Annotated in this window: 40 protein-coding genes, 1 tRNA gene and 2 pseudogenes (1 of these 43 only partly in view); 22 read left to right on the forward strand and 21 right to left on the reverse strand. The window is 35.9% G+C overall.

The features are described 5' to 3' along the window. Nucleotides 1–98 precede the first annotated feature (98 nt). Nucleotides 99–455 (reverse strand): hypothetical protein, encoded by a 357-nt coding sequence (locus ACFINK_RS00470; protein ID WP_375628294.1) that lies wholly within the window; start codon nt 453–455, stop codon nt 99–101. 1,994 nt (nt 456–2,449) lie between these two features. After that, nucleotides 2,450–3,145, reverse strand: coding sequence for an HAD family hydrolase (locus tag ACFINK_RS00475; protein ID WP_375613014.1), 696 nt, complete (start codon nt 3,143–3,145; stop codon nt 2,450–2,452). 369 nt (nt 3,146–3,514) lie between these two features. On the opposite strand from ACFINK_RS00475, the gene ACFINK_RS00480 reads away from it, so the two are divergent. Beyond that, nucleotides 3,515–4,603 (forward strand): site-specific DNA-methyltransferase, encoded by a 1,089-nt coding sequence (locus tag ACFINK_RS00480; RefSeq protein ID WP_375613050.1) that lies wholly within the window; start codon nt 3,515–3,517, stop codon nt 4,601–4,603. 755 nt (nt 4,604–5,358) lie between these two features. Here the strand turns inward: ACFINK_RS00480 and mutY are convergent. Then, on the reverse strand, nt 5,359–6,417 hold the full coding sequence (gene mutY / locus ACFINK_RS00485; protein WP_375620664.1) for an A/G-specific adenine glycosylase: 1,059 nt from the start codon (nt 6,415–6,417) through the stop codon (nt 5,359–5,361). Between the two features lie 203 nt (nt 6,418–6,620). On the opposite strand from mutY, the gene ACFINK_RS00490 reads away from it, so the two are divergent. The 4 genes from ACFINK_RS00490 (at nt 6,621) to ACFINK_RS00505 (ending at nt 12,364) form a co-directional block, all read left to right on the forward strand. Further along, entirely contained in the window at nt 6,621–7,121 is a 501-nt protein-coding gene (locus ACFINK_RS00490; protein ID WP_375638055.1) for a DUF721 domain-containing protein, read from the forward strand. A gap of 82 nt (nt 7,122–7,203) precedes the next feature. Then, nucleotides 7,204–7,860 carry a DsbA family protein gene (locus tag ACFINK_RS00495; protein ID WP_375611143.1) on the forward strand — a complete coding sequence of 219 codons (657 nt, stop codon included), beginning with the start codon at nt 7,204–7,206 and terminating at the stop codon, nt 7,858–7,860. Nucleotides 7,861–8,034: 174 nt separating this feature from the next. After that, complete coding sequence (gene ppdK / locus ACFINK_RS00500) at nt 8,035–10,701, forward strand: pyruvate, phosphate dikinase (RefSeq protein ID WP_375613012.1); 2,667 nt, start codon at nt 8,035–8,037, stop codon at nt 10,699–10,701. A 1,492-nt stretch (nt 10,702–12,193) separates the two neighbouring features. Then, a complete protein-coding gene (locus ACFINK_RS00505) occupies nt 12,194–12,364 on the forward strand; it encodes a hypothetical protein (protein ID WP_375628290.1) in 171 nt (56 codons plus the stop codon). A 97-nt stretch (nt 12,365–12,461) separates the two neighbouring features. Here the strand turns inward: ACFINK_RS00505 and ACFINK_RS00510 are convergent, their stop codons facing one another. Further along, nucleotides 12,462–13,295 (reverse strand): peptidoglycan-binding domain-containing protein, encoded by an 834-nt coding sequence (locus tag ACFINK_RS00510; RefSeq protein WP_375613011.1) that lies wholly within the window; start codon nt 13,293–13,295, stop codon nt 12,462–12,464. Between the two features lie 1,050 nt (nt 13,296–14,345). Here ACFINK_RS00510 and ACFINK_RS00515 point away from each other — a divergent pair. Then, a pseudogene (locus tag ACFINK_RS00515) lies at nt 14,346–14,721 on the forward strand (DUF5330 domain-containing protein). 108 nt (nt 14,722–14,829) lie between these two features. After that, nucleotides 14,830–15,240, forward strand: coding sequence for a SufE family protein (locus ACFINK_RS00520; protein ID WP_375611146.1), 411 nt, complete (start codon nt 14,830–14,832; stop codon nt 15,238–15,240). 98 nt (nt 15,241–15,338) lie between these two features. Here ACFINK_RS00520 and ACFINK_RS00525 read toward each other — a convergent pair whose 3' ends face one another. Further along, nucleotides 15,339–15,776 (reverse strand): Ros/MucR family transcriptional regulator, encoded by a 438-nt coding sequence (locus ACFINK_RS00525; RefSeq protein WP_012754848.1) that lies wholly within the window; start codon nt 15,774–15,776, stop codon nt 15,339–15,341. 855 nt (nt 15,777–16,631) lie between these two features. On the opposite strand from ACFINK_RS00525, the gene ACFINK_RS00530 reads away from it, so the two are divergent. Further along, the gene (locus ACFINK_RS00530; protein ID WP_375638056.1) at nt 16,632–18,725 is read left to right on the forward strand and encodes a S9 family peptidase; all 2,094 of its coding nucleotides are present in this window, start codon (nt 16,632–16,634) and stop codon (nt 18,723–18,725) included. Between the two features lie 82 nt (nt 18,726–18,807). On the opposite strand, the gene ACFINK_RS00535 is transcribed toward ACFINK_RS00530, so the two are convergent. Then, the gene (locus ACFINK_RS00535) at nt 18,808–19,410 is read right to left on the reverse strand and encodes a superoxide dismutase (protein WP_375638057.1); all 603 of its coding nucleotides are present in this window, start codon (nt 19,408–19,410) and stop codon (nt 18,808–18,810) included. A gap of 875 nt (nt 19,411–20,285) precedes the next feature. On the opposite strand from ACFINK_RS00535, the gene ACFINK_RS00540 reads away from it, so the two are divergent. Next, nucleotides 20,286–20,360: transfer RNA gene (locus ACFINK_RS00540), tRNA-Gln, on the forward strand. Nucleotides 20,361–20,590: 230 nt separating this feature from the next. Here the strand turns inward: ACFINK_RS00540 and ACFINK_RS00545 are convergent. From ACFINK_RS00545 to ACFINK_RS00590, 10 genes and pseudogenes are all read right to left on the reverse strand, one after another. Then, the gene (locus tag ACFINK_RS00545; RefSeq protein WP_375638058.1) at nt 20,591–20,869 is read right to left on the reverse strand and encodes a toxin-activating lysine-acyltransferase; all 279 of its coding nucleotides are present in this window, start codon (nt 20,867–20,869) and stop codon (nt 20,591–20,593) included. Continuing rightward, nucleotides 20,838–20,942, reverse strand: a complete 105-nt coding sequence (locus ACFINK_RS00550; RefSeq protein WP_375638129.1) for a toxin-activating lysine-acyltransferase — start codon at nt 20,940–20,942, stop codon at nt 20,838–20,840. The genes ACFINK_RS00545 and ACFINK_RS00550 overlap by 32 nt, the downstream gene beginning before the upstream one ends. 120 nt (nt 20,943–21,062) lie before the next feature. Next, complete coding sequence (locus tag ACFINK_RS00555; RefSeq protein WP_375638059.1) at nt 21,063–22,103, reverse strand: HlyD family type I secretion periplasmic adaptor subunit; 1,041 nt, start codon at nt 22,101–22,103, stop codon at nt 21,063–21,065. A 78-nt stretch (nt 22,104–22,181) separates the two neighbouring features. Continuing rightward, nucleotides 22,182–24,974 carry an autotransporter outer membrane beta-barrel domain-containing protein gene (locus tag ACFINK_RS00560; protein WP_375638130.1) on the reverse strand — a complete coding sequence of 931 codons (2,793 nt, stop codon included), beginning with the start codon at nt 24,972–24,974 and terminating at the stop codon, nt 22,182–22,184. Next, on the reverse strand, nt 24,928–25,986 hold the full coding sequence (locus ACFINK_RS00565; RefSeq protein WP_375638060.1) for a hypothetical protein: 1,059 nt from the start codon (nt 25,984–25,986) through the stop codon (nt 24,928–24,930). The genes ACFINK_RS00560 and ACFINK_RS00565 overlap by 47 nt, the downstream gene beginning before the upstream one ends. A 392-nt stretch (nt 25,987–26,378) precedes the next feature. Then, nucleotides 26,379–26,780 (reverse strand): annotated as a pseudogene (locus ACFINK_RS00570) (DUF1499 domain-containing protein); the annotation flags it as partial. A 1,425-nt stretch (nt 26,781–28,205) separates the two neighbouring features. Next, nucleotides 28,206–28,988: a DUF1499 domain-containing protein gene (locus tag ACFINK_RS00575; RefSeq protein ID WP_375613003.1), complete on the reverse strand. Its 783-nt coding sequence runs from the start codon at nt 28,986–28,988 to the stop codon at nt 28,206–28,208. 534 nt (nt 28,989–29,522) lie between these two features. Continuing rightward, entirely contained in the window at nt 29,523–30,062 is a 540-nt protein-coding gene (locus ACFINK_RS00580) for a DUF1254 domain-containing protein (protein ID WP_375638061.1), read from the reverse strand. Continuing rightward, entirely contained in the window at nt 30,055–30,651 is a 597-nt protein-coding gene (locus ACFINK_RS00585) for a DUF1214 domain-containing protein (RefSeq protein WP_375631622.1), read from the reverse strand. The genes ACFINK_RS00580 and ACFINK_RS00585 overlap by 8 nt, the downstream gene beginning before the upstream one ends. 17 nt (nt 30,652–30,668) lie before the next feature. After that, a complete protein-coding gene (locus ACFINK_RS00590; RefSeq protein ID WP_375638062.1) occupies nt 30,669–32,819 on the reverse strand; it encodes a transglycosylase domain-containing protein in 2,151 nt (716 codons plus the stop codon). Nucleotides 32,820–33,165: 346 nt separating this feature from the next. Between ACFINK_RS00590 and ACFINK_RS00595 the strand changes: the two genes are divergently transcribed. The 12 genes from ACFINK_RS00595 to ACFINK_RS00650 all read left to right on the forward strand — a co-directional run bounded on the left by ACFINK_RS00595 (nt 33,166) and on the right by ACFINK_RS00650 (nt 47,628). Further along, nucleotides 33,166–33,402, forward strand: coding sequence for a hypothetical protein (locus ACFINK_RS00595; RefSeq protein ID WP_273723886.1), 237 nt, complete (start codon nt 33,166–33,168; stop codon nt 33,400–33,402). Nucleotides 33,403–33,423: 21 nt separating this feature from the next. Next, nucleotides 33,424–34,089: a response regulator transcription factor gene (locus tag ACFINK_RS00600; RefSeq protein WP_375638063.1), complete on the forward strand. Its 666-nt coding sequence runs from the start codon at nt 33,424–33,426 to the stop codon at nt 34,087–34,089. Further along, the gene (locus ACFINK_RS00605) at nt 34,089–35,507 is read left to right on the forward strand and encodes an ATP-binding protein (RefSeq protein ID WP_375611158.1); all 1,419 of its coding nucleotides are present in this window, start codon (nt 34,089–34,091) and stop codon (nt 35,505–35,507) included. The genes ACFINK_RS00600 and ACFINK_RS00605 overlap by 1 nt, the downstream gene beginning before the upstream one ends. Before the next feature lie 234 nt (nt 35,508–35,741). Beyond that, complete coding sequence (locus ACFINK_RS00610) at nt 35,742–36,512, forward strand: tetratricopeptide repeat protein (protein ID WP_375638064.1); 771 nt, start codon at nt 35,742–35,744, stop codon at nt 36,510–36,512. A gap of 77 nt (nt 36,513–36,589) precedes the next feature. Further along, on the forward strand, nt 36,590–37,069 hold the full coding sequence (gene ccmE / locus ACFINK_RS00615) for a cytochrome c maturation protein CcmE (protein WP_375611160.1): 480 nt from the start codon (nt 36,590–36,592) through the stop codon (nt 37,067–37,069). Nucleotides 37,070–37,076: 7 nt separating this feature from the next. Further along, nucleotides 37,077–39,056, forward strand: coding sequence for a heme lyase CcmF/NrfE family subunit (locus ACFINK_RS00620; RefSeq protein WP_375638065.1), 1,980 nt, complete (start codon nt 37,077–37,079; stop codon nt 39,054–39,056). A gap of 1 nt (nt 39,057) precedes the next feature. Next, a complete protein-coding gene (locus ACFINK_RS00625; RefSeq protein ID WP_375628209.1) occupies nt 39,058–39,468 on the forward strand; it encodes a cytochrome c-type biogenesis protein in 411 nt (136 codons plus the stop codon). Between the two features lie 218 nt (nt 39,469–39,686). Then, the gene (locus tag ACFINK_RS00630; RefSeq protein WP_375611163.1) at nt 39,687–41,198 is read left to right on the forward strand and encodes a Do family serine endopeptidase; all 1,512 of its coding nucleotides are present in this window, start codon (nt 39,687–39,689) and stop codon (nt 41,196–41,198) included. Between the two features lie 72 nt (nt 41,199–41,270). Beyond that, nucleotides 41,271–41,957, forward strand: a complete 687-nt coding sequence (locus tag ACFINK_RS00635; RefSeq protein ID WP_273791552.1) for a response regulator transcription factor — start codon at nt 41,271–41,273, stop codon at nt 41,955–41,957. Continuing rightward, the gene (locus ACFINK_RS00640; protein ID WP_375611164.1) at nt 41,954–43,336 is read left to right on the forward strand and encodes a sensor histidine kinase; all 1,383 of its coding nucleotides are present in this window, start codon (nt 41,954–41,956) and stop codon (nt 43,334–43,336) included. The genes ACFINK_RS00635 and ACFINK_RS00640 overlap by 4 nt, the downstream gene beginning before the upstream one ends. Before the next feature lie 70 nt (nt 43,337–43,406). After that, on the forward strand, nt 43,407–46,352 hold the full coding sequence (locus ACFINK_RS00645) for a bifunctional [glutamine synthetase] adenylyltransferase/[glutamine synthetase]-adenylyl-L-tyrosine phosphorylase (protein ID WP_375638066.1): 2,946 nt from the start codon (nt 43,407–43,409) through the stop codon (nt 46,350–46,352). Between the two features lie 451 nt (nt 46,353–46,803). Next, entirely contained in the window at nt 46,804–47,628 is an 825-nt protein-coding gene (locus ACFINK_RS00650; protein WP_375612993.1) for an outer membrane protein, read from the forward strand. Between the two features lie 1,364 nt (nt 47,629–48,992). Here the strand turns inward: ACFINK_RS00650 and ACFINK_RS00655 are convergent. From ACFINK_RS00655 to ACFINK_RS00675, 5 genes are all read right to left on the reverse strand, one after another. Next, on the reverse strand, nt 48,993–49,877 hold the full coding sequence (locus tag ACFINK_RS00655; protein ID WP_375611167.1) for a metallophosphoesterase family protein: 885 nt from the start codon (nt 49,875–49,877) through the stop codon (nt 48,993–48,995). Nucleotides 49,878–50,473: 596 nt separating this feature from the next. Next, nucleotides 50,474–52,570 carry a glutamine amidotransferase gene (locus ACFINK_RS00660; protein WP_375638067.1) on the reverse strand — a complete coding sequence of 699 codons (2,097 nt, stop codon included), beginning with the start codon at nt 52,568–52,570 and terminating at the stop codon, nt 50,474–50,476. Continuing rightward, nucleotides 52,567–55,365 (reverse strand): DUF4159 domain-containing protein, encoded by a 2,799-nt coding sequence (locus ACFINK_RS00665; RefSeq protein WP_375638068.1) that lies wholly within the window; start codon nt 55,363–55,365, stop codon nt 52,567–52,569. Before ACFINK_RS00665 ends, ACFINK_RS00660 begins: the two co-directional genes overlap by 4 nt. Beyond that, nucleotides 55,362–56,273 (reverse strand): DUF58 domain-containing protein, encoded by a 912-nt coding sequence (locus ACFINK_RS00670; RefSeq protein WP_375638069.1) that lies wholly within the window; start codon nt 56,271–56,273, stop codon nt 55,362–55,364. Before ACFINK_RS00670 ends, ACFINK_RS00665 begins: the two co-directional genes overlap by 4 nt. Further along, the gene (locus ACFINK_RS00675; protein ID WP_375612988.1) at nt 56,274–57,305 is read right to left on the reverse strand and encodes an AAA family ATPase; all 1,032 of its coding nucleotides are present in this window, start codon (nt 57,303–57,305) and stop codon (nt 56,274–56,276) included. It abuts the gene before it with no gap. Nucleotides 57,306–57,550: 245 nt separating this feature from the next. Here ACFINK_RS00675 and ACFINK_RS00680 point away from each other — a divergent pair, with 245 nt between their 5' ends. Then, a protein-coding gene (locus ACFINK_RS00680; RefSeq protein ID WP_375612987.1) for a CCA tRNA nucleotidyltransferase crosses the window boundary here: on the forward strand, nt 57,551–57,671 show its 5' end (the start). The gene runs 1,133 nt beyond the window's last position; the window shows 121 of its 1,254 coding nt (coding positions 1–121); it begins with the start codon at nt 57,551–57,553; the stop codon falls past the right edge of the window.

Consider the following 57,671-nt stretch of genomic DNA (forward strand, 5'->3'; position numbering starts at 1 on the left):
TATATTTTGTAGCATAATGAGCTTCATTATGTAATTATTTACAATGAATTATAGCCACATAATAAAGCTATTATTATAGAGTTCTAGACGAGGTTGAATTATTTGAACATCAATACTATGTCCTTTATCCAACTTATTATCGATCCTATAAAGCTCATTACATGTCCAGTAAACAATAGCCCCATTCCTATAGTCATAGGCTCAACGACCTTTTCAAATTTTCCTTCACCTATTGTTCCATGTTCTGTTTGATAATTTACAGACGGAGCATAGAAAGCAGTCGTAGAAACTACATCGGATTTCGCATATTTTACTTGTTCCATTGGGAAAACAGAAAATTCCTCTTTTGGATTATCGTTTTTCAAATAGTTTGCATTAACATTTACAGTTTGTGAAATAAAAAAAGTGCTCGCTATAAAAATGCTTAAAATATAATTTTTAAATATTTTTACCATAACTTTACCTCAAATATTTTTAAGTTATATATGTAAGAAATATACATAATGTTTATGTATATCACACTATATACAAGACATATAGTTCAATATGTATTTTTAGTCAATAATAAAAATACATATAAAAATATAACTATAATTTTTATAAACGTTATTGTAAAAAAGTAACAGTAATAATTACAAATTATATTTTTTAAAAACTTTATACAATATTTTATTATGTGTTATATATAAAATAACATATGGTTATCGTATAATTTTTATAAAATGACATTAATATATTTTTTAAATACATTTATAGATAATAAAATTGATCAAAATTTTTACATATTAAATATATAAAAAATTATTTATTATCGATAGTATAATAGAAAAAATGAAAATTATGATGTGGTTATAAAAATATTATTAACAATTAAAATATGAATGGACACGCTAAAATTTTATTATTTATAGTATTTATTATAGATAGTCATTATTGTAGAATGTGTGTTCTATAGATATTATTAAATTATTATTCAATGGTTATTTAATTGCATCGTGATATCAGAATAATAATTCTTACTTTACTATTAAATATATACATTTATCTTATAGATAATAATATGTTATAGATACTAAAAAATGTACAATTTTCTCATAGTGTAAAGTAGAGCTCGAATTGGATAGAGATAAATGATATTATCTTTTTATCGCCAATGTGAACAGCATATTACTATGATGCAAGGCAGTGTATAGAAGAATATAATTTAGACATATTTATGAGTGCCGAAAGATCAGCATTAGATAATATTTTCAACACTTTCTTCTTTCCAAACTGAAAAGCCGCTTTTATTTTTAGAAAGTGGATTACTTTTGAAAAGATCTGATTTCATTGCTTATTTAAAAAGGCTATTAAGTGCTTTCGGAAAATTTTAAGCAACTATTGGTATCGCTGTCGCTTGTTTAACATGATTATATGTTTCATATTTATGTGCTTTTTTAAAGAAACCGTTCTCAAGGTACTCAAGCCTATTTTGCAATGATAGATATGATGATAAAGCCCCCATAATATAAAATTCTTAGGGCATCAGAATTTTTGACGTTTATAAAGAAGAAAGATGGCATTGCCATACACTTTTCTCGCTCCTAATGTTGCTACAATTTTTGCCTTTTGAGATGATTCATTAAAAGGCATTTTTATTTCTTTATTTATTTAATTCAGCATATCTAGGTTTGAAATGAGAGAATCTTACAATATTCGGTTTTTTTGCTTAATTTGAATCATGATAAATTATGATTATAAATCAATATATTGTCTGTAAATTACTTGGTATGAAATATTTTTTATAAAATGCACATCTTCATAAGAGTGTATTCTTTTTGTTTTTTGTAATCTTAGGGAGGTTGTACCAATTGATGCTGTTAAAATACTATTTAAGCAGCAAAGTAAATAAGCCTTCAACAAGTTTATGAGATTTGGATTGAGTAAATATAAGCCTTTGTAACTCAACAAGGACGCATTTGTCATTTTCAATAAAGTCTTGTGTTCCATAGATTCCGCGAATTTTAATATTTTTTCCATGATCAATAGGCACATCCCTTACAATTTTACCATAGTATGTGATTTTTTTGATCAGATGAAAGAGGCTAGCAATTCTCACATCTTATCGAGCAAGGCATCGTAATATTCCTTTTTTGACAAATATAATAATTTATCAGGATGAGCTGCTGAGGTTGGGAGTGGGATATCGGAGTTGAGATAGATAAGCAGGGTTTAATTTTCATGAGTTGGCACCCCTGTTTTTGGCTTTTTTTTAAGTACGTGCAATGGTTAACAGACTTATGATTTCAATGAGGTGCTATATTTTTCCTTCACATTGAGATGCAATTCACCCGTGTCGTGAATTACGCATTTATTGAAGTTATTATAAAAGGAGCAGCGAGAAGAGCAGGACATTTGAATAAAAATGCTTCTTACAAGAGTTTACAAATTGATATATTCAAGAGATTTTTTATAATAGATCTCGCCATACTGCCATTGCTTCTAAGACTTCTCCTAAATGAGCATGTTTTGCAATAACTGTTTCTGCACCAGCTTCTGCAAGTGCATTAGAGTGGCCAAGATAGCTATGTGATCCTCCCGTAAAGCCGATGACACGCATGCCTGCTGCTATGGCTGCGTGTACACCATGAAGTGAATCTTCTATAACGATAGTGTTTTGGGGCTCTGCCTGTAATTGTTGTGCGGCAAAAAGGAAAACATCAGGGGCTGGTTTCGTTCTTTTTGTTCCAACTTCAGGTGCTGAAAATATTTTACCTTCAAAAAGGTCATAGAGATCAACCGTGATGAGCATCTCTTTTATATCTACGCTTTTTGCATTAGAGCAGATACAGTAGGGATAGCGTGTTTGGATAATTTCTACAGCTTCTCTTACATCATCAATAGCCCGTAATTTAGTTTTTATTTGTGTACGAAAAATATTAGTCATTTGATCTATGAGATGAGCAGAAATAGGTTTTTCTGTTTCCTGTTCAACGTGTTTAAGAATATCGCGAAAGATAAGCCCTGCAAAACGCTCACTCAATTCTTCGGGTGATATTTCATATCCTGTTTGTTTGAGCAATTGAGATCCAATTTTTGCTGCAAGATATTCAGAGTCGACGAGAACTCCGTCACAATCAAAAATAATAAGATCTATCTGAGGCATAAGATATTCCTTTACATGTTACGAGATGGACAACTTTCATGAAAACGATATTGAGAAGATCTTATTTCATAAAAATACGCTTTGAAAATGATTCTTAATTCTTTTACGAAATAAAAGATATGGGAACAGTACATTGAAAAAAAAATTAAGGTTTCATTCATATGAAAGTTTTTTTTTACTAAAAAAACAAAAACAATCATCAATTTTGTAGAACTTTAACGATACGTTTACGCTATTTTGTAAATATAGATGGGTAATGCGGGCCTATAAACTATTTTGGTTGATTATAGGGCAAATTCAGTTAATTTTGTTGGGTTTTTCATGACAGTTATTCAGCTTCAAAAAGATTTCCTTCGTACTCCCTCACAAATGCCATGGCGCAATAAAATTTTTAAAGGAGATTGTGTTTCCGTTTTAGAAAAACTTCCAAAACATTCTGTTGATATGATTTTTGCGGATCCACCCTATAATTTGCAATTGGATGGAGCTTTATACCGTCCAGATCATTCGCTTGTTGATGCGGTTGATGATGCATGGGATCAGTTTGAGAGTTTTGCTGCTTATGATGCTTTTACTCGTGCATGGTTGCTTGCTTGTCGTCGTGTATTAAAACCCAACGGAACACTTTGGGTTATCGGATCTTACCATAATATTTTTCGGGTTGGGACGGCATTACAAGATTTAGGTTTTTGGATGCTTAATGATATTATTTGGCGCAAGAATAATCCGATGCCTAATTTTCGAGGGCGCCGTTTTCAAAATGCTCATGAGACGCTTATTTGGGCCGTGCGAGATCAAAAAGATAAAAAGTACACATTTAATTATGATGCCTTAAAAGCGGCAAATGAAGATCTACAAATGCGTTCAGATTGGCTTTTCCCTCTCTGCACTGGAGCTGAACGTTTAAAGGATGATTCGGGGCGTAAATTACATCCAACACAAAAACCGCAAGCGTTATTAGCGCGTATTATTATGGCTTCTAGTAAACCTGGTGATGTTATTCTCGATCCGTTTTTTGGTTCGGGAACAACAGGTGCTGTTGCCAAGCTTTTAGGGCGTGATTTTGTTGGGATTGAACGCGAGCAAGATTACATCGATGCAGCATGTGAGAGAATTGCGGCGGTTCAACCTTTAGCGCAACCAGAACTAGCGATTTTGGATAGAAAAAAAGCAGAACCGCGCGTAGCATTCAACAGTTTGCTTGAAGCAGGTTTACTCTATCCTGGAGAAGTTCTGTATGATCGTAAGAAGCAAGTATCTGCTATTGTAAGAGCTGATGGTACGATTATGCATGGTGGTGAAGCGGGCTCAATTCACGCAATGGGAAGAAAGGCTCAAGATTCGCAGAGTTGTAATGGTTGGACCTTTTGGTATTATGAGGAAAATGGACGGTTGAAGTCCATAGATCATTTAAGAATGATCATACGTTCACAAATGTTAAAAACGGGTGTTTTATGAACTAAGCTGATCGCTTCATTCTATTGACCACCAATATACCTGATCTTGATTGAGATGGACGTGAGGGTGTTTTAGCCTTTCTTAGATGTTTTTTATTGACACACTAAATCTCGCTTGTAAGCGACAAGCGAGTATTTTATGCTTCTTTTAGAAGAAATTAAAATGAGAAATTTTCAATCTATGTTCTCATTTTAGTTCCAAAACAGTAAAATTTCAATATAAGCTTATAAAAATGAAATATCAGAATTAAAAGGTTCATTCAGAAGTTCAAAATTAAGTGCTTTTTTGAATACGTACATCTGTAAAGTGCATATAATATATTGATTATAAAGATAATTTAGCGCAACTCATATCGAATTGCCCTCGGAATATCGTCAAGTTTTCTTATTTCAAATTTGTTCCATATTGAATCGATGAAAATTACTTTCTTGCATGTCATAAACGGGGTTGGCGTGTGAATAAAAATTGTTAACGAAAGAACTAAAAGTACCTCTTATGAACCGTTTCACGTACCAAGGGATGTTGAGGGGGCTGGTAAATATAACGATGGTGCCGACTTACTCCTTCATAAGCGAAAAAAGGATAGATCCTGAAATTTAAATCTAAAGCTTCTAAGCGTTTCTATCGCTCCTTAATTTTTGTCTGTAGAAAAAATTGGTTATTTCATTTTTTAAAATTTTTCTTTTACAGATTAATAAATGATCGCTAGAGATACAAAAGTCTCCATTAGAAAACATTTTTATGAATAGGGAAGGTTATTTAAATCTAAAAGAATTGGGAAGTGCTACGGAAATGGCTTTTTTCATAACAGTAGGTAATGCTTCTTCGGCAAGATGTTGAATGTTACACCACCAACCATTTTCACAATTCATTTCATGAACATCTTCGGTATAGTAAACATCAAGTTTTAGAGAAAAGTGAGTAAAAACATGCGTAATTTGTCCTTTGAATTGCCAATTGGCAGTAAAGGGTGCGTTTTGTAGCCCATTTTCGTTGTTTATGCCAATATTGTTAGGAATTTGGGTCATTCCACCAAGGAGCTTTTGCGTCTGTCGTTTTTCCAAATAAATTTGTTTCTTTTTATTAAGGACCACAAAAGCAATACCTGTTTTTGAAGGGCGTTCTTTTTTAGGGGCTTTAACTGGAAAAGACTCCGGTTGTTGCATCTTTTCTGCTTTGCATAAACATTGAAGAGGGCAGGTATAACAAGATGGTTTGCGTGGAGTACAAATTGTTGCTCCCAAATCCATCATTGCTTGAGCAAAGTCACCAGGACGATTTAAAGCAGTAATTTTTTGTGTTTTTTCTTTAATTTCAACTTTTGCTTTTTGCAATATTGAAGTGATAGCAAAAAGTCGCGCTACCACACGTTCGACATTACCATCAACCACTGCTACAGGGTGGTTAAAAGCAATCGCAGCAATGGCTGCGGCAGTATAATCTCCAATACCGGCTAGAGTTCGCAATTCTTTTACAGATTGTGGAAATTGTCCCGCGTAGTTTTCAACAAGCTGTCGCGCACATTTTTTAAGATTACGTGCGCGTGAATAATAACCAAGTCCAGCCCATGCTTTCATGATATCATCTTGGGAGGCTTTTGCTAAAGAGGAAAGATCAGGCCATAGTTTTAGAAACTTTTTAAAATAAGGCTTAACTGTTTCAACGGTTGTTTGTTGAAGCATGATTTCAGAAAGCCAAACTTGATAAGGATCAGGACGGATACCTTGTTTTTGCTTTTCGGGGGTAATCCGCCATGGAAGATGTCTGTGATTTTGATCGTACCAAGCAAGGAGGTGCGAAGAAATTTCATACATGATTGCTTTCAAGCATAGGGAGATATAAAATGCAAAAGAAAAAATTATTTATTTTGTAATTCATGTTTTTTGCTCTTTTATTGTCAAGGCTCTGGTGAGAAAAGGCTTTTTATTTTGTTGATATTTCATAAATTGAGGAGGCAACAATTTTTAGATGAAACAAATGATTTTAATTTAGTAAGCGGTTGAACAATGATCTAAAAATGAGAAAACAACTTAAAAAACGTATCTTTTATTCTCTTTCTGAGGCGGTATACAAAATACTTGATCCAGTTTTACGCAAACGGACAGGGCTTAATGTAGCGCTTATAGAACATTGGCCACAGATTGCGGGCTATGATATCAGTGAACATACAATGCCGCTTAAAATTATTTGGAAACGTCGTGCAGATCAAGATGAAGTTTTTCAGCCAGCAACACTTGTTGTCGCATGTGAAGGATTTGCTGCGTTAAAATTGATGCATGAAACAGAGGAATTACTTCATAGAATTAACGGATTTTTTGGCTATATTGCTATTGATCGCATCAAGATTGAGCAAAGGAGTATGTCGGTTTTTATGAATCACTTGCCTCTAAAACCGCCTTTGAGTGAACAAGACAAAAAATGCGTGGAAAAAATGCTTGAAGGAATTGAAGATAAAAGTTTGCACCAAGCACTTTATCAACTTGGCTGTTGCATTTTTTTGGAAAAAAATAATAAATAGAAAGATATTTTATATATTTTTCTTTAATATATGAGAAAGCATTGGATTCCTATTCGTTAATAACAACAGAAAAGTATTATTTATGGTAAAATATCGTTCTTTTTTATCTTTCGGGATAATTTTTCTCTTCATAACGATTGTACAAAACAGTGTAACAGTTGCTTTAGCGCGTGATCCCAAATCAGTGGCAACTGTTGATATGGCAGAGCTTCTCCAATCGGGTAAAGTAAAGGATCGCTTTGAGGGAGAGGCGGATGCACCAGTCGTCATTGTTGAGTATGCTTCGTTGACATGTACCCATTGTGCGCATTTTTATAATGATATACTTCCCCAAATTCGTAAAAAATATATCAAAACAGGAAAAGTAAAACTTATTTTCCGAGAATATGCTTTTGATCCTCGGGCAACAGCAGGTTTTATGTTGGCACGGTGTGCACCGGAAGATCGCTATTTTCCTTTGATAGAAGTTTTATTTCAAAAACAAAATGAATGGGCTTTCGGAAAAAATGCTCTAACACCATTGAAGAAAATTGGCTTAATGGCTGGTTTTACAGATGAAAGTTTTACTGCGTGTTTGAAAAATCAGTCCATTTTAGATGAAGTAAATGCATCTTTTGAACGCGGTAAAGAGCTTGGTGTCACAGCAACACCTACTTTCTTTATTAATGGTAGTAAATATGAAGGTGCCATGAAAGTAGAAGAATTTTTTTCGGTGATTGATAGTTTTCTAAAAAACTGAATCTTAATCTTCCAGAAGATGGATAGTGATACTTTTGGTCATTATCTCTTTTGGAAGGATTAATATTATGCATTTATGAAGCGATATCGTTGAGCCAATTTTGAATCAAATCATTGCTTTTAAGTGAGCCTGGGTTGAATGATGTTTTGAAGCTGATATGGGAGGATTTGTACAGTGAAAAAATGGGTTTATAGTTTTGGAGATGGAAAGGCAGAAGGAAGTGCAAGTGAGCGTAACCTTCTCGGAGGTAAAGGGGCTAATTTGGCAGAAATGAGTAATCTTGGTTTGCCCGTACCACCCGGATTTACGCTGACAACAGAAGTTTGTAATTTTTATTATGCCCATGACAAATCATATCCAGAAGAGCTACAGGAATCTGTTAAGCAAGCACTAAGATACGTTGCTGAACAAACAGGACGTGAATTTGGGAATGAACAAAGACCACTTTTGCTGTCTGTTCGTTCAGGGGCTAGGGCTTCTATGCCAGGGATGATGGATACAGTGCTGAACCTTGGCATGAATGATAAAACTGTAAAAGCAATTGCTTTACAAGCCAATAATGAACGTTTTGCTTATGATAGTTATCGGCGTTTTATCCAAATGTATTCTAACGTTGTTTTGGGGCTAGACCATTCGTATTTTGAAGAGATTCTTGATGAAGTAAAAGCATGCAATGGTTACACTATTGATACAGAAATGACAGCAGATGATTGGAAGAATGTTATTATTTCTTATAAAGCCTATGTTGAAGAAAAATTAGGAACCCCTTTTCCACAAGATCCTGAACAACAGTTATGGGGGGCAATTGGAGCCGTTTTTTCAAGTTGGATGACAGCACGTGCAGTTACTTATCGCCGTTTACATAGCATTCCTGAAAGTTGGGGAACGGCAGTTAATGTGCAAGCTATGGTTTTTGGTAACATGGGAGAAGATTCGGCAACAGGTGTTGCTTTTACACGCAATCCATCGACAGGGAAAAAAGAACTTTATGGTGAATTTTTAGTTAATGCGCAAGGGGAAGATGTTGTGGCGGGCATTCGAACGCCTCAAAATATTACAGAAAGTGCGCGTATTGTTGCTGGTTCAAATAGACCGTCGTTAGAAAAAATTATGCCTGAGGCTTTTTTGAAATTATGTCAGATTGCGCAGAAGCTTGAGCAGCATTATCGGGATATGCAAGATCTCGAATTTACCATTGAAAAAGGTAAATTATGGATGCTTCAGACTCGTTCAGGAAAACGCACGGCTCGTGCGGCTCTCAAGACGGCAATTGAAATGGTTGAGGAGGGGTTAATAAACCGTGAAGAGGCTGTGATGCGTATTGATGCAAAGTCGCTGGACCAACTTTTGCATCCAACACTTGATCCTAAAGCAGAACGTTTTGTTATAGGACGTGGTTTACCTGCTTCTCCTGGAGCCGCAACTGGTGAAATTGTTTTTACTTCAGAAGAGGCAGAAACTGTGTCGGCGGAAGGTCGCAAAGTTATTTTGGTCCGTGTAGAAACAAGCCCAGAAGATATTCATGGTATGCATGCTGCAGAAGGAATTTTAACAACGCGTGGCGGTATGACAAGTCACGCTGCTGTTGTTGCGCGGGGGATGGGAAAACCATGTATTTCTGGTGCTGGCAGTGTGCGGATTGATTATAACACAAATACGTTGTTTGCCTCAGGAGAAAGCTTAAAAAAAGGTGATGTTATCACAATTGATGGTGGAAGTGGAGAAATTTTCAAAGGGAAAGTTGCAATGTTGCAGCCTCAGCTTTGCGGAGACTTTGCAAAATTAATGGAATGGGCTGATGGGATGCGACGTATAAGAGTTCGCGCTAATGCTGATACACCATCTGATGCCCGTATGGGGCGCTCTTTTGGGGCTGAAGGTATAGGTCTTTGCCGTACGGAGCACATGTTTTTTTCTGATGAACGTATCGTTGCCATGCGTGAAATGATTTTAAGTCATGATGAAAGTGGTCGTCGTAAAGCACTAGATAAGCTGTTGCCAATGCAGCGTTCAGATTTTAGTGAATTATTTGAAATTATGTGTGGTTTACCTGTTACTATCCGCTTGCTAGATCCACCGTTACATGAATTTTTGCCTAAAACGAAAGCAGAAATTCTTGATGTTGCAACAGCTATGGGTGTTTCTGCTGAAGTGCTTGCTGAACGCACTCAGCAGTTGCACGAATTTAATCCTATGCTTGGATTACGAGGATGCCGTTTAGCTATTACTTATCCTGAAATTGCAGAAATGCAAGCGCGGGCGATTTTTGAAGCAGCAGCAGAAGCTGCCCAAAAATCTGGATCTCCTGTTATGCTTGAAATTATGGTGCCACTGGTTGCACTAAAATCTGAACTCGATTTTGTGAAAGCGCGTATTGATCAGGTTGCTGAGGAAGTGATGAAAGAAAAGGGAAGCACTATTCAATATATGGTTGGGACGATGATTGAACTTCCAAGAGCGGCGCTTCGAGCAGACGAAATTGCTGAAACTGCTGAATTTTTTTCATTTGGAACAAACGATTTGACACAAACTACTTTTGGGATTTCCCGTGATGATGCAGCTCCTTTTTTGGCAACCTATTTTCAAAAAGGTCTTTTAGAGCAAGATCCTTTTGTGTCTATTGACCGTGATGGAGTAGGGGAACTTATTACCATTGCTGCACAGCGTGGACGCTCAAAGCGTGCAAAAATAAAATTGGGAATTTGCGGTGAACATGGAGGCGATCCTGCCTCTATTGCTTTATGCGAAGAAAATAACCTGGATTATGTTTCGTGTTCTCCTTTTCGAGTGCCAATTGCTCGTTTAGCAGCAGCTCAGGCCGCAATAGCAAAAAGGATGTAATGGGTTAATATTTTTTGTTGTATCGTTATTACTGAAATAAATTTTTATATATTCTTTTATTTTCTTTAATAAAGGGAATAAAAATGCTTCTAAAATGCACGATAAGTTGTGTTACGCGAGAAAGTGTTTTTTTTAGAGGTTTATGAAAGAAAATATAAAGCACAGGATAGACAAAGATGTATTATTAATGCACTTTTTATTGGCGAACCTCTTGATAGAGAGAAACGTGTTATTGTGCAGTCAATTTACGCGTTTGCTTTTTTATAGGGGAATGAGCTCCTCACGCAAAATAGAATGCTCCAAACAAATGCATTTTTTTTTGCGCATCATGCTGTTTGAGATAGACATTTCTCAATGGATGCCCCATTTTACATTGATATTCGTGGAATGGGGATTATGTAAAACTCCCCGTAAGTTTATAAAAATCTTCCCAAAATTTATAAACTCCATTATGCACTCCCATCTTTACATTTATAAAGGAATATCAAAGTTACACAATCTATTGATTTATAAAGATAATTTTTTATTTCTCATATTGAATGAAAGCTGTAAATATCATAAGATCTTCTTATTTCGACTTCTTTTATAATGAATCAATCAAAACCATGTTTTTTGTATGTTACAGGCGGGATGAGCGTCTGTAGATAAAAAAATAAAGCAAGGATATGCCTCTTATGAAACGTCTCAAGTGTCAAGAGCTGTCACAAATTGAAGGTAGGTACAGTGTGTAATGGTGCCGGCTTGCTTCTTGACAAAAAGCGTAAAGATGATGCGCGGCGCGTGCAGTGGGACTACTATTATTATTCATGGGCGTTGTTGCGAAGTGGTTTTAGGTGCTTTAGAGATGTTTTTTAAGAAAGCCCGTGAATGGCAATCCAAGTATATTCCGTTTGGGACATTTTGTTTTAGGTGAGGGGGAGTGAGACCAAAAAGACATGTGATAAAGTAAGAGCATGAGGCAATAGGTAATTTCCGTTATTTTAAAGATATTGCTTTAGATGTCTTTGAAAGGCGTAAAGCTGAATTAAAAGGAAATGACAAAGATGAAAACTGGTTTTTACCTTAACTTTTCATATTTTTCCCAAATTAGGCTGTTTTCCTGTTTTAAGAGATTATACAAACAGAGATGCGTAATATTCTTGCCTCCATTTGGCATATAAAAGCTATAACAGCTGAGAGAAGTACTAAACTGTCTTAACATTTTTTTCAAACATACTGCTGCGGTAAGTTTGGATGTTGATTTATAGGCAATACTAAACGCACACGCTCTCTTAAGAAGACAATGTCATAAAACACATAACTTTCCAGCAATAGATTAGAGAGAAGTGCCGGTTTTTATCAGACACTTTGCAAAACAACAACCATAACACAATTAGCTTTACGTCTATTTATCCTTACAGGTGTTTGCACAAATTCTTTGCATCATATTTATAAAGATCAAATTGACGATAATATATGGACAATTCGTGGTTCGATAATATGAAAGGTTTACATGATACTACAAAAATTTCGTGTCCTTTTATCATCAGAGGCAATAAAAATGCTAGAACAAGCGCGTTTGCTATTTTGCAATATTCTTTTTTCTGCAATCGGTTGTGGTTTTTTTGAAGAAAATTATACGGCTCAATATGTAATGTGTAAGAAAACCATTCTGATTGATTGAAAATAAGAGGGCTTGAGATGAAGGAATGTTTGAGGGGAGCATTAAACAAACGAAAGATGAATTATCATTATAAATTAAGAGATTATTATGATTAGCTTCAATTTAATAAACCAATTTCACGCATTTTCATTAAAATTGTGTGATTAATTTTACCTGTTACAGGAAGATCAAATATTTTTTGAAACTGTTTTAAGGCTTCTATCGTCTTTTGATCTTCTATTCCTGTGACAATAACCTCCTCATTCCCAAAAATATGTAAAGCTTTTTGCACTTGTATAATATCTTCAACAGAAGGCTCTAAAATAGCTTCTTTTAAGTGTGTCATATTTTTTGTATTGTTTGTTTCTATTTCGCTTTGCTTAATTAATATCGCGATTTCATCTGCTGCGGGATTAGATAGAACATTCTTTTGCATTCTCTGAGCAGTTTGCTGTTTCCATAAAGTGATGGCTCGGCGTGTTTTAGGTCCTTCCAGTCCATCTAATGGTCCATCATAAAGTCCTAATTTTGCTAGTTCTTTTTGCTTTTCCAGCATGCTTGCTGATTGAGAGGGTAAAGGTGAATTTGTGTGCTTATGACTTTGAGAATGTACAGAAGTTACACGAGAGAGTTCTTGTGATTTTTCTTCTTTTTCCGATAAAGTAGAGCTCTTACCTATACTTTGAACAGAGGAAAATTTCATTTGAGTTAAAATATTTTGATGCGTTGTCATTTGCGAAAATAAAGCATTAAATGAAATAAATAAAAAACTAATGCTAAAAAGAAAAGATCCAACAAAAAATAAAGTATTTTTTCGTGTATAGAAATAAAGAGTTTTTGCACTCCAAAAAATAAAATGAAAAATTATAAGAAGAAGTGTTATAACAATACTACTATAGTATTTACGGTGTTTTACAGTTTTTTTTCGGTAGGTCTTTCGTTTTGTTGCCATTACTTTTATTTTCAGTTGCGTTTATTTTTTACAAAGAAACAAATATAAATTAGGAAACGAATATGAATCAGTTTTTACTTCCAGCCAGAGAGAAGTGCATTGACATTATTGATTTTTCCTTTCAAACTCCTAAAATGAGCGGCTTCATTATATCAATTTATAAGTTGATAAATCAACAAGAGTTCTTATCAACGTTTATTCATTTTATTTTATACAAATCTTTAATGTGTATAAAGAGAGCACCAAATGATTAGCATTCAAGATCATTTTGGTATTTGCAAACTGCATTATCACATATAATTATCTAAACAATAATGCCACGTTATTCTTCATTTTGGGGCATATGTTTGCCTATTATTTAAAATAAAATTGAAAATATTTGCCTATAACGCTAAAAAGATGACAATCATTATCTATTCTTTATAATTTACATATAGATGGTTACTTATCCATAAACGGTTTGGTAATAATAATTATCTCTTAATATTATTATATTTTGGTATAAATTCCTTCTATTAAATAATTTTCATAAGTATTAATTAAATTGATGTTTACAATGTTATAGAAAAAACTGGCTTGAGATGTAATCATAAGAGATGCAGTTATTTTTTGATGTTTTTATTGACAGGTTGACTATTTTCATAACATTCCAGTAAAAATTTTATAGATAATATAAATATTTTATCGACACTAGAGTCAGAATAACAGAGTTTACTCTTTTTAGCTTTTTCAACTAAGCTAAGATGGTGGACTATTATTTAAAATAATTATGTACACAACACGATTATCTCTCTCATTTTTTATCATAGTATGTTCATTAACATGACCAGCTTGTAAGTGTATAATTTTGATGTTAATTTTTTACTGAATAGACAATGTATCCCATTTTATACAGCGGAATTGTGCCATATTTATAAAAAAGCCAATGATATAGATCCAATACATGAATACTCAATTTTATAAAAAGCACATTTTATAAATTGTTTATAAAGCAACAGTGTATAAAATGCTTCTTTTATTGTATTTACCACTGCGGTACATTGATTGTCCATGATACGTTTTTTAATCAAATTATCATTTTTTTTATTTTTTATTTTTGTCATTATTTCATTTTTTGTAGCAGATCCAAGCAGTAACCATTCTTCTAGCCCCCAAAATAATGAGACAACAACGAGCGATGTGATTGTTGCTTTTAAGGAAGCCTTAAATGACTTAGGCGCATTTTGTGACCGTAATATAAAAACCTGCAAAGTAGGAAAATCCTTTTTAAGTTCACTTGGTGAGCGCGCATATTACGGTGCAAGAGCTGCTTATGAATATTTAGGGAACATATTAGGAAACAAAAATGATATCAGAGACTTCCCCTAATGTTTCTTACAAAATCGAAATACAAGAGTTCTTACAAAACCATGCAATGTTATCTTGAAATAAGGATTTTTAACGTTCTTCGTGTTATTTATGTTAGGAAGAATAAATATTTATTTTTTATAAGTGTATTCAAGAATGATTATTCAAACGAAACAGGACTAAAATAATGGCGGAAACAATCGGTAATATTATAGAGAACTTTTCGCTTTTGGATAATTGGGAAGATCGTTATCGTTATGTCATCGAGCTTGGCTATGAATTGCCACCTTTTCCAGAAAGCGCTCGAAACGATGCTCACAAAGTTCCTGGTTGTGTTAGCCAAGTGTGGCTTCTATCTTCACGTAATAACTCAAAAGATCCAATATTGACGTTTCAAGGTGATTCCGATGCTCATATTGTGCGTGGACTCATTTACATACTTCTTGCTTTTTATTCAGGCAAAAAAGCTTCTGAAATTCGCAATTCTGATGCTCAAGAGCTCTTTGAAAAACTTGGTTTAAATGAAAATCTTACACCACAACGATCAAATGGTTTGAAATCAATGATTAAACGGATTCGTAACGAAAGCTATATGTAATCCCCTTGGTAGAAATTGCTATATATACAAAAGCTTCACACAAAACATGTATACTAAAATCAACTTTATGCACGAAACCATTTTTTCGCAAAATAAGATTATTTAGTTTTTTTCCGTTTGCTTTTGCGTCCAAGCCCCATTTCTTTGGCCAAAGCCGATCGTGTTTTTGCATAATTAGGCGCCACCATAGGGTAAGAACTATCTAACTGCCATTTTTCACGATATTCCTCTGGCAACATTCCATAATGTGTCATGAGATGACGCTTTAGAGATTTAAACTTCTTTCCATCTTCAAGGCAAATGAGATAATCAGGAAATACTGAACGCTTCGGATTAACGGCAGGCCTTTGTTTTTCAACTTCGACTTCTGTTAACTCTAGATTCCCTGCTTTACGAAAAGCAGCATGGACATCAGCAATTAAACTTGGCACTTCAGTCGGTCGAATAGAATTATTACTCACGTAGGCAGCAACAATATCAGCAACCAATGTAATAACTAAATTGCTTTCAGTCTCTAAGACTGCACGATGTTCCATTCTTGTTTCCTTTAATTTAAAATTGAGTAATTCAAAATCGAGATATAGTGCATATACTCATGATATAAAGATCTCATGCACATGAGTTTCATATTGTACAAAAATCTTTTTTGTCAATTCAATTATTCTATAAAATTGCCAAAACACAAAAAAATCAAATAAATACCTATTTTTTGTCATAATATACAATAAGAAAAACGAAATTATTACATGCTAAAATATATTTTTACCCTATAACATATCATACATAATATATAATACATCACAAATATAAAAAAATATATGATAAAATTTATTTATTTTTTTTGAGAACGTAAAAATAAAATTACTAATTATAAAAATATAATATATAAATTATTATATTTTGTTTTGAATACTTATAGTTTAGTAAGTTTATGTTTAATAAGTTTTAAATTTGTTTTTATTATTTATATTTATAAAATTTAATAATAAAAAACATGATATATTATAAATATGACATAATAGTATTATTTATAATATAAAACTATTCATTAAAAGGAGATAGGACATTTTTATTTTTTATACAGTAATAATAATATTTTAGATATATTTATTCCTTTCTGTAAAATTATGCGATTATACTGTTTCAAAAAAAATCAATTCTTTTTCTAAAAGTTTAATTGTTTTACCAGTCACTTTCATTATAAAAGTGGTGTTATATCCCTAGAAAACAATAGCTGTGATATGTAATGAACAGAAAGGTATTAGTTTTAAAAATTATCATGGTGCTATTTTTGCAAGTGAATAGAACTTATAGGTTTTTACACTTGCATCAATCATTGTGATTCTAACATATAAACGAAGCTATTAACATATTTTAATATAGGATTGTGTATGACTCGCACTTTTGCAATTCCTCCCAAAGCATCTAGAATCACTCATAAGGAAATATATCATGGTATTTTTCGTGATGATCCCTATCATTGGCTACGTGCGTCTAACTGGCAAGATGTTTTTAAAGATCCTAACTGTCTTGATCCCAATATTCGACATTATCTTGAAAAAGAAAATGCTTATCAATCAGCTCAAATGGCTGATACAAAACCATTACGAGATTTGCTTTTTACCGAAATGAAAAACAGGATCCAAGAGAATGATAGTTCTGTTCCTATAAAACATGGCCCTTTTGCTTACGGATTCTCTTATGTTACCGGAGGCCAACAACCACATTATTTTCGGACACCAAGGAATGGCGGAGAAAAAAACGTGTACCTTAATGGTGATGTCTTGGCAGAAGGCAAAGAATATTTTAAATTTGGTTCAGTTCAAGAATCTCCTGACCATACACATGTGGTATGGACCTATGATGACAAAGGATCAGAGTTCTATACAGCTAAAATTCGTAATTTTGAGACATTATCTGACTGTACGGACATAATTACTGATACATCTGGTCAAATTGTATGGGATGCTAGGTCTGAAGGTTTTTTCTATACTAAGATGGATAAAAACCACCGACCTTCAGAGCTCTATTATCACCAATTAAACACAGATCAATCACAAGATAAGCTTATTTTTCGTGAAGACAATCCAGGTTTTTTCTTAGATGTAAGCGGTTCTAAGCTTAATGATGTTATTTATATTAATATTCATGATCATGAAACATCCGAGATCTGGTTAATTCCTGCTGAGGCGCCTTTTACTGTTCCCCAATGTGTACGGAAACGACAAAAAGGTATTGAATATTTACTTACAGAGGGTGGTGATGTCTTTTATATTCTAACCAATTTAGATAATGCAAAAGATTTCAAAATTATGGTAGCGCCATATACATCTCCACAATCAGAAAATTGGTCTGAGTTTATCCCACATCAGCTTGGGTGCCTAATATTATCCCATGATGCTTATCAAGATTTTCTTGTCTGGATCGAACGTTTTGAGGGGCTTCCACGTATAAAAGTAATGGAACGTACCACTAAACAAGTTAATTCCATCGCTTTTACTGAAGAGGCTTATTCTTTAGGTCTGCAAGGAGTTGCAGAATATAACAGTCCAACTATTCGTTTTTCCTATTCGTCTATGACAACACCTGATCAAGTGTTTGATTATGAGATGAAAAATTGTAAACGAATGCTTTTAAAAACGCAAATAATTCCCTCTGGGCATAATAAAGATGCATATGTAACACGACGTATTACAGCAATAGCAGACGATGGTGAGAAGATTCCTATTTCACTTTTTTACCACAAAAACACTCCCCTTGATGGTGGTGCGCCTTGTCTGCTTTACGGTTATGGTGCTTATGGGATTTCTATTCCTGCCAGTTTCAATAGTAATGTACTTTCTCTAGTGAACAGAGGTTTTATTTATGCCATTGCTCATATTCGCGGAGGAAAAGAAAAGGGAGTAGAATGGTATGAGAAAGGAAAGCATCTCTTTAAGCACAATACATTTACAGATTTTATTGCTTGTGGGCGTTATCTTGTAAACAATAAATTTACTTCTCACGACCGGCTGATTGCTCATGGTGGTTCAGCAGGGGGGATGTTGATGGGAGCCATTGCCAATATAGCTCCACAGGATTTTGCTGGGATCGTAGCAAATGTGCCTTTTGTTGATGTCTTAGCGACAATGTTAGATGCTTCATTGCCACTCACTCCTCCAGAATGGGCCGAATGGGGGAATCCTCTTGAATCAGAAGAAGATTATAAGCTTATTGCTTCCTATTCCCCTTACGATAATGTCAAAGCTCAAAACTATCCCCCTATACTTGTGATGGCAGGATTAACAGATCCTCGTGTAACTTACTGGGAGCCTGCAAAATGGGTGGCAAAATTACGAGACCTAAAAACAGACGATAATGCAATTTTATTACGTATTAATATGGATTCAGGGCACGCTGGTGCAGCTGGACGTTTTTCAAAGCTAGAAGAAGTTGCCTATATCTATGCATATATTCTAAAGATAGCAGGAAAAGATTTTTGCTAATCCATAATACTTCTGTATGAAAGTCTCCGATAATTTATTGAATTATAGAGACTTTCATACACTAAAAAATTATTGAGACAGTTTAAAATTCACATTCTTCATAAAGTTCCAAAACATAGTCCCAATTAATTAAATGGTCTACAAAGGATTCGAGGTACTTCGGTCGAGCATTGCGATAATCAATGTAATAGGAATGTTCCCACACATCGACACCTAAAATAGGACGAGCATTGTGCACTAAGGGATTTTCACCATTAGGCGTTTTCATAATTTCAAGCTTGCCATCTTTAACAGCAACCCACGCCCATCCAGCACCAAATTGGGCACTAGCAGCAGCAATAAAATCAGCGCGGAATTTGTCGTAACCACCTAGATCAGCGTCAATAGCTTTTGCTAACTTTTCAGGAAGTTTTTGGCCACCACCATCTTTTTTCATCCAAAGCCAAAAATGGTTATGATTGTAATACTGCGCTGCATTATTAAACAAACCAATATTTTTTCCAAAACTTTTTTTAACAATATCTTCAAGGCTTTCATTTTCTAAGCCTAACTCTTTCACAAAATTATTGGTGTTGGTAAGATAAGCAAGGTGATGCTTATCATGATGATATTCAAGCGTTTCGCGTGACATATAAGGCGAAAGGGCATCGTAATCATAAGGCAACGGGGGCAATTCAAAAGCCATTTAAAAATCTCCTCGATTCTAATTGTTAAGCTTATTTCATAAGCCTAATTTGCCATTTACCGAATTTAAAAGCAAATGTTGAATACCTAGTTTGTATGAAATTAGTTTTAATGTCTCTCTTTTTGTAAAAGAAGCTTTTAGGAAATGTATATTCATCAATCAAAAAGGGTATTGGTCTACATAAAGATTGCTTCTGAAGATTTTTTACATCTATGAGCGGGTAATAAATATCATTATCTTTTGAATAAAAAGTAAATGGAAATAGCGATTATTCCTTGTTTTGGTATCTCTATTTTTTCAAATACCATATAAAATGTTTTTAATTTTTGCAAAACTTTTCCAGTTTATTGGTGTATCATAATGTTTTCAACAGAATATTAAGTGTTATTTTTAGGAAATATTTTTCAATGTGCTTGATTTCATTTTATGGTGCTACCCATGAATAATATAATGTAAAAATTAGTGGACATTACCATCTTTATGCTTAATGCAAGAGCACAGCAGCACTATCATACACTTACCGGTTGCCAATGTGGTGACAGCTTTTTTCTTAAATTGAGCAAGATGAGATTTTAATATATCAAGAAAAGTAAATCATATGCAAATTTATTAGATACATGAGTAAACTGCAAGATTTTCATTTTCTGTTCCTAGAAAATCAATACAAAGAGTAAAATAATTGATGGATAAATGGTTCCTACTTATATTAAAATCACAACTGTATATCAGTTTCTGCTACGAATTTGTATCGATGGCAATGCCATACAAGACTCAGAAATTTTATGATAAAAAAGTAAGGTCTTTGATTTTCAAATATTGCGTTCAATCACAGGAATCGCTATAAGGTGCAAGAGTTGCTATAAAGCGTGTTTTTTTGGGGTATAGCCAAGCGGTAAGGCACCGGTTTTTGGTACCGGCATTCCCTGGTTCGAATCCAGGTACCCCAGCCAATTCTAGTGAAATTAGTTAATCAAAGTTCAGCTTGAGAGTGGATTAGCCTTCTTAACCTCTGTTGCTATTCATAGCAAGTCTGGTAAGTTGAGAGACACTTATTTATAGTGGGTTAGCTCTAAATACGGTAAGGTTTTCTTGCTATAGCTATCGCTTAAAGAGCTCTTTTAAAAGATTCTTTTCTATAAGACGAGAGGTAAATGATTTATGCGCACTTGCTTTAGAAAAACTATTTAGCTGGATTTTTTGCTCTATAGCAACACCCGCGGGTGATTTTCCGTATTCCACCATCTTCATTACGCCGAACAGCGTAGCAATAATGCTGATTAGGAAACACATGCCGCTGCATGTCACGTACCATACCAGCAGCATGTCCATAGGGTGCCACACAATCAATAAACCACATATATTCTCCGCCTTGCCAATCCGCATCGGACAAAAGCTCTCCCTTTTCAAGCATAGATTGATGATTTTTCTCATCTAAAAAAAGCCCAAGTGATAAAGGCACAAAATTCTCCACGTTCATTTTTATAGAGCTTGTATTGCCTAGTCTGTAAAGCTGGTCCTAAATTTCGTTCGATATCCTAGATTCGCCAGCGGCGGTATAAGGAAGATGTAAGCATTAAAACAACCATAGCTCCTAACGCTGTAAGAGGGTCTATGAATGATGATGAAGGATTTTTATGCACACACATTAATCTTTATCTTTCCTTTAGAGATTGTTCTAAAATTTTGGTGATAGGCTCAAAGAAATAAGAAATGAGACGCCGTTTTGAGGTAATGACATCCGTTGTCACAGTCATGCCAGGGATAAATTTAAGTTGTTTGTTATTCAAAGTGATATGATCTTGGTCAATTTTGATTAAAACAGCGTAGACACCATTAATTTCTTTATTATAGCGCGCTGTAGCGCCTACATTAACGACTGTACCGTGGATAACACCGAAACGTTCAGGCGGAAAGGCAGAAAACTTGATGTAAGCACGTTGGCCCTTTTCTAAAAAACCAATATCTCGATTATCAAAAAATGCTTCAATAATGAGACCACCCGAACCAGGGACAATACGCATGAGCGTTTTACCAGCTTCTACAAAGCCGCCCAAAGTATGGATACTTAAATCATCGATACGTCCATCAACAGGTGCATAGAGTGATAAGTGGTCAAGATGGTATTGAGTGCTATCAAGCTTTGCTTTTAATCCTTGAAGATTCAGTTCTGTTTCACGCGAAAGTTGCCGATAGCGGGCGATTTCATCGGAAATGAGACTTTTCCGTTGTTGGCGGAGGGTGTTTATTTCGGCGGCATTTTCTTCCAAACGTCTTTGATTGGTTAAAATTTCATGCTCGACATTTTTAAAATCATGTAAACGCTCTAAATAAACGGCTTGGCTAATGACTTTTGTTTCCATCAGGCTTTTTGCAGCCTTTAATTTTCCTTGGCTTAATTGACGATCATCTTCCAACCTATCTAATTGCGCATGTTGTGTTGCACCGCTGCGCTCGACGCGGTCCGCCTGTGCTTTTAGCGCTCTTAATTTATCTTGGAGAGATTGAAGGGTAGCGCTAATGAGTTTTTCCCCTTCTATTCTTGCAGTCGTGTTGCCAGAAGGAGGAGCTGGCAGATAGGCAAGCCCTTTGGTTACAAAATCTTTATCCAAAGGATTGCTTTCAGCAAGAAGTGTTGTAGGTATGTTATAAAGAAAAGAATAACCGGTATTCCACGGTAGGTTTGTGCAAATCAAAAAGGCCACACAGTATGGAGTTGTCCAGCCTTTTTATGCAAGCAAATGGGAAAATAACGCTCACTTTACAGCATTTTCTTAGAACTGATAACGTATTCCACCAGAAAAGCTCGCTCCTGTTATACCCGTTTTTTGTAGCTTTTGTTGGTAACTAACATCACCATGAAGTACGATATTGTGGGAGAGTTGTGCATTGATGCCCAAACCGCCTTCAATGGCAGTTCCGGCAGGATCAAGGTCAAATTCCTTACCAATCTGTATTTTCCCATCATCACTAAAGGTTTTAAGAAAGTTCACTTTTCCATAAAAAGAAAAGGGATAATCACTTTCGGCAGAAACAGTTTTAGTTAAACGTCCGCCAATCCGAACCAACCATTGGGAAGGATTTTTCATATCAATTTCTAGATTATCAGCATCTTTCATGGTGTCAAACGACAATTGTTGATAAACAATTTGTGCTTGTGGCTCAAACTCTATCCCTGCCATTCCTGTAGCAAATTCTTTTCCAATGGTAACCAAAGCGCTCAAGGTTTTGGCACCCTTCAAGTTTGCGGCATTCTTGATATCAGCCGTAGTGATATTTCCATCGATCATGCCATAGGAAGTTAGGACATCGACATATAAGCCATTGTTGTGTTGTATACTGCCATAAGCTGTAACCGCCCATTTATTGAGTGTGCTTTTGTCTGCACCCTCCATATCCTTAGGTGTGAAAGAGAGTTTCCCATAGGTTCCCATAAGTCCAAAATGCATGGTGATATTTTGGCTTTCCATTGCAGCTAATGCACCACCTGCTTGTACGGCAGCATAGCGAATATCAGCGCCATAGCCATATTTGAAGGGACCACGCTCAGAGGTTAAGGTAGCATTGCTACCATAGGGTGAAAAGAAGAAAGAATAATTTTGTGTTGTACGGATATCAGCTAACAATTTGCTTTGCTTAGTAATGTCGGTAAAACCAGCGTAGAAGAGAGCGTTAGGCATCACGATATAGCTTGCCACTTGCGGTACGACAGCTTCCACATGTGGACCAGGGACAGAGCCACCGGAACCGCTACCGCCACCGGAGTCAAGAAATGCTTTATGCAAGCGAAAATCCCAGAAGTTTTCATTTTTTTCATCAAAGAGGTTTTGCTCAATATTGGCTGTGCCATGGCGTGATTCTGGTCCATAAGCAGTTAGTGTGTATTTATAAGGCAAACCATCTCTTGTGATATAACCATTGGCTAATTTGAAGGAGTCTTCCATCGCTTTTCCAGAGACTTGGATAAGGGAAATACCGCCTGTATTCGAGGGGGCCGCAGCATTTTCTACACTGTTTTTATCCCCTACATCACTCTTGATATAAACTGTTGTTGTACCTGATGCATCGCCATGAATGAGAACGCGATCGGTTTTTTGATCATCTACAGCAACCCCATCGTTCCATGCCATGTTAAAGTGGATTTCTGCGTTTCCAGAAGCGTTATAGATCTCTGGAGTATCTTTTTTACCAGAACCGATATGTAATGTGTGATAATGGTTTTCTACTGGCTTTTCAAAAACAATTTTGCTGTCATTGAGGTTGAGTGCAGAAACATCAGAACGTGATCTTTGAGTGATATCAAGTAACTTGCCCGCATCATCTTTTTCTTTTGTGCTGGTGTTCACAAACCATGTTGTATTGTTTTTGAGATCAAAGCTTGTTTGTCCATTTTCGTCATTTCTTACACCACCTTGTAAGACAGAACGGTCTGCGGAGAGTGAAAAGATTTGATTAGGTTTTGGTGTATCATGGATTATCCCTACGAATAACCTATCGGCTCTGATTTCTGAATCTTTGAGGTTGAGTTTACCATTTGATGAATTGTTGGCAACAATACCCGTTCCATCTTCGATGAGAAGGTTTGTATTGGTCAGGTTTATTTCTAAAGTTTGATCGTTTTTTGAGTTATCAAAGCGTATCCCATTGCGCTGTGCTTTTGCAGAAATATCTGTGACATCAATATGTCCGCCATCTTTTACGACAAATGCTGCTCCTTTTGCACTTACACTCCCTCCCGTCATTGTGATTTTGGCTTCTTCACCATCTACATGGAGTCCGTAATTTTTAGATGTTACTGTGACATTATCATTTAAAGTAATTGTGCTACCTTGCAGAGTTTGTACTTCTCCACCAAAGGAACCTCCGCCCATTACTGTTATTTGGGAATTATCATTAGCCAAGAGAGCTTTTTCTGCATTCTTAACGGTTACATTATTTAAAGAAACCATGCTTCCTTTGTCAGCACTTATTCCTTTCTCCATAAGAAAGCCATCTTTACCGCTTGATATTTTCACATCTTTCAGCGTGTTTTCTTTGCTTGTGGTGTCAAGGAATAATGCACCTACTGCTTCGCCTTCTGTGATTTCAATAGATCCTCCTGTCATCTTGATTGTCGCATTATCACTTTGGGCTTTAACACCGATCGTAGCATTTTTAATTGTTGTGTTTCCATTCAATTCAATGGTACTGGAACCTCTTGCAAATGCGCCGAATTTTGTTCCTTTTCCATTTGCTGTGAGAGCAACGTCTTTAACATTAATATATCCACCAGCTTTTGTATATAATACACTATTGCTACCGGTAACAGTTCCCCCTGTCATAAAAATTTTTGATTGCTCACCAATTGCATGGAGGCCATCACCCTCAGATGATGTGATTTTAGCCTCATTGTCCAAAGTAATGGTACTACCACTTTGAGCATTGATTGCATCTTCTTTTGCCTCAAAAGATCCACTAGAAACCATTACTTGAGATTTGTTATCTGCATAGATGCTGCGTTTTGCTTTTGTGACGGTTACATTATTTAAAGTAATTATGCCTTTTATAGCGGAGATTCCTTTCTCCATAAGAAAGCCATCTTTTCCACTTGATATTTTCACATCTTTCAGCGTGTTTTTTTTTGCTTGCGGTGTCAAGGAATAATGCACCTACTGCTTCGCCTTCTGTGATTTCAATAGATCCTCCTGTCATTTGAATGACACCATTGTCTTTTGCTTCAAGTCCAATAACAGTCTCTTTAATGGTTGCATTATTATGCAAATCAATCATGCTGTTAGGACCAGTGGATTTTGCGCCTGTTCCTTTGTTATATGCGGTGAGAGTGATATCGGCGACATCAATATATCCGCCATTTTCTGTCAACAGAGCACTTTTTTTCCCCTTTACAGTTCCTCCAGTCATTGTGATTTTAGATTGTTCACCATCTGCATGGAGTCCATCATTTTTAGATGTTACTGTGACATTATCGTTTAAAGTAATGGTACTGCATTGTTTAGCTTGTACCTCACCGCCAAAGGAACTGACAGATATTATCACATGTGCATCAGAAGATGCTGCTACGGATAAATCTGCTTCATTAACGGTTACATTTTTTAAAGTAATTATGCCTTTTCTAGCGGAGATTCCTTTGCTCATCGAAGTGTTGTCTTTACCGCTTGATAATTTCACGTTTTCCAATATCGTTGTGCCACTGTCATCAGTGTCTGATATAACGCCATAATCGGCTGCAATAACACCTCCTATCATCTTAAATGTACTACCATGCCATATTCCAACACCACTATGCAGCTGAGTATCGTTTGCACTTTTAATGGTTGTATCCCATAACTCAATTGAAGATTGGGTTCTAAGGACTACAGCATCCAAATCGTTGTTTATTGGATGACCTCCGGTCAGTGTTAAGTTTTTACCGATGACTTTTCCACCATTTGTTGTTTGAATATATTCATAAGTCTTGTTTGATACGTTTTTTACTTCTCCTTTATCAACTTCAAGAGATTCAGCATGTACGTTGAGATTTTTGCCAAAAAGCATAATTGCTGCGATAGCTGTACAGGAGAGTAAAGATTTTTTAGACATAGCTGTTCCTCCCTTATAAGCTCCGCATGTTCTCCCCGCTTAGAAGTAAGGAAAATAAACAATTTAAATTTTAATTACAATACTTACCTATTAGTTAATTTGTTATTATTTGTCAAATATTATAAATTTACTTTTTAATAAAATAAATCATTTTTATTGTTTAATACATAGTATATTAATAGTTAATATATATTAATACTTAAAATATTTTAAATAAAAACATCAAATGAGAGACAAAACAATATTTTTGTTATGAAATAAGTTAGGATTGAGATATTTTCGTTTAAAAGCTTTGTCCTGAAAGAGTAAAAGCACTTTCAGTAATAAGTAATAATAGTGCAAACAAATGACAGGTTGGTAGGGATTTTTCTGTTGGAAGTAAGTACAAGTTTCTACTCATCATCTTGAGAAAGAGGAAGTGACGAGATTTCTGTATCAAGCGCATCCATAAAATCGATAATAAAAACAGCATTAGTCCCCAAATCTCTTGGCAAATAACGAGAAGCAGAACGCATATCAACAAAAGTTGTATCCCCTTCACCAGTTAAACGAATAACAATATCTGAAATAAAGCCAAGGTAAAAAGTTTTTGCCATTGTTTCAATATAAAGCGCATCTTCTTCACCTTTAAACTTTTTTTGAGCCACAACTGGCCAATCATACGCAGCTAAAACATTGAGAACGGATTCGCGAATACGGTCAGGTGATCCATCATAACGGCGCCCCGATATTTCTGGCCATTGTGACATCTGTAATGTTTCTTGTTCAGTCAAAACACTTTTGAGCGGTAAAGCAATGCACAAGCTTGTAGGCATAATTATGTGTCTACAAACTTGACAGGAAGGTTTAGGTGCATAATTTTACAAAATTATATATTTAATTTGGATTTTTTTTATGAATGAGCTTATTAGTATTATTGTAGAATTATTATTTTCTATAGGTGCTTTATTTATATTTTTCTATACATTGTTTTCATATTATAAATCTAAAGGTTATAGTAAAAAATAAATTTGAAAAAAAATTTTGTTAAGAATATCTTTGTTCGTTATATTATTTTCTATAACATTTTTTATTTATATACGTTATTTCTATGAACAATGATTATTCATTATTAATTTATAATTATAGATTAATTTGGAAATTTTATTTTTTATATTATTTTACTTTATTAACTTTTGTATGATATAATATATGTTAGTGTTTATTGTTTTTATATATATTTAATTTGGATTTTTTTATGAGTGATATTATTCGTATTATTGCAGAATTATTATCTTCTACATGTGCTTTATTTATATTTTTCTATGCAATGTTTTTACGGTATAAATTTAAAGGTTATAGTAACAAATAAATTGTGAAAAAAATGTTGTTAAGCACATTTTTGTTCATTATATTTGTTATATTACTTTCTATAACAGTTTTTATTTGTATACGTTATTTATATGAAAAATGATTATTTATTATCTTTATATAATAATGTTTTTGATATTTTATTTTCAATATTTGTTTTTATATTTTTATTAAGTTATAGATAAAGTGATGACAGTTGGAAAAATAGTATAAAGGAAGCAATTAAGACATTTAGTGGGTTATTTTTGGCGTTTTGTTTTATTTATGTTGCGTTTAAATATATTATATATTAGTATTTATATTTAAGTTATGTTTGATGAAAAATTATTTTCATTTAAATAAGTTTCTATTATTTGTAATAATATATATTTTTTTATTATTATGAAATTTCTTTATAAAATTGAAATAATCATTTATTGTAAAATACAGATGAATTTATGTGTATTTTATTGTTAATTTTTTCTGTAACTATATTACATATGCATCATATTTTATGATAAATGTATTTCATCTTTCTTGATGAGGGTGTATTTTTCTATTTTCATTGGAAAAATGCGCCTGTAAGAAATGCTTAATTTCCTTATTAGAGAAGTCTTCTTTCCTACTTTTATGATGAGATTTCTGAGCATAAAAAATATATGTAAAATCAATTATAGTATTTAAGTTTAGAATTTGAATTCAAATATTTTATCTATATGTCACGCGCTAAAAAGAGGCTATAAGTTGCTTTTGGGTGTTTAAAGAACTTGTCAGTAATGCTTATGGCCGTCGAGAGACGATAAATGTTTTGTGCGTTTCTGCACGTCTCAAAATTTATTTTTGAAATAAGCTAATTTAGTAAATGTAACTTACTATACTTCTAATCTCTACTAATTATCTTCAGAAAGAGGAAGTGAGGCGATTTCTGTATCAAGTGCATCCATAAAATCGATAATAAAAGCAGCATTTGTCCCCAAATCTCTTGGTAAATAACGAGAAGCAGAACGCATATCAACAAAAGTTGTATCCCCTTCATCAGTTAAACGAATAACAATATCTGAAATAAAGCCAAGGTAAAAAGTTTTGGCCATTGTTTCAATATAAAGCGTATCTTCTTCACCTTTAAACTTTTTTTGAGCCACAACAGGCCAATCATACGCAGCTAAAACATTGAGAACGGATTCGCGAATAAGGTCAGATGATCCATCATAACGGCGCCCTGACATTTCTGTCCATTGTGAGATCTGTATTGCTGTTTGTTCAGTCAAAACACTTTTGAGCGGTAAAGCATCACTGGGACGTATTGTGCGAAAAAAAGCCGGCGGGTTTTGTGTATCGGTAGAAATATCGTAAAGAGCCGGTAAGGTAAACCAAAGTCCAAAAAAGAGCATCAATGGTGTCGCAGTTATGAGTGAATAAACGATCCCTTTTAAAGCTTTCATTCCCCCTAGGGCTCCATAGACCCACAAACTATGAAGTGCTTTAAGAGCGAGAAAAAGAGAAATAATCACACAGCAAGTAGAGATTCCTATCAAGATTATGAAGTCGCTTACGTTAAGTACGGAAAAACGTTGTAAAATGACCGAAAATAATAAAATAAAGAAGGCTAAACCACCAAATCGAGGGGACCATACTGCTGCTCTTGAAATTAACCGAACATATCTCTTCTTCATGAAGTTTTTCCCCTCAATTGTAAACTATAAGCCAAGTTTTTTCAGAGTGCATATCTTACAAAAAGCTTATGCTCATAAAACAAAAATAAAGCACTTATTTTTGAGGTCAAGGATGCGTAATGTCTTATAAGTTTCCAGTGGTTATTTTAGCACTTCATTGAAGGTAATCAGTATTTCTTCTATAGTTTATCATGTCATTGATGCGAACTTTATGGGAATGTTTGTAAATAAAAAGAAGTAAACTCAAATAACAAGTTTTACAATTGTTAGCAGCATATTTTTTTAGAGCTTTACTCTTGATTTTTCTCTTCTGATTGCGGGGAGTTTTTTCTGTCAGATAATGCGTATCAAATAGGATATGATGATGTGCAATAGAGATTTCATTCTACCTCAATAAAAAATTGAGGGATCTACAATCAGACAAATCTGAATTCGAATATTCAATTAATAGAGAAAAAAGATAACCATTTTGATAGGCTTCATGTATTTTGTATAGAAAGTAAGGTGTTGTACAAATGAGAGGTTAGTCGGTTTTTATTCATAAAATATACGGCAGGTCGCAGATGAAAGGAAAGCTTCACTTTCTTTTTTCGCAAGGGAAGAAGGGACAAAAGTACGTAAAATAACAAACCCTTCATTCAAATTTTTAGCAACCAAAACTGAATTGGTATTTTTTTTAGGTTTTGATTTTTTGAGTTCTATGATTTGTATTGGTTTTCCAATGATAAGATCGAGTGTCGCATCAGGGGCTGTTCGGTCATTAAGGCTATAGAAAATAATTCCGTTGTGTGTGTAGGCTGCTAGTGACCAAAATTGTCGTGTTTTCAAAGCTTTTAAATGAACAGGTCCATTTTCAAGGTTAAATCTGCAGACTTTAAGAAGAAAGAGGGGATCAGCAGATTGTTGAATAGAATTATCGGGAGTAAAAGCAACAAATTGATAAGGGGCTCCGGATTTTTTAAGTGCTGTCCATATATTATCCTGTGCCCAATAGGGGATCAGAAAGAGAACGCAAATATGAACGATAATAGCGCCAATGATTGCAAGAAGTGCGGTATAAATAAATCTAGTCACAATTTATTTGTCCTGATGGGATTTGTTCTATTGATGGCATTGTAAGCTTTTGTAATGCCGTTGCAGAGATGATTGAGGTATCGTATAAGGTAAGAATAAGCCCGAATTCTTTTTGACTAACTGTTGCAAGCCAATTGCCGGCTTGCGGTGTGGGTGAAATATTGATGCGCAATGAGCCATCATGCTCATAGATAATATTGTCAGTGTGGAGTTCAAAAGGTATTTCTTTGGATGAAGTATAAGGTTTTAGGGATTTGTCAGCTGTATAAAGGGTAAAAAGACGGGTTTCAGGGATGGTGCCTTTGAGTAAATAATGACAGTGATGATGAAGTGGACGCCCTTGGTTATCTTGCCAAATCTGGAATTGAATACCTTCAGTTCGTCCGAGTGAAACAATGCCTTGTTTAGCGGTGCGGGCGCGGGTATAAGGATCCATATTGGCGGTTCCCATTTGGGGATAAGCACTCCATTTTCCAATTCTAAAGAGTCCAAAATGAGGAAAGGAATTGAGCACATAATCGACACTCAGTGTTCCACATAAAATGGAAAAAGCGAAGATAAAAAAGAAAATGGTGATATTAAAAAACATCAGTGAATATCTTGAATTCAAAATGTTGAATCTCCAGTTGTTTTCATTTTCAAAGAAATTGCAGATGTTTTTTTCAGATCTTTGTTAATCAATCGCACGATATTTAATGTTTCAGGAGAAAGCGTAGAGGGTATTGGAGGAGGAACTTCAGAATCTGCATGGGAAGAAAGTACTGGGGGCTGATAAGGAAGGAGAGAATCTTTAACACCATAGAGCTGTTTGAGCATGATATTTTGATGTGCAGCAAGCATGATGCGATGCCATATCATGGCAGGAACGCCACCCCCAAAAGCACGATTCATCGGTGAAAAGTTATCATTTCCCATCCATACCGCTCCTGTATAATTGCCTGTAAAGCCAACAAACCAAGCATCACGATAAGATTGTGATGTTCCAGTTTTCCCAGCGACGAGAGTCATGGTTAGAGCAGCACGCTTACCAGATCCTCGTGTCGTGACACCCACCATCATTTGGTTCATATAAGCTGTTGATTGTTCACTCAGAACTCGGTGTAGTTTTTTTCCGTTATGTTCGAAATCCCACACGACACGACCATCAATTGTTTTGATTTGCGTAAACCCATGACGATTACCAGCTATCCCGCCATTGGCAAAGACATTAAAGCCAGTTGCTTGATCCATGGGGGTCATGTTGGAAGTACCAAGAACCATTGTTTTGTGTGATAAAATATGCGCGTTAATCCCCATATTCTTGATGAGATCTATGATGGGTTGGGTATCACGGTTAAGATATTGATAGGTGAGATACACAGGGACTGTATTAATAGAAAAAGCTAAAGCTGTTGCTAAATCAATTTTTCCCAAATAACGACCAGAATTATTTTTTGGTGTCCAACCTCCCCAATTGATAGGAGCATCTAAAACGATTGTCGAGGGAGACAGTCCGTGTTCCAGTGCGGTTGCGTAAACATAAGGTTTGAATGAAGAACCAGTTTGCCGTCCGCCTTGTGTTGCTCTGTTAAATTGGCTCTTTTTATAATCTTGTCCTCCAACAATTGCGCATACGGCACCGTTATTATCGAGTATAACGGTGGCAGCTTGGGTTACGCGATATTGTTGACCATATTGATGTAAATGATATGCGATTGATTCTTCTGCTGCTTTTTGAATATTCGGATCAAGGGTCGTTTGAATAATTAAACTATGGCTTGGAAGTTGATTACGCATTTTTTTGACTTCCTCGAATGCCCAATCAAGAAAATAATCTGGCTGATTATTTTCTCTTTGGGGAAGTGCCTTAGCAGGGTGGCGATGCGCATTGATAATTTGGCTCTTCGTCATAAAGCCACTATTAACAAGATTAGAAAGGACGATATTGGCACGTGTTTGAGCTGCAAAGAGATGACTATGAGGAGCATATTTTGTTGGAGCTTTAAAGAGTCCTGCTAACATAGCAGATTCACTTAAAGAGACATGACGTATGTTTTTTCCAAAATAAAATTTTGCCGCTGCGGCAATACCAAAATTGTTTCCTCCCATATATGCTCGGTCAAGGTAAAGTTGTAAAATCTGCTTTTTGCTAAAATTTGCTTCTAGCCAAAGAGCAAGATAAGCTTCTTTGATTTTACGTGTTATGGTTCTTTCGTTTGTTAAAAATAAATTTTTAGCCAATTGTTGTGTGAGAGTTGAACCACCTTGCACCACACCTTTAGCTTGCATATTTTGTGAAATTGCCCGTGTAAGTCCTTGAAAATCAATGCCCCAATGATCAAAAAAACGACGGTCTTCTGTAGCGAGAACCGCTTTAATGACAGTGTCAGGCATTTCTTCAACGGGGACAGAGATTGCCGGCAGTGCACCACGGTGCCCAATGGAATTTCCATAGCGATCTAGAAAAAGAATGGAAAAGTTTTTAGGAGAAGACCAATCTGTTTTGGTCAGTTCAAAAACAGAAATGCCCAAAATAGTGAAAAGAGTAAATCCCATCAACCCTAATGTCAGTATTTCATCGAGAACTTCAACGATAAAACGTTTCCATCCTTGAAGATGAAAATTTTGTGAGACGATTTTTGCCTTTTTCCAGAAAAAACTGTTAGCAGAACGAATGTGATAAAGCGCTGTGTCTAATCGTGCGTCTAATTCAATGAGAGCAGGACTATGAAATGGCTTACGGTGTTGCCCTTTCTTTTTTTTAAAAAAATCAAACATTTAAAGAGAGCCTATGGCAAAGCAATACAACCAAACAAATCTACAATAATTATATGGAGTAGAAGTATTTTTTTTCTATAGTTCTAACAGAAAAAGAATTTGTTTTAGAATTATGCATTTTTTGTAAGATAGTATATTAATATTTTATTATTTTATTGAATAAATTTTATTCTCATTATTAAAAATATTTTTTTGATTTTTTAAAAATTTGGAGTAATGTTAATATGTTCTTCTGTAAGATAGAGGATAAATTGTTTTCATTTGTGATTTTTTAATCGACTAAAAAAAACCATTATTTCTTTTATCCTTTATCAAGGAAGAGAAGAGATGGGTTATTGAAATATTTATGATGAAAAAAAAATTCTTGTTCGTAATAATAGCAGCTTTTTTAGGAGCAGATTCTGTTCTAGCTTCTGGGTGTGCTGAAGTAGGTAAGAAGGCTGCCGCACAAGAGAGCGGGGTTCTCGTCCGTTCAAAACCGGTTGTTCAGGATGGAAAGGACATGTGTGCAATTGTAGTTGTTGTACCAGCCCGTAATGGTGAAAAGTTACGTCGTGTTGAGTTTTTTGTTCCTGCTGATTAGTCTTTAGCAGATGGTGTTGTGATGCGTATCTTAATCGTTGAAGATGATCGGAATCTTCACCATCAATTAGCAGAAGCTGTAAGACGTGCAGGATATGTTTCCGATAGTGCTTTCGATGGTGAAGAGGCTTATTTTTTAGGGAGCACAGAGTCTTACGACGCGGTGATACTTGATATAGGTTTACCGCAGATTGATGGTATTAGTGTTGTTGAAAAGTGGCGTCAAGAAGGGCTCTCCATGCCTGTTTTAATGCTAACGGCGCGAGACCGTTGGTCTGATAAGGTGCGCGGTATTGATGCTGGAGCTGACGATTATGTTGTGAAGCCATTTCATTTGGAGGAGGTGATGGCGCGCTTGCGAGCATTAATTCGTCGCACTACGGGACATGCGACAAGTGCATTATGTTGCGGAAATGTTTTGTTGGATACAAAGACGTCTCGTGTTTTTGTGGATGGTCAATTGATTAAACTAACATCTTATGAATTCAGACTGCTTTCGTATCTCATGCATCATTGTGACAGGGTCATTTCAAGAACAGAGCTTACTGAACATCTTTATGATCAGGATTTTGATAAGGATTCGAATACGGTGGAAGTCTTTGTAGGTCGGTTACGGAAAAAGCTTGGAATGAATTTGATTGAAACTATTCGAGGAATGGGATATCGCGTGAGAACGCGAGGTGATTAATGAATGTTTTTGAAGAGAATAATTGGTATAGGAGGTTCTTTTTTGTAATTACTCGATCTCTCAGTTTACGTGTTATGATCTTATCAACATTATGGGTTGTTATTTCTCTTTTATCGATTTCTGCAGTAAGTATTTTATTTTATAAGCGTTCGACTGAACAAAGCCTAGAGCGTATCCTTTCTGCTCAACTCTACAGTCTTATTGCAACAGTGACGGTGTCATCGGAAGGTACTTTGATAGGAGGGGCTGGGATTGATGATATTCGTTATTCTGATCCAACAACAGGATGGTATTGGGAAGTTGTTGCGATATCCCATAATTTAAAAGGAAGATTGACATCTCCCTCATTGGGAACAGGCGAGATATTTACACCAAGTGATGTTGATATACCTTTTGACAATAAATTCTTTCGCTCTTATCGGATAACGGGGAACAATGGTCAAAAGCTACAAGTGATTGAGAGTGATGTTGTTCTTGATAATAAAAATCATATTGCACGTTTTCGGCTTGTTGGGAATATCGATGAAGCTCATGCCCAGGTAAAGGAATTTAAGCGAACTTTGCAAATTTTTCTTTGGAGTTTCGGTATCGGGAGTGTTCTTATTAATATTGCTATTATTTTCTTTAGTTTTCAACCGTTGAAGCTTATTCGACGTGCATTGAATGATATTCGCGAAGGAAGAGTTCATTATGTGAATACGGATTTAGTAAGCGAAGTGATGCCGCTTGTACAAGAGATGAATGCTCTCATTAATAATAATCAGCGTATTATCGAGCGATTTCGCACACAGGTTGGTAATCTCGCGCATTCATTGAAGACGCCTCTATCCGTGATTATGAATGAGACAGATAAGATGCGCGGAGAAAAGGCTAGTTTGTTGAGAGAGCAAACGCAAATAATGCAAGCTCAAATCAATCATTATCTTCAGCGTGCGCGGATTGCAGCACAATGCGATAGTGTTGTCTATCATACGTCTGTTCGCAGTGTGCTTGAACGCTTGGTGCGGGTTATGAAAAAGCTTAATCCTGAAAAACAAATTCAATTTATTATGGATGTTGATGATATTGTTTTTTCTGGAGAGAAGGAAGATTTAGAAGAAATTATAGGGAATTTGATTGAAAATGCTACTCAGTGGTCTCGCGCAAAGGTTTTGATCTCTTGTTGTTTAGAAGAAAATGCTGAAGAAACAGAATATTTTAGCATCTTTGTAGAAGATGATGGTCCTGGTTTAACAGAAGACAAAATTGATGAAGCATTAAAAAGGGGGCGGCGGTTTAATGAAAGTAAACTAGGGTCAGGCTTAGGGTTAGCAATTGTTTCAGATATGGTCAGTGAATATGGTGGGAATCTCTTTTTATCCCGTTCTGATTTGGGTGGGTTGTATGCAAAAGTTTTATTACCTAAGATGGGAGAATAACATATTTTCTCCTTAAGCAAGAAATGTCTATAAAGTTTGTAAAGCAGTATTTTCAGATAATACATCAAAGAGTAGGGAAACATTGTTTTTAGTTTCTTTGTTTAATTGATATATATAATAGATTTTATAATATTCTCCATGAAAAAATGAATTTTTATTAATTCACATCACTTTTCTCATGAAGAGGATAAAATGTAAGCGAGTTATTCTCTGTTCGTATTGGAAAAAAACGATATGCTCTTATTGATTTTTGCAGCATTTTTTCTGATTTTTCTGGCAAGTGTTCTTTTTCTTTCACTACGTTTTGATGATGAGATAAAAAAAGAATGGAAAGTTCAAACCGTGGATGGTTATAGAAGCCATAAGCGTATGATTGAGTTTAACAAGCTTTATATGCATTATAAAAAAAGAAATATTCTTAAGGCTTTAAGTATCTTGTTTGTTCTCCTTATGACATGGAATATTTATGGGCTGACAGGCAATCCAGAAGTGAAAAGTTATTTTTTTAGCGAATTAATGGATAAGGATCCTCAAACTCTTAGTAAGCAAGAAAAGCTTATTCGTTTACAAGTGCTTTTTTTCCGTGCACCTAATGATGGCAAGCTAGCAGATGCGTTAGCGGTAGGGTATCTCGAAGAAAGCCTTTTTCAAGAAGCAGTGAATACTTATTTAGATGCACTTCGTTTGAATGGAGAAACAGCTCCAAGGCTTGTAGGATACGGTTTAGCATTGGTTGGTTATGAAGGGGGAGTGATAACGCAAGAAGCGCAAAATGCTTTTCAAAAAGCAGCAGATTTAGCGCCAACAGATTTTTATCCACGTTTATTGCTAGCCGATGCATTGCATCAAGCAGGAAAAACTGCACAGGCAGTGCAATTTTTACAAAGCTTTCTTGATACAATGCCTGAAAATTTTTCAGGACAATCACGTGTTAAAAAAATGATGATTCAGTTACGTGATTTATCGAGTAAGCATACAAAGAAAAGAAATCTTGCACCTATGTAGAAGATGTGCAAAGCTCTTAAAAAATAAAATATTGATACTTAATTATAACGTATTTAAAATTTTTTCGCAGAGTGTCTATGAACAGTCAATCTTTAAAGAATTCTGCCTCATGGAAGGTTATTTTAGAGCAGCGAAAAAAAAAGCGCTTACTGATCATATTATTATGTTGTTTGGTTATGACAATTGCAGCAAGTCTCATAGTGTATGCAATGCGTCATGCGGTCAGTTTTTTTAGAATGCCCTCTGAAATTACAAGAGAAGATATTTTAACGGAGCGCCCTTTGCGTTTGGGTGGCTTTGTTGAAAAGGGAACTGTTCAATATGTTGGAGAGAGAGGCGTTGTTTTTTTTGTAACGGATAACAAAAAACATGAAAAAGTAGTTTTCAATGGTGCCTTACCGGATCTTTTTCGTGAAGGTCAGGGGGTGATCGTAGAAGGGCATTTCGATAAACAGGGCTTTTTTATAGGGATGCGTATTTTAGCAAAACATGATGAAACTTATATGCCTAAAGAAACAGCTGATCGTTTGAAAAAACATTACATTATGGAGAAATAATTCGATTGTGCTTGTCGAACTGGGTCATATTTTTTTAGCTGCAGCATTTTCAGTAAGCTTATTAGGGGCATTTTTACCTGCTTTAGGTTTTTGGTGGAGAGAGCGTTTGTTAATGCAAACAGTTGTTCCTCTAACATATATCACTTTTACATTACTGCTTTTATCTTTTTTAGTGATAATTTATGCTTATGTCGTATCTGATTTTTCTGTTTTGAACGTTGTTGAGAATTCTCATTCAGAAAAACCGATGCTCTATAAAATTACAGGTGTTTGGGGCAACCACGAAGGCTCTATGTTGTTATGGGTTTTAAGTCTTGCTTTTTTTAGCGCATTGATGGCTTTTTTTAGCCAACATTTGCCAGAAGATTTTAAGACGCTTGTTTTAATTTGCCAAAGTTGGATTACAACTGCTTTTCTTTTATTTATTCTTTTTGTATCCAATCCATTTTTACGCGTAAATCCACCAGCATTGCAGGGAAATGGTCTCAATCCTCTTTTACAAGATATCGCATTAGCAATTCATCCACCGCTACTTTATTTAGGTTATGTCGGTTTTTCACTTTGTTTTTCTTTTGCCGTTGCGGCATTGATTATGGGACAGGTTGATAGAATTTGGGCGCGTGGGATTCGTCCGTGGCTTTTACTTGCTTGGTGTTTTTTGACATTGGGTATTATGGTTGGCTCTTATTGGGCTTATTATGAGCTAGGATGGGGGGGGTATTGGTTTTGGGATCCTGTTGAAAATGTTTCGTTTATGCCGTGGCTTTCAGGAACGGCTCTTTTACATTCTGCTCTTGTTCTCGAAAAACGAGAAATATTGAAAAGTTGGACTCTGTTTTTAGCGCTGCTTACTTTTTCCCTTTCTCTGATGGGAACTTTTCTTGTGCGTTCTGGGCTTTTAGTTTCTGTTCATAGTTTTGCTGTTGATCCAGCACGCGGGCAAGCAATTCTTGCTCTTTTATTTTTTTTTACGGGAGCTGCTTTTCTTCTTTTTGCTTTGCGTACCCCTATTTTAAAAACAGAAAGATTTTTTCAACCAATTTCACGTGAAGGGTTTATTGTTTTAAATAACTTGTTACTGACAACAATAACAGCAACAGTATTGATTGGTACGCTTTATCCTTATTTTATTGAGATATTAACAGGGCAAAAAATTTCTGTAGGGGCTGCTTTTTTTAATCTTACCTGTGGACCGCTAATGGTTTTGCTGTTGTTGTTTGTTCCATTTGGGACAATGATGGCATGGAAACGCGGTGATTTTCTTGCAGTTTTTGAACGCTTGTGGTTTGTTTTTGTATTGGTTGGTATCGTCTGTTTTATAATATTCTATGCGACATCTGTGCGTGATATTTTTGCAGTTTTAGGGATTGGGCTTTCAGCGTTTGTTTTTTTAGGCAGTTTAGCGGATCTATGGGGAAAGAGTGGATATGGCAAGAGAGCTTTTTCAGTACGCGTTAAGAGATTTCTTGGATTGCCATGGTCTACTTTTGGTGCAGCAATAGCACATATGGGATTAGGCGTTACATTATTTGGTATTGTTTGCGTAGCAAGTTTTGGGCAAGAACGTATTTTAATCATGAACGAAGGGGATAGGGTGACGATAGCGGATAAAACGCTTCATTTTGATGCAGTGTATGATGGTGTTGGTTCGAATTATTCGACAATGGAGTTTTATTTTAAAATATATGAAAATAAAAACATTGTAGGTCATGTAACAGCCTCAAAGCGATTTTATTCAAGCCAAAATACATCAATAACAGAAGTTGGTCTTAAAAATCATGGCTTATCACAGCTATATATTGTACCGGGACATATTGATAATCGGGGTCTCGTTGTGCACGTATGGTGGAAGCCTTATGTAATATGTATTTGGTTAGGGGCATTCATGATGGCTATGGGGGGATGTCTTTCTCTTTTGGGGTATTGGTTTCGCATTGGCATGTACAATAGGGTAGTGCTTGCTTTAAATTTTTGGAAAAGACATTGAGATGAAAAAAATTCTTTGGATTGTATTTTTTTTAATTGCAACGTTTCCTTTTCGATTAGCAATAGCAGTAGAGCCGGATGAGATTTTAAAGAATAAGATTCTTGAAGCGCGAGCACGCCATATTTCATCGCATTTACGTTGTCCTGTTTGTCAAAATCAATCAATTGATGATTCAGATTCTGCTTTAGCACGTGATTTACGGCTTTTAATTCGGGAAAGGCTAAAAATGGGCTATAGTAATCAGCAAGTCACTGACTTTCTTGTTGAGCGATATGGTGAATTTATTCTCTTGAAACCACCATTGAATAAGATAACTTGGTTTTTATGGTTCTCGCCTTTGATCATTATTATCATTGGCGTAAGTATCATATTTTTCCACTTCAAACGAAATAATCATGAGTTATGTGAATGAAAAAGAACAGTCAAAAATGTCATTGCATTAAAAAAAATGTTACATAAAAGAAAAAAATCAGATCATCTGCAATGAGCAGACAATCTTATTGTAATTATATTAGGGAATACTGAAACCTTACAAAACTTTAATAATTTAGACAGAAAACGGTAAGGTCTGGTATTTTATAAGTGATCGGAATTGAAATAAAGGTATGATTGAATAGGAGCATAGAATAAATGGTTAAAAAGGCTTTCTTTAAAACATTTGTCGCAGTGAGTTTTTCTGCGATATTGGAAAGTGCACTGTTTTTTAGTGGATGTACATCAAGCTTGTGGATGACAAAGGCTCATGCAAGTTCTGTATTTACTTCGTTAATGCAACAACAGGGATTTGCCGATATTGTTGCTCAAGTGAAACCAGCCGTTGTAGCAGTACAAGTAAAGAGCAATAAAAAGAAAGAAGATAGGTTCTTTAGCAACTTTTTTAGTGGTCCAGGACTTGATCAATTACCAGATCAGCATCCTTTAAAAAGATTTTTTAAAGAGTTTTATGATTTTGATAAACCTAAAAATAAATTTCCGCACCAATCGCAGAGACTCCGTCCTGTTGCTTTTGGATCGGGTTTTTTTATTTCGTCTGATGGTTACATTGTGACCAATGATCATGTGATTTCTGACGGAACAAGTTATACTGTTGTTCTTGATGATGGTACAGAATTGAACGCAAAGCTCATTGGGAAAGACCCCAAAACCGACCTTGCCGTATTAAAAGTGAATGATAAAAGAAAATTTTCTTATGTTGATTTTGGTGATGATTCAAAGCTTCGTGTTGGGGATTGGGTTGTTGCCATTGGGAATCCATTTGGTCTTGGTGGAACTGTGACAGCAGGTATTGTTTCTGCACGTGGACGTGATATTGGCACTGGTGTGTACGATGATTTTATTCAGATTGATGCTGCTGTTAATAGAGGAAACTCTGGTGGTCCAACGTTTGATCTTAATGGAAAGGTTGTTGGGGTTAATACAGCAATTTTTTCTCCTTCTGGAGGAAATGTTGGGATTGCTTTTGCTATTCCAGCAGCGACTGTAAAACAGGTTGTACAACAACTTATTGAAAAAGGTTCAGTTCAACGTGGTTGGTTAGGTGTTCAGATTCAGCCGGTAACAAAGGAGATTTCCGATTCAATAGGATTGAAAGAAGCCAAAGGTGCTTTGGTTACTGATCCGTTAAAAGGACCGGCAGAAAAGGCTGGTATTAAAGCGGGTGATGTAATTATTTCAGTGAATAATGAAAAAGTTGCTGATGCGCGTGAGCTGGCGAAACGTATTGCAAATATTAAACCAGGAGAAATGGTAACCATAGGGATTTGGAGATCAGGTAAGGAGGAGAGTATAAAGGTTAAACTCGCTTCAATGTCTGAAGATGAAAGTAAGAAAGAGACTTCAAAATATTCAAATGGACAGAGTGATTTAGATGAAACATTGGAAGATTATGGTTTGATTGTTATGCCTTCTGATGATGGTGTAGGGGTTGTCGTAACGGATGTCGATACCGATTCAGATGCTGCAGATAAAGGGATACGCCCTGGTGATATCATTGTGACAGTAAATAATAAACCAGTTAAACGAGTCTCTGATATTATTAACACAATCAAAAATGCTCAGCAGTTAGGACGAAAGGCTATACTCTTACAAGTGCGAACAAATGATCAAAATCGTTTTGTTGCTCTTCCAATTTTCAAAAAATAAGGCTTTAGTTGTAGGACAAATGTTTATTAAACATTTGTCCTACAACATAATAAAATAATGGAGATACGTTTTATGAAGATACTCGTTATTGAAGATGATCATGAGACGGGGCATTATCTCGAAAAAGCATTTTTGGAAGTAGGGCATTCTGTTGATGTTGCTTATGATGGGGATACTGGATATGCTTTAGCAACCACGGAAAATTATGACGTTATGGTTGTTGACCGAATGCTTTTGCATCGTGATGGTCTTTCTATTATTGCTGAATTGCGCGCTAAAGGCAATGAAACACCGGTTCTTATTCTGTCTGCTTTAGGGCAAGTTAATGATCGTGTAACGGGGCTGCGTGCAGGGGGAGATGATTATTTGACAAAGCCTTATGCTTTTTCTGAACTTCTTGCGCGTGTTGAAGTTTTACAACGGCGGAAAAATCCTAAAGAAGCAGAAACTGTTTACTGTGTAGGTAATCTTGAGCTTGATCGGTTAGCACATACGGTAAAACGAGGTGATAGAAACATTCTATTGCAACCACGAGAGTTTCGTTTACTTGAATATTTGATGCGTTATGCGGGGCAGGTTGTTACACGCACTATGCTTTTGGAAAACGTTTGGAATTACCATTTTGATCCACAAACGAATGTCATTGATGTCCATATCTCTCGTTTGAGAGCCAAAATTGAAAAAGATTTTGATGTTCCCCTTCTCCATACAGTGCGTGGAGCTGGATATATGCTGAAAGTACCAGATAACAAAGCATGAATCGTTTGATTAATATAATGCGCACGACGGCGCTAAGGCTTTCAGCACTTTACATTTTATTGTTTGGATTGGTGGCAACAGGACTTTCTATTTATATGACGGCATTTTCTGCTTCATTGTTAACAGAGCAAACTGAACAGGCTTTACATGAAGAATTAAAGTATATTGAAAATGCTTATAATTATGGGGGATTATCCTTATTAATGCGCACTATTGATTATCGTTCAAGACAACCAGGAGCATTTCTTTATCTTGTTACAGATTCTATGGGGCGTATTTTAGCAGGAAATGTAGCACGTATTGAATTAGGTCTTTTGAATCAGAGTGGTTTTATTTCTACCTCTTTTTTGTATTCCCGTTTTGGAGAACATGGCAAAACAAGTGAACATCGCGCTTTGGCGGTTATTGTTGATTTACCTAATGCTATGAAGATTCTTATAGGACGTGATTTGGATGAGCCAGAACGTTTTGCTGTTGTTATTCGCAAAGCTGTGATCATTGCACTTGCTGCAATGGTTGGAGGCGCTTTACTCATATGGTTTTTTGTTGGCAGGAGAGCTTTACAAAGGATTGATCATGTAACGGCTGCATCACAGCGCTTGATGGATGGTGATTTCAGTGGGCGTTTACCTGTTTCTGGAGTAGGGGATGAGTTTGATCGATTGTCAACCAATCTTAATGTTATGTTAGACCGCATTGAAGAGTTAAATATTGGTTTACGTCAAGTATCAGATAATATTGCTCATGATCTGAAAACGCCGTTAACGCGTCTTAGAAATCGCGCTGAAGAAGCGCTTTCAGGAAATAAGACAAAGCTTGAATATCGTCAGGTCCTTGATAGGGTTATTGCAGAATCAGATCAACTTATTTGTACGTTCAATGCGATTTTAATGATTTCACGTATTGAGGCCAGCAGTGCAATTGAACATCTTGAAATGATTAATATGAAACTGATCCTTGAGGATGCTGTTGAGCTTTACGAACCTTTTGCTGAAGAGTCAGGTGTTTTACTTCAGTTGGGAGATATATTTGATAAAGAGCTAAAATTGAATCGTGAGCTTGTTGCGCAATCAATTTTTAATCTTATAGATAATGCAATTAAATATGCGCCTAAAGGTGGAAGGCAAGCGAAGGTTTGCTTATCAATGGAATATCGTGATGAACATTTATTAGTTGTTGTGAGCGATAATGGACCAGGAATAGCAGAGGATAAACGTGAAAAAGTGACAGAACGATTTGTTCGTCTTGAAGAAAGCCGCACACAACCTGGGTTTGGGATTGGTTTAAGTATAGCAAAAGCGGTTATGAAGCTTCACGGGGGTGAATTGTTACTTGAAAATGCAAATCCAGGGCTTAGGGCTATTTTGTTATTTCCTTAAAGATATTTTTCTTCACTTTTCATACGTAACAACTATTTTAAAAGTATAAAGCAATAGAAAGGAAAGCAAAATGCTTTTCAAGGGAGCAGAGACGAAACAAGCTTTTTTAAAAACACAGCTTCTCCCTTTATGTCCTCTCGATAAAAGTGGTTCCCAATGGTTAAAAGACATGGAAGAACAAGCAAGGAAAGAAGGTTTAGAATCGCTTGTTTCCATCATTTCAGAGAGTGGAACGCAGATTGATTTTATCAGTTCGGTTATGACCTTATCTCCTTTTTTGCGTGAGGTTTTAATTGCCAACCCATCATATCTTAGTGCTTTATTAAATGTTGATATAGAAACAAAGCTGAGCGAAATTATAGATGATATTACAGCTATTGATGAGGATGAAGCTATAAATGAAACTTCATTGATGGCTGCTTTAAGGCGCAAAAAACGAGAAGCGCATGTTCTTATTGCTTTAGCTGATTTGGGTGGTGTTTTTACTTACGAAGTTTCATGTGCTTGGTTGACACGTTTGGGCGAAGCAGCATTAAGTGTAGCACTACGTTTTCTATTAAGAGAAGCGCATGATCATGGTAAGATCAATTTATTAAGCCGTGAGAATCCAGAAAAAGACTGTGGTTTAATTATTTTAGGGATGGGAAAGTTAGGAGCAGGGGAACTTAATTATTCTTCTGATATTGATCTTATTGTTTTCATTGATGAAACATCACCTCATATTGGTAATCTTTCTGAAAGTGTTGACGTATTTTCTAAAATGGTACGCCGATTAATCCGTATCATTCAAGAACGCACTGCGGAAGGATATGTTTTTCGTCTTGATTTTCGTCTTCGTCCAGATCCAGGTTCAACCCCTTTGGCCTTACCAGTAAGGACTGCATTGCGTTATTACGAAGGGCGTGGGCAAAATTGGGAACGAGCAGCCATGATTAAAGCACGTCCAGTTGCTGGTGATAAGAGGGCAGGTTTTAACTTTCTCAAAGAGCTTTTTCCCTATGTGTGGCGGAAATATTTAGATTATGCTGCTATTGCTGATATTCATTCGATCAAACGTCAAATTCATGCGCATAAAAATTACGGTCAAATTGCAGCTTATGGGCATAATATAAAGTTAGGTCGTGGTGGTATTCGTGAGATTGAGTTTTTTGTTCAGACACAGCAGCTCATTGCTGGTGGACGTTTTCCTCAATTACGTGGACGTCAGACAGTTGCAATGTTAGCAGAACTTCACACGCTTGGTTGGATCAGTGAGAAAACGAGAAATAGCCTTATAAAAAGTTATGCTTTTCTTCGAAATGTGGAACATCGTATTCAAATGCTTTTCGATGAACAAACACATCTTCTTCCAAATGATACTGCTCAATTCACGAGTGTTGCCTATTTAATGGGTTATCAAGACAGGAGCAGTTTTATCCGTGATTTATTAAAAACACTTCAGATTGTTGAAAAACATTATGCTGCACTGTTTGAGAATGAGCAAGAACTTGGTTTAGAAATTGGTAATTTAGTTTTTACCGGTGAAGAAGATGATCCGGAGACATTAATAACGTTAAGCCGTTTAGGCTTCGAAAGAGCAAGTGATATTTGTCGTATTATGCGCACGCTCCATTTTGGTCGTTATAAAGCAACGCAATCAGCCGAAGCACGCGAGAGATTAACGGAATTAACACCAGCTCTTTTGAAAGCTTTTGGTGGGACAAAACGAGCTGATGAGGCGATGTTACGTTTTGATGGTTTTTTACAGGGCTTACCTTCAGGAATTCAGCTTTTTAGTCTTTTGCAGTCTAATCCTTCTCTTTTGGATATGCTTGTCCTTATTATGGGGGCTGCTCCACGTCTTGCAGAAATTATTGCACGCAGGTCCCATGTTTTTGATGGAATGTTAGATCCGAATATTCTTTCAGAATTACCGACCAAAACGTACTTAGAAAAACGGCTTGAATATTTTCTTGAAAATGTTCTTTCTTATGAGGAAATTCTTGATCATTTAAGGATTTTTGCAGATGAACAACGTTTTTTGATTGGTATTCGAATTTTAAACGGTACAATTACAGGAGAAAGAGCGGGTTTTGCTTTTACTGCGCTTGCTGATCTTATGATTACAAAAACATTTGCTACCGTTCAAGAGGAATTTTCTCGTCTTCATGGTCGTATTAAAGGAGGGCGTGTTGGCATATTGGGTATGGGGAAGCTTGGAAGTCGCGAATTAACAGCAGATTCCGATGTTGACCTCGTTTTGCTTTATGAACACGATGATGATGCAGAAATATCTGATGGAGAAAAGCCTCTTTATATCTCTCAATATTATACGCGTTTAGCACAGCGCCTCGTTTCTGCTTTATCCACTCTTACAAGCCAAGGTATTCTTTATGTCGTTGATTTAAGGTTACGGCCATTAGGCAATAAAGGACCTATTGCTGTTTCTTTTCCATTTTTTAAAAAGTATTATCGCCAAGAAGCATGGATATGGGAATATCTTGCTTTAACAAGGGCTCGAGGCATTGCAGGAGACCCTGATTTTTTACAAAAGCTAGAAAATGAAGTGTGTGCAATTATTGCTATTTCTCGTGATAAGAAGGAAGTTGCAAAAGAAGTATGTGAAATGCGTGCCTTGATTGCAAAAGAAAAGCCGCCAAAAAATCAATGGGATTTAAAAACGATGTCTGGTGGCATTATGGATTTGGAGTTTATTGCTCAATTTTCTCTTATTACGCATGTCATTGAGTTTCAAATTGGAGCGACGACAGCGGATATTTTAGATCACTTACCAAACAGTTTTCTTAATCAGTCATGTATTGCTGATTTACATTATGCCTATCGTCTTTATACAAATTTGAGTCAAATTATACGGCTTTGCTTAAATGATTCTCTTGATCCCAATGACATGCCACCTGGATTAAGTGACCTTTTGTTGAATAGTGTTGGGGAACCTGATTTGCTTCGTGTTGAAAAATTAATTGCAGAAACTGGGCAATTGGTCTGTTCAGTTTTTACAAAAATCATGAAATATTAAAATAATTCTATAAGAATAAATAAAAATTATTAATTCCATTTTTATATATTAATTTTTGTCTTTCATTTCATAGACGCTTGAGAGGGTTAGAGTGAAGTTCTCTACTGTTTTTTCAAGTGTGATGAAAAAATTCTCCATTCTAGGTATCATTCTTTATACAAAAAGCGGTGAGTGATTAATTTAGTGAATCATATTTTTTATGAGCGTTATCTCATTTTTTCAAAAAATTGACATTATAATTATTTATATAATTCCAAGTAATAATGATCAATATGAAGCTATAAAAGCTACTATAGATTAATAGCTTCTGGAAATTATAAATAATATTTAAGCTTTATTTAAAACTAATTTTAATTTTTTAACTGTGTCATTTTTGCTATAGATTTTTTCAAAAAATTGTGAAACGATTTACCATTATTTATGTATCACATTAGCTTTTAGGGGAGCAATTATGATTACAAAGTATTTAGCCTCAACATCTATATTTTCTTTAATTTCAATTTCTGTAGTACAGGCGTCGGATATCGTTATTCCTGAACAACCTGTTCCTGTTATTCCAGCACCTGCTTTGTCTTGGACAGGATTTTATCTTGGAGGACAGATTGGTAACTTTTCAGGTAAAACAACTGCAAGTTATTTAAAACATGAGACAGGGATATGGAATCCAATTGGAAAGGAGAATTTACCTAAACTTTCTGGTTTTATCGGGGGAGTTTATGCAGGTTCCAATATTGATATCGATAATAGTTTTATTATAGGTATTGATACAGATATTATGTGGTTTGGTAAAAAGGATTCTAAAGATGTCAATCTACCGAAAAAAAGTCCAACTGAAGAAACACCAAAACTTGTAGAAAAAACAAGTCTAACAAGAGATTTGCATGAGGAGGATTCGACAACACCTATTAAAGCTGTACGTCATACTTTAAAACAAAAATGGGCTGGTGCTACACGGGTGAGAGTTGGTTTTGCGATTGAGCGTATGATGCCTTATATTTCTGGAGGGATTGCTTATACGCAGCTTCAGAATATTTTTGCGGCAGTAGCTGATAGCAAAAATGGAGAAGTTGATTTTTCTGATTGGTTGCATGATGAAAAAAAGACCATGATTGGTTATACCCTTGGAGGTGGTATTGATTTTGCAATGACTGATAATATTATTGTACGTGCAGAATATCGTTATTCAGATTTTGGCAAAAAGAAGTTCATACAGGATAAATTTGAAATGGGCTACAAGACAAATGATTTTCGTGTGGGTGTAGCTTATAAATTTTAATTTTTTGCAGAATTAAACACTTCAAAAGTCTCATTTTCGAATGAGGCTTTTATTTTTCAGATATGTTCTAGTAAATATCCTTTACTCAAAAGAGCTACTATTTTATTCGAACAATACTTTGATTTGTAAACATAAATTACTTTTTGTCATGTTGAGTGAGAGACCCAAGTGTCATAAGATTTTCTCATTTTAATTGAACCGATCAAAACCATGTCTTTTGCACGTCAAAAAGAGGGGGCGTCGTGAGATAAAAACATTAAAGAAAGAATAAAAATGCTTCTTATGAACCATTTTAAGTGCTAAAGGCTGTCGCTACATTAGGGGGTGGCAAAGTGTGAGATTTTGATACTAGCTTGCTTTTCCATAAACGTGAAGATGGTGTTGCTAAATGGACTTAACATTACATCATTCATAGGTACCGTCGGGAAATGGGTTTGGGTGCTTTAAAAGATGCTTTTTTAAACCAACATGTGAATTGGCAAGCTAATGGCATTTTATTTTATTTGAAAGATTTTTCATACAATCAACTTTTCTGTTTTGCGGTATCGTAAAATATTTTATTTAATAACAAAAAGCTCGCAAAAAAACTCTAAAGAACGTAAAATTACATCCGCAATATAATTCAATAATAAAATAATTATAAAGAGTATTATAAAGTGATTTATAGGAAAAAATAGAGAGAAAATTAGGAATTTATTGAGACATAAAAAACATTATTACCTATGTCTGTTATCGAAATATAATCTATTATTTTCCTAATTTTTTAATGTACGATAATAAATTTCGAGTGAAATAGTAATGGATCATTTCAAATCTATTTACGATAAATCAATCAACATCATTTGTTTATGAATCACAAGTAGGTTGGGTTATTTAAATTATATACTTTAGTTATTATTTGGCTTTTTTAGCCATTGATTTTCAGGTATAGAAGCTGAATGAGCTTCTCTATTATTCTATAAAATATCATCATTGTAATAATATAAGGATTTTAGGCATTAGATGCTTTTGGAGGAGTGGATGATGAAATTCAAAGCAGGGTTTATGTGTAGAGCTTTGTGAAGTAAATCACATGCGCAATTAGCAGCTGGAACCCGTGAGACAAGAATCCGAATTATTTATAAATCAGATGTGGTAGAATTTTCGTCCTTTAGAGCGGGAAGGAAGAAAACCGATAAGTTTGTAAAAAGCTAGTCACATAAGTGGGGCAGCAGATGGAACTGTCTGAGAAAAATTGATCTATTGACAGAGAAGGTGAAACTTTATCTTTTAAGGAGAAAAAGGGAAATAAGAATTATGATTTCCAAAGGGATGTGAAATAAAAATGTTTTTATTTTTTGTTGTTTGGGCAACTATGAAGGTGTTTAAAGATTAATTGTTTCAGTACATGCAATCTCGTTTTTGGGGTTGATAATGCTATAACGTTGTAATTGGCAATGCCATTGATTTTGTAAGCGTTCAATGGAAAATAAATTAAAGCCTGCGGGCGGTTTTTTATCACCAAAAGCTTGTGATGCGGAAGGAACACCAACAATAGGAATTTTTTTAATTGGTCCTTCAATGTAATTCAATGTGGGTAAATGAGTATGTCCGTGAAGAATAAGCTCACAACCGTGGTATTTGATAATGTCTAGAAAACGTTTTATATCCCGTAGTTTTTTATGCCAAGACGTTGCCTTTGGAAAGGGGGGGTGGTGAATCATGACGACACGAAAAAGGTTGCGCTGTGCTGCTTCCTTTAAAAAGAGCGGTAAAGTTTGCGCTTGCATTTTACCAAAATAGCCAGAAGCTTGAAAAGGCAATGTCGCAATGGCTGAAGAAGCTGCTATGATGGCAACATCTTTGCGAATGCGCATATAAGGAAAGGCACTTTTTTGAGGGATGTCACCTGTAATCCAAGGTTTAAAGAGAGTGCATGCTTTTTGTAAAGCGCCCCGGACATAGGCATCGTGATTTCCAAATGTCAAAGAAATATCTTGAGGTTTTCCTAGGTTAAGTAGCCAACGATGAGCTTGTACAAATTCTTTATCAAGAGCAAGATTTACAAGATCACCAGAGATCACAAGGTGATCAGGTTTTGTTTTGTTCAAGGCATCTATTAAAGTTTCTAGGACATCTGTTGCCATCTGACTCTTACGTTTTTTTTGCCAGTTCAGATAACCGGTAAGACGTTTCCCAGAAAGTTCAAAAAGGGAAGGTTGCGGGAGAGGGGAAAGATGTACATCCGATATATGGGCAAGATAAAACATAAAAGCTCGTAAAGTATTAAAAACGATTTAAAGAATAAACATAAGATAAGTTAGTGCTTAAAGGCAAGAAAGATTGTAAAATGAAAATTAGCTTGCAAAAAAGAATGTCTCAAGCGGAATGTTCCAAATAGAATATCCCTAATAAAATATCATTGTGTTGTAGATTCACATATTTGTAAAAAAAACATTTCTCAATGCGTTTGAGCTAATTTCACGATGGTACTCGATATTATAATGGAAAGCTTCTGTGAACTATATAGGGCTTACTGTACACTACCATCTCTACACTTATACAAGGTGCAAATAAAAAACATCATACTATTTTCCCCCAATTTTATGAAAATCCTTGCTTTGCTTTAAGAGGATTCATAAGAGGTATTTCACTCTTTTCTTCAATGGTTTCTATCCATACAGCATCCCTTCTAATAATACGCAAGAGAATGTTTTTTATTGTTTTAATATGAGGATATTGGAAATAAGGAGAATTCCACTGTATTTTGAGTTATAAATCAATACGTTATCTAATTACAAAAGACAAGTAAATACGTAAAAAGATAAGCTGAATTTTAAAACTATTATACGAAATCTCAGACTTTTTAACGGCCTTCATAATACCACATGCTGCTCAACAGTAAAAGGCAAGCAAGCAGTGCAAAAAAACCAGAAAATATCGAAAAATAAAAGGTATTGATTAAACGGGTTTCTGTTGCTTCTTTCAGAACAATTGAATGTGTTGGGGAAGAGGACGGACTTATTTTTGATTGAATCAGCTTAAATGGAGGAAGATGAATGTTGTCTTTTCCTTCAGGGTGTAAACGTCCGATGTAGCCACCAGTGTGCTTAATAATGGGGGCTAGTTTTTCTTGTGTTGAAATCAAGTCAAACAACTCAAGATTATCGAGCATCCCTACAGAAGAAAGTATTGTTAAACCGCCATTTTTAATGTTAAAAATTCCTGTCTCATCAGTGGTCACAGTTGCAGTAAAAAGGCCTTCTTTCTCTTTGGTCAGAGTAATATTTTCTTTTTTTCCAGAGGGAAAGATTATTTCAGCGGGTTCTGGATGGTCTTTTAGAGTTTGGCGGCGAATTGTTAAATGATGATGGCTGCTAGTCGCACTTAATTTTTCTTCCTCAAGTTCTGGTTCTTTCATGAGCCAATGGGCAATACGACGATAAAGAGCAGCATAAGGACCACCGCCTTCGAAACCTCGTGCCCAAAGCCAACTTTCATCAGAAAGCAACATGCCCACACGTCCTTTATCAACATGGGAGAGAAGTAAAAGTGGTTGTTCATCCGCTCCTTTCATGAGGGCGATTCCGTTATTTATGTTTTGAATAGCAATTTGTCGCAACCATTGCCCCCATTGAGAAGCGGGAAGGTTAAGTGTTGCAAGACCCCTTGTGACAGGATGGCGCTCACCTTCTTTGGTTAATGTGGGGCGAAAAGGTTTTTCAATAATAGTTCCATTGGGCAATGCCGGTAGAATGCTTATTAAAGGTGTTTTCGCAAGTGAGTTTTTTTGGGTAAATTCAGGTCCTGTTACCATCAACAATGCACCCCCCTTTTGTACATATTGGGCGATATAATCATAATAGATTAAGGGGAGAACAGTAGAGTGCTGGTAGCCATCAAGGATGATGAGATCAAAGTTATTAATTTCTTCAACAAAGAGTTTTCTTGTGGGAAAGACCACTAAGGATAATTGGCTTGAGGGCGTATTATCTGCTTTGGTGGGGGGACGCAAAATAGTAAAGTGAACAAGATCAATATTGGAGTCACCTTTCAAAAGGTCTCGCCATGTCCGTTCTCCATTATAAGGAGCACCTGAAATAAGAAGAACGCGTAAATTTTCTCTGATTCCTTCAATAATTGTTATGGCGCGGTTGTTTTCCAAGCTTAGTTCACCTTTGTGTGGATCAGTTATAACTTGGATAATATTTTTTTCAGCATGAGGAAGGGTAATTTCAGTTTGAAAAATCACGCCAGGAGTTACAGAATAATGGCCAATGTCTTGTCCATTGACGCTTAGTGTAATATTTGCTTTCTCTGATATTGTTTTTTTGGCGGGGCCTTTATCTTCTACCAAAATGGAGAGCGTTTGTGGTTTGTTGACAAGGGCAAAGCGTGGAGGAGAAATAAACTTGATTTGGCGATCAAATTCATCTGAGTATCCTGTAATCAGGGCATTGAGAGGTGCTTCATGATGAAGGTCTGATAGGTCAGGGATGTCATGCACTTGTCCATCGGTGATAAAAATGGTTCCTGCATAACGAGAGAACGGTACATCAGATAGTGCTTGTGTTAAAGCTTCAAACAAATTCGTTGAGGGTGCATATCGATTATCAGCAAGTTTCCCAGCTTCAATAAAGCGTGGTTCAAATTGTGGATAATGCGCCAGTGTTTCGACTAATTGCCTGCGCGCTTCATCACTATCATTTGTACGTGTTCCAAATGATTGGCTTTTGCTGCGGTCAATGACAATGCCTACTGTGCTTTTCAGTGGTTCGCGCTGTTCTTTTATGATCATTGGATTGAGCAAAGCAAGGATAAGGGCGCTTAATGCCATCAGACGAAATAAAGAACCTTGCCGTAGCGTAACAAGACCAACAACGACAAAAAGAATCGATATTCCGCTTAAGAGCAGAATCCAAAAGAGTGGTAAAAAAGGCTGAAAAGTGAAAAATGATATCATTGCCTTCTTTCTCTTTTAAAGCGTTCCAAGAGTGCTGGAACATGCACTTGATCCGCTTTATAGTTTCCTGTAAGCACATAAAGGACAATATTTAAACCTGCACGAAATGCCCATAGACGTTGCATTGGATCATTGGGAACAAGGGGATATTTCCATGCCCCTTTTTCATCGAGTGCCCAAGCCCCAGCAAAGTTATTTGCGGTGATGAGAAGGGAGCTTACGTTATCGCCGTTGGCAAGAGAGTTTTTATTTTTTTTGTTTGTTGATGAGGATTCAACCCATAAAGGTGAACCACGGTAGAGACCAGGAAAATCTGGCATAATATAAAAAGAACGTGCAACAACATGATCTGTTGATGCTGGCTCAATGGATGGAATATTTAACTTTTTTAAGATATCTCGTAATCTTTGCGTTTCTGGAGTAGCGTCTCCTTCAAGATTAAGATTGCTCTTTATCTGATCGCGCGTGTCAAATAAAATTGTTCCCCCATGTTTCATAAAGTTATTTATTTTTTCAAGGCTTTTGGGGGTTGGTATAGGACTCTTAACATCAATTGGCCAGTAAATAAGAGGATAAAAAGAGAGTTCATCTTTATCGAGATCAAGTGCTGTAACAGAGCCAAGGGTAAGCATTGTGCGCTCTGCGATAAATTGACTTAACGCTTCTAGACCACTTTTACTCGTTGTATCAATTTCATGATTATTGGTTATAACATAGGCAAGATGTGTTGCGCCAGCAGCTTGTACACTATCATGATGATTTTCTTTCGTTTGTGCATGAAGAGTTGGATCATATGAAAACAAGGCAATAAGACTTATAAAGGGGACGAGAAACATATTACGCCGTTTCATGAAAGAAAAAATATCTCCCATCCATAAAATGAGAAAATTGTCAAAGGCGAATAATAAGATGGCTAATCCTAAAAGTGGACCGATAAGATTTTTTTCTTTTGTATCGTAAGATAAAGGGCTTTTATTAAGAGAAGTTGGCAATGATGATTGTTTCATCAAGTGCGACGAATGAGTTAAGAGATTGAGTGCATAAAAATTGTTTTTGGCACCATAAAGTCCTGGGGGAGTATGGTAGGAAGGATGGGGTGGATTTTGAGAGTCAAAGATCAAAGGAACAACATCAGAGGGTGGTACTTGTAATTGTCCGTCAATGGCTATAGTTCGCCAAGGGTTTTGTATCACTGTTCTTTTTTCTCTGTGTGTTAGGTTTGTGTTTTCGTTAGAACCTAATGTGATTAATTTTTGCAGCATTTGTGCAAAAAAGCCAGAAAGAGGAAGGTTAGACCATGTTGGGTCAGGAGCAACATGAATGAGAATGAGGGTTCCTTTACCACGTTTTGCTGCGGTAACAAGAGGAGTTCCATCCGAAAGGCTAAGCCACGTTTTTTCAAAAAGATCTGGGGTTGGTTCTGCGAGGATTTGGCGCGAGACAGTAACATCTCCTGGAAAGGGAAGACCAAAGAAAAAGCTATTTTTTGCAAAAGGGGCAAGCTTTTGTGGTTTTGTCCAAGACATAATACTTCCAAGGGAACGTTGACCTGGGCGCAGTGGTATCGGAAGAAGGTTATCGTAATGTTCTGCGCTACTGAGTTTTTCTCCTGCAAAGCGGATGAGTGTTCCCCCTTTATTCACAAAATCAGAAAGTTTTTTTTCTGCTTTTGGGGGTATGTTAACAATGTCACCCATAATCAAAACAGATGGATTTTGTTTAAGCAAATGATCAATATCCGTTGAAAGTTCTCTTCCACCGGCTGTTATAAGCTGTGTATGACCTTGTAAGGCTTTGATAATGTAATAAAATGGAGCAAGTAAAGGCTGTGCCATTTCATTGGTATCGGGTGAGAGAAGAGCAACACGGCTTATCCTGTTATGGCTATCTACCAAGAAGGTTGCAGCAGCATGGTTTTGATTGTTTATTTTTATCCAAGCGATATCATTGCGTAGTTCAAGTGGTACATTAAAAGGAACAAGTGCTGTTGTTTCTCCTTCAGAGAACTTGTTCGTAAATTGACCGAGAAGTTGATTATTTGAATCGTAAAGGCTGAGTATAGCGGGAGTATTACTGTGTGTTGTTGAGCGGATAATACGCGCGCCCATGTTTCCATTATTATTTTCTATGGATGTTATGCCGGTTAAATCGGAAATATCAGTCAAATACCACAAGAAGTTTCTAGGTTTTAATTCTTCAAGAAGAGCAAAAGCTTGCTCATCTTCATTTGTTTGTAATCCATCACTTAAATAAGCAATATCAAGAGGTTTTCCTTTGGTTCTTTCGCTGAGTTTTTTGAAGGCATGCACACGGTTGACAGGCCAAGGACGCGGTTGCAAATGCATTAAATGCTGTTTTATAATCTTGGCTGGTTGGGGCTCTATATTGGAGATATTATTTTCAGCCGTTGCAACAAGATAAATATTTTTTTGCTGTTTTTCTGCCTGTGCAAGGAGCATTTCAGCGATAGAGATGCGCTGTTTCCATTCTTTTACAGAAACCCAACCATTATCAATAATGAGTGCAAGGGGTTGAGATCCGGAAAAGCTTATTGGTTTTTGATTCCAAGTGGGGCGTGCTAGAGCTATGATAACAAGTGCCGCTATGGTTAAACGCAACAAGAGCAACCACCAAGGTGTATGTTTTGCTGTTTCTTGTTGATGAGTTGGTTTGGGTAAGAAGCGAAAAGGGGGAAAAAGCTCTTTACGCGGAGATGGAGGAGTTATCCGCAACAGCCACCAAATGACCGGTAGGAACAAAAGCCCTAGTAACAGAAAGGGAGCAGCAAAACTCAAAGTGCCCTCCTTTTTTGCAATGGAGAGTCGCTCATTGTATTTGCAAGATGAAAAATGGTCTCTGTTAAAGGTTGATCTGTTGTACTAACGTGATAAGACCATCCTTGGCGTGCGCAAAAATTTACCAATTCTTGTCGCCTTGCGTGATATAGTTTACAATAGCTCTTACGAAGATCTTCTGCTTTAGTGGAAACATGTTTCTCTTTCGTTTCGGGATCCAAAAATTCTGTGTGACCTGTGTAGGGAAAGCTTTCTTCTGCGGGATCAGAAATTTCAATTAAATGCGCTGTCACTTGTTTTGTAGTTAAAACGGTTAAATGTTGGATGATTTTTTCAGGATAGTCGAGAAAATCACTCATTATAATGACATGTGAAAAGCGTGTAATCGTTGAAAAATCCGGAAATAAATTTTCATCTGAATGATTTTCTAAAGCAAAGGCTATTCGTTCTACGACATTGGATGTCATTGTGGGGGACATTAAGTTAGGAATAGCAATATGTTCGCCACTGCGTGCAAGAAGGGATGCCAAGGTAAGGGTAAGAATAATGGCATGATTACCTTTAGAGATTTTAGAAAAGCGCGAACAGTAATGCATTGATGCGCTCTGATCAGGACAAAGCCAAACGGTTTGTGTCATTTGCCATTCATGTTCACGGAGATATGTATTTTCATCACGCGCTGAGCGACGCCAGTCAATGCGGCTAATGGATTCTCCTTCCATATAGGGACGAAATTGCCAAAAGTTTTCCCCATTACCGCTTTTACGTTGTCTATGCCATCCGGTTATCAATGTATTAGCGATATGACGCGCTTGTAAAAGGAAATATGGCATTTTGCCAGTATCCTTATGCAGTTCATTTGCCAGCGACAATGGAGGCTTTTGTAAAACTTTTTTGCCAAGAGCCATTCAAAGAGCATCTTTCACAAGGTTATTAATAATATCTTTTACGGTTATATCTTCAGCACGGGCAGAAAAATTAAGAGCCATGCGGTGTTGTAATACAGGATAGGCCAATGCTTCAACATCATCAAGTGAAGGGGCTAAGCGTCCATAATAAAGAGCACGGGCGCGAACACAAAGTGAAAGGGCTTGTGATGCCCGTGGACCAGGTCCCCAAGAAACATAAGTATTAGCAAGGCTATTGTCTTTATGAGGGCGAGATGAGCGGACAATTTTTAAAATAGCTTCGATCACACTTTCTGAAAGAGGCATTTTGCGAACGATATTTTGAATTTTTTGCAATTTTTTGCCGGATAAAATTGGTTTTGCATTTGATTTTTTTTCTTTTGTTGTTTCTAAAATAATCCGTCGCTCTGTTGTGAGGTCAGGATAGTCAATATCGATTTGCATCAAAAAGCGATCCAGTTGTGCTTCAGGAAGTGGATAGGTCCCTTCTTGTTCGAGAGGATTTTGCGTTGCAAGAACATGAAAAGGTTGTGGCAAATCATAACGGTTACCTGCAACAGTAACATGATATTCTTGCATAGCTTGTAAAAGGGCTGACTGTGTCCGTGGGGAAGCACGATTGATTTCATCGGCCATGAGAAGTTGCGTAAAAATAGGACCTTGAATGTATCGAAAAGAACGTTTACCGTCTTTATCGGAATCCATAATTTCAGAACCAATAATATCCGATGGCATTAAGTCAGGAGTGAATTGGATGCGTTTTTCATCAAGCCCTAAGACTGTTCCCAATGTTTCAACAAGACGTGTTTTTGCAAGTCCTGGAGCACCGACAAGAAGGGCGTGACCACCAGCAAAAATAGCGATTAAAGCATATTCGATTACCTGATTTTGCCCAAAAATAACTTTGTCAATTTCTTTTTGTAAAATATCCAATTCTTTGTGTGCCGTATCAATATCATCAATAATGACTTGAGCTTCATGATTGATATTGACCTTTTTTATAGAATTGGATGATGGATCATGTTGACTCATATTTCTTCCTTAAGGCGTTTGTCGCAAAAATGGTAATTTTCTCTGCATGATAATGGATATCTTATTGTTTGTAACAGAAAATGAGAAGAAATGAAGTATCATATGCCGTTTTTTTTCATATTCGTATAGAAGAGAAAAGTTTCTTTGGAAGAATAGACGTGCTTTATAAGGGATGTCTTAAAAAATTTGTTTTATGAAGAGAGTTTTTTAAAGCAATGAAGACAACTTTTTTGAAAGGTTAAAGGGTGAATATAAGACAGAACTTCAAACAGGTTGCGTGGTTACAACAAAGTGATATCCAAACACTTCTTCGTGTTTTGTCTGTGGAGGGGGAAGAGGCGCGTATTGTAGGGGGAGCAGTGCGCA

Source organism: Bartonella sp. AA16NXGY (assembly GCF_042197325.1).
In the GTDB taxonomy this organism is placed as follows: domain Bacteria; phylum Pseudomonadota; class Alphaproteobacteria; order Rhizobiales; family Rhizobiaceae; genus Bartonella.

Coding starts and splice junctions, on each gene's coding strand:
- ACFINK_RS00630 (WP_375611163.1), top strand. CDS start 39,687: ATGGTTAAAAAGGCTTTCTTTAAAACATTTGTCGCAGTGAGTTTTTCT.
- ACFINK_RS00625 (WP_375628209.1), top strand. CDS start 39,058: ATGAAAAAAATTCTTTGGATTGTATTTTTTTTAATTGCAACGTTTCCT.
- ACFINK_RS00530 (WP_375638056.1), top strand. CDS start 16,632: ATGACTCGCACTTTTGCAATTCCTCCCAAAGCATCTAGAATCACTCAT.
- ACFINK_RS00535 (WP_375638057.1), bottom strand. CDS start 19,410: ATGGCTTTTGAATTGCCCCCGTTGCCTTATGATTACGATGCCCTTTCG.
- ACFINK_RS00660 (WP_375638067.1), bottom strand. CDS start 52,570: ATGATATCATTTTTCACTTTTCAGCCTTTTTTACCACTCTTTTGGATT.
- ACFINK_RS00510 (WP_375613011.1), bottom strand. CDS start 13,295: ATGGCAACAAAACGAAAGACCTACCGAAAAAAAACTGTAAAACACCGT.
- ACFINK_RS00640 (WP_375611164.1), top strand. CDS start 41,954: ATGAATCGTTTGATTAATATAATGCGCACGACGGCGCTAAGGCTTTCA.
- ACFINK_RS00575 (WP_375613003.1), bottom strand. CDS start 28,988: ATGAAGAAGAGATATGTTCGGTTAATTTCAAGAGCAGCAGTATGGTCC.
- ACFINK_RS00475 (WP_375613014.1), bottom strand. CDS start 3,145: ATGCCTCAGATAGATCTTATTATTTTTGATTGTGACGGAGTTCTCGTC.
- ACFINK_RS00480 (WP_375613050.1), top strand. CDS start 3,515: ATGCCATGGCGCAATAAAATTTTTAAAGGAGATTGTGTTTCCGTTTTA.
- ACFINK_RS00600 (WP_375638063.1), top strand. CDS start 33,424: ATGCGTATCTTAATCGTTGAAGATGATCGGAATCTTCACCATCAATTA.
- ACFINK_RS00655 (WP_375611167.1), bottom strand. CDS start 49,877: ATGTTTTATCTTGCCCATATATCGGATGTACATCTTTCCCCTCTCCCG.
- ACFINK_RS00650 (WP_375612993.1), top strand. CDS start 46,804: ATGATTACAAAGTATTTAGCCTCAACATCTATATTTTCTTTAATTTCA.
- ACFINK_RS00505 (WP_375628290.1), top strand. CDS start 12,194: ATGATACTACAAAAATTTCGTGTCCTTTTATCATCAGAGGCAATAAAA.
- ACFINK_RS00590 (WP_375638062.1), bottom strand. CDS start 32,819: ATGTTTGATTTTTTTAAAAAAAAGAAAGGGCAACACCGTAAGCCATTT.
- ACFINK_RS00525 (WP_012754848.1), bottom strand. CDS start 15,776: ATGGAACATCGTGCAGTCTTAGAGACTGAAAGCAATTTAGTTATTACA.
- ACFINK_RS00520 (WP_375611146.1), top strand. CDS start 14,830: ATGGCGGAAACAATCGGTAATATTATAGAGAACTTTTCGCTTTTGGAT.
- ACFINK_RS00605 (WP_375611158.1), top strand. CDS start 34,089: ATGAATGTTTTTGAAGAGAATAATTGGTATAGGAGGTTCTTTTTTGTA.
- ACFINK_RS00610 (WP_375638064.1), top strand. CDS start 35,742: ATGCTCTTATTGATTTTTGCAGCATTTTTTCTGATTTTTCTGGCAAGT.
- ACFINK_RS00645 (WP_375638066.1), top strand. CDS start 43,407: ATGCTTTTCAAGGGAGCAGAGACGAAACAAGCTTTTTTAAAAACACAG.
- ACFINK_RS00495 (WP_375611143.1), top strand. CDS start 7,204: ATGGTAAAATATCGTTCTTTTTTATCTTTCGGGATAATTTTTCTCTTC.
- ccmE (WP_375611160.1), top strand. CDS start 36,590: ATGAACAGTCAATCTTTAAAGAATTCTGCCTCATGGAAGGTTATTTTA.
- ACFINK_RS00675 (WP_375612988.1), bottom strand. CDS start 57,305: ATGAGTCAACATGATCCATCATCCAATTCTATAAAAAAGGTCAATATC.
- ACFINK_RS00470 (WP_375628294.1), bottom strand. CDS start 455: ATGGTAAAAATATTTAAAAATTATATTTTAAGCATTTTTATAGCGAGC.
- ACFINK_RS00490 (WP_375638055.1), top strand. CDS start 6,621: ATGAGAAAACAACTTAAAAAACGTATCTTTTATTCTCTTTCTGAGGCG.
- ACFINK_RS00595 (WP_273723886.1), top strand. CDS start 33,166: ATGATGAAAAAAAAATTCTTGTTCGTAATAATAGCAGCTTTTTTAGGA.
- ACFINK_RS00585 (WP_375631622.1), bottom strand. CDS start 30,651: ATGTTTTTTAATATCACCATTTTCTTTTTTATCTTCGCTTTTTCCATT.
- ACFINK_RS00670 (WP_375638069.1), bottom strand. CDS start 56,273: ATGGCTCTTGGCAAAAAAGTTTTACAAAAGCCTCCATTGTCGCTGGCA.
- mutY (WP_375620664.1), bottom strand. CDS start 6,417: ATGTATGAAATTTCTTCGCACCTCCTTGCTTGGTACGATCAAAATCAC.
- ACFINK_RS00560 (WP_375638130.1), bottom strand. CDS start 24,974: ATGGAGAAAGGAATCTCCGCTATAAAAGGCATAATTACTTTAAATAAT.
- ACFINK_RS00635 (WP_273791552.1), top strand. CDS start 41,271: ATGAAGATACTCGTTATTGAAGATGATCATGAGACGGGGCATTATCTC.
- ACFINK_RS00565 (WP_375638060.1), bottom strand. CDS start 25,986: ATGTCTAAAAAATCTTTACTCTCCTGTACAGCTATCGCAGCAATTATG.